The organism is Sporosarcina sp. FSL W7-1283 (genome assembly GCF_038003105.1).
Classification (GTDB): domain Bacteria; phylum Bacillota; class Bacilli; order Bacillales_A; family Planococcaceae; genus Sporosarcina; species Sporosarcina newyorkensis.
The window spans coordinates 3,380,194-3,437,864 of the sequence record NZ_JBBOOL010000001.1; the positions used below are offsets into that span (position 1 = coordinate 3,380,194).

Here is a 57,671-nt window from a genome sequence, read left to right on the forward strand (position 1 = left end):
GTAATGGCGTCTTCATATCCTGCATCTGCATGGCGAATAATACTCATACCCGGATCAACAACCAGAACTTTTCTCAAGCGTTCGGATGCTTCTTCGCTGCCGTCAGCAATGACTGTCATCCCCGAATGGACCGAATTGCCGATGCCGACGCCGCCGCCGTTTTGGATACTGACCATCGAAGCCCCTGCACTCGCATTCAACATCGCATTTAAGATCGGCCAATCCGCAACCATGTCACTTCCATCAGCCATATTTTCCGTCTCTCTGAATGGAGCAGCCATCGTACTGCCTTCCGAGTGATCTCTTGTTATCGCGATGGGAGCAGACAATTCTCCCGAACGTACCATTTCATTAATAATCACACCGATGCGCTCTCTTTCCTTATAGTCAAGCCAACAGGTACGAGCAGGCAATCCATAAAAATAAATCTTCTCCTGTACAAACTCGATCCAACGAGAGACACGTTTGTCATCCTCAAACTCTTCCAGAATCACTTCATCGATTTTATAGATATCATTTGGATTACCCGATAAGGCGATCCAGCGACAAGGCCCTCTTCCTTCGCAATAGTGTGCGCGTAAATATTCCGATGCGAAGCCAGGCAACTCGAATGCCCTATCAAAACCCGCCTGATAGGCTTGCTTGCGAAGATTATTTCCATATTCAAAAGCAATGGCCCCACGCTCCTTAAAAGTAACCATTGCACCTACGTGCTGAATCAATGATTCTTTAATCAAATCGTAATAGAGTGCTGGATTCTTTTTGCGCAGAGTTTTCGCCTGTTCAATATCCAATCCACTCGGAATATAGCCCATTTGAAGATCATGGACAGATGTCTGATCCGTCACGATATCCGGCAGGAAATTTAAATTCAATGCTTCTCGATAACGATCTGCTACATTCCCTATCAATGCGATGGCCAATGGCTTTTTCGCTTCAACAGCCTCTTGCGCCAAACGGATCGCTTCTTCCAGTGTATCTGCTTTGATATCACAATAATTATTCTTTAATCGCTGATTAATCTTCTCTTCAGAAATTTCCACAATGATACACACTCCGCCATGCATGGTGACAGACAAAGGCTGTGCCGCACCCATCCCGCCAAGTCCTGAGGTCAACAAAATCTTCCCTTGTAATGTGTTGTCAAAATGTCTTTTCGCAATTTCGCCCATTGTCTCAAATGTTCCTTGCAACACCCCTTGAACACCAATATAAGCCCACGATGCAGCTGTAGATTGTCCATACATCGTTAATCCTTTTTCGTTTAACTTACTGAATTCTTCATCTGTAGACCAATGAGGAACCAAAACTGAAGATGCATTAACGATTCGCGGGGAGTTGGGAAAAGATTTAAATTTACCTACTGGTTTACCAGATTGAATTAGCAATGTTTCGTCAGGATTCAGCTGTCTCAGTTCATGAATTATCGCGTTTGCCGCCTCATGATTACGTGCGGCCTTTCCTCTGCCGCCATATACGATTAAATCTTTTCCACTTTCTGCGACTCGTGGATCTATACTATTTAAAAAAAGACGTAACAAGCCTTCAATTTCCCAGCTCTTACAGCTCATTTCATGCCCTGTCGGAGAAATTAAGATGTTTGACATCAATGACACTCCTTTTCCTTAAAATACTGATTTATATAGAAGTTGTCCCCTACCCGATATATAACTTTACGCTATACAATAATAGCTTAAGGGAATGTGGTATAATTAGAAAGAAGATTAAGATTGTTCTGTGAGGAGGTTGTCAGATGGATCATCGTTCATTACTATATTTCACGACTTTAATAGAAGAGGGAAGTTTTACACAAGCCGCCAAAGCACTGTATATCTCACAACCATCTTTAAGTTCTGCAATTAAAAAGATTGAAGAGCAAGTCGGAATTAAATTAATCGAACGCAACACGAGGAATATCTCTCTGACGAAAGAGGGAGAAATTGTATACGAAGAAGCGAAGAAATTGCTAAACCACTTTAATTACTTTCAAAAAGAAACAATACGATTGAAACAGGATGGACCACTTGAATTACATATTGGTCTGATTGAATCAGTACGATTTTGGCTGCCGAAAGTACTTGCCTCATACACCAAAACACATCCAGACATACACATCAGACTGTTAGAAGTACTTGGCTTTAAACAAGTAGAAACTGCGTTAAAAAATTATAAGATACATCTCGCAATTACGAACCAGCTTTTTGAAAGTGATGAGATTGAAATGATCCCTATTTATAATGAAAAACTGGTTGCTTTATTGCCCAAAGGACATGCTCTGCAGGATGCAACCAATCTTTCCATACACGATTTACAAGATGAAGAATTCATCATATGTAAGGAAGGTTTCCAGACGCGCGATGATATCTTAAATGAGTTTCGCAAGTCAGGGATAAGACCGAATATCCATTTTGAAATAGAACGATTTGAAACTGCTTGCGCCTTAGTCGAGGAAGGTCTTGGCATCACGATTGTCCCTGAAAACTATCTTAGAACGCCAGACCATCCCTCATTGACCATAAAAAAACTGACGGATACAAGTCTTTCAAGAACTGTCTATATTGCTTTTATTAAAAACCGGTATCTTCCTCCGGTTATTGAAGAATTCGTCGATATAACAAAAACATTCTTCAAAGAATCATAGATTTAGACAGCTTTCTCTTTAATAGTATTTAGTACAAACTCCGGCCTCTCCCCTTCAAGTGCCCGGATGACATTCAAACTAGTTCGAGAACGCAACTCATACTCTGATTCAACGGATACATAAGATGAATGCGGTGTCACAAAAACTTCATCCATATAAAGAAGATCAAGAGTTTTACTCGGCGGCTCTTCTGCCAGTACGTCTAACCCTGCGCCAGCAATATGGCCTTCTTTAATAACTTTGGACAATGCTTCTTCTTGGATTATTGCACCGCGGCATGTATTGATTATAATTGAACCTTCCTGCATTTGTTTCATACGATCGTAATCAAGTAAACCTTTCGTTTGTTCCGTAAGCGGGACGTGCAAACTTAAAATGTCTGACCGTTCCAGAAGCCCGTCCAGTGTAACGGATTCGACTCCAAGCTCAGCAAATGCTTCCTCCGGTACAAATTTATCATGAGCAATCACGTGAACACCGAATACTTGAAACTTCCTCGCTACCTCCTTTGCGATTCTTCCAAGACCAAGCAAACCGACTGTTCTTCCTCTTAACCGCTTGATCGGTAATGTATCAAGCGGATTCCATCCCAAGTTTCTTACTTGTTCGTTATAAGCACGAAGTCTTCTCGCTACGCCCAATGCCAATGCAATTGTGTGATCAGACACTTCATCGATACAATAATCAGCCATATTCGTTACATAGATTCCTTTTTCTGTAGCTGCATCCATGTCAATATGATTGAATCCCACCCCAGAAGCAGCAATTATTTTACAGTTTTTCAATTCCGAAATAATGTCCCTACCACAAGGAAAACCGATTTGTGCTACAATTCCATCCGCATATTTTCCAAACGACTCCAAATCTTCTTTAACCGTTTCACTTCTTGTCACTTTATATTCAATATCATGGTCACTGTAAATCCCTATCTCTACATCGTGTGAAAACCATTCGTCATCCAGTATCCATACTTTTTTCTTTGTCATATGCTTAACTTCACTCCCTATCGTATTGATTTAATATCTCCACTAGCAGTTCATTTTGCTCTTGCGTCCCAATCGACACACGCACATATTGTTCTAATCCCCATGGAGTACATGGGCGAACGATCAATCCTTTTTCTTGCAGCTTATTAAATAGTTTTTGTGCATCCGATTTTACATGAACAAATAAGAAATTTGTATAGGAAGGAAACACGGAAAATCCTAATTCTGAAAACTTTTGAGTTAAGTATTCTTTTCCTGCCTCATTCATTTCATAATGTTCTTCAGTGAATTCTTGATCATCCAATGTAGCTACTGCTGCTTCGATCGCAACTCGATTACAAGCAAATGGTTCGCGCAGACGCAGAATCGGTTCCAGAAGTTCTTCTGATGCAATGGCATACCCAATCCTCAACCCCGCCAAGCCATAAAACTTTGAAAATGTTCGAATTGTGATGATGGGGTGGCCAGCCTTAAAGTAATCGATTCCTGTCTTATATTGATCTTTTCGAATATATTCGATATATGCCTCATCCAGCACGACGGTCACATGTTCAGGAACTTCTTGGATAAACTGCAGAAGAGCTGAATCCTCTACGATTGTTCCTGTAGGATTATTCGGATTACATATAAAAATCAGCTTTGTCTTGTCAGTAATTTTTTCTCGTATAGCATCTAAATCATATGCCCACTCTTCTGTTAGTGGTACTTCCACCGGCTTTCCACCCATTAATAGGGTGGAGGAACGGTACGCCGGGAAAGTCGGACTACAGTACACGACTTCATCATCTTCATCGATATAGGCGCTGATTACTAATGAAATAATATTATCTGCTCCATTGCCAGTTATCACTTGTCCAGGCCGGATTGCATACAACTGGGCGAGCCGTTCCCGTAACTTTGTTGCAGATGCATCTGGATACAAATGAACTTCTTGGATCGCCCGCTCCATTGCTTCTTTTGCTTTCGGGGATGGGCCGAGCGGGTTTTCATTCGATGCAAGTCTATGCACATGCTCCAGTTGTAATTCTTTTTTCACCGCTTCGATTGATTTTCCCGGAATATAAGGGGCAATCCCTTTTACAGTATTTCTCCATCTCATGTGCAAATACAGCTCCTGTCTTCTGTGATGTTACTTAGCTAAATTAGGAATAAAAGTTGATAGTTGAGGAATCATAATAATAATTACGATAACAACAAGCATCGCTATAATAAACGGTACCAATGCGCGGCTGATCCGCTCAATTGAAACCTTACTAATATGTGAAGCTACAAACAAATTGACTCCAAGTGGCGGTGTAACATAGCCGACTGCCAAATTACATACCATGATGACGCCAAAATGAATCGGATCGATACCTACCGCCACAGCGACAGGCAATAGGATTGGTGTTAATATGACCACTGCCGAAATCGTATCGATAAACATCCCGACTACGAATAAAAATGCACTGACCAATAACATGGTGATGATCATATTTTCCGATATGCCGGTAATGAACTGTGCAATCGTTGCCGGAATCCGCTCGATACTTAATAAGTAAGCAAAAGAAATAGAGAAACTGATTATGATAATAACCGGAATATTTAATAGAGTTGCTTCAAGGAAAACACTGTATAATTTCTTAAAAGTCAACTCTTTGTATACAAAAAGCCCGATAAACAGTGCATACATACAAGCGACAGCCGCTGATTCAGTTGGAGAGAAAAAGCCACTATAAATTCCTCCAAGAATAATTACTGGAATCAACAGAGCCCATTTCGCATAGTTAATCGCTTTTAGAACTTCCATGAAAGTAGGGAACTTACCCTCTGTTGGAAAATTTCTTTTCTTAGCAGTCCGATATGAAACGAACATTAAAGCGAGCCCAACCAAGATTCCAGGAATAATCCCTGCTAAAAATAGGCCTCCAATGGATACTCCACCTACGATTCCAAACATAATGAACGGAATGCTCGGCGGTAAAATAACTCCGATGGAACCAGCAGTAGCTGTTACTGCTGCAGCAAACGGTTTGTCGTATCCTTTTTTATCCATAGAAGGGATCATAAATGAACCGATTGCCGCTACTGTCGCAGGTCCAGATCCTGAGATAGCGGCAAAGAACATACTTGCAAGGACTGTACCGATAGCTAATCCACCAGTTAAGTAGCCTACCAAAACATCCGCCAAGCGCAGTAAACGCTTTGAGACGCCGCCTTGACTCATTAGAACTCCCGCTAAAATGAATAATGGAATCGCCAGTAAAGAAAATGAATCGAGAGAAGTAAATGCTTGTTGAACGATGGAACCTAATGGTAGATCAGTAGCAACTATCATAGTAAATAAAGCGGATGCACCAAGAGATATAGCGATGGGGACGCCAATTAACATGAGAACAAAAAAACTGATAAATAAAACCGCTATCGTCATTGTTCTACCCCCTCTATATCTTCTTCCAATAAATCGCCTTTTATAATGTTTCTAAATTGCTGGATTAATCGAAGAACCATTAAAAATGCACCAAGAGGGATCACCGTGTATGGTATCGCCATAAGAATCCCCATAGAAGGCGCTTTTTGACCTGTTTCTACTAGCTGTAGGATAAACTGTGTTCCTTTAAAGGTGATGAATACCATGAACGAGAAAAATAAAAATGTAGCCAAAAGATCTAATAGTTTTTTCCATTTCTCGTTAAGTAAATCTCTAAAAACAGTTACTCGGATATGGCCGCCTGTTTTGATGGCTAAACTTGCACCAATCCAAACTTGGGCAACGTGGATATACCTTGCAAACTCTTCGCCCCAAATCAGACCACTTCCTAGGAAATAACGGAATAGAGCCTGACTAAAAATCATAAGTAAAATAGCAACCATTGTAAGTATTAAAAATATCTCTTCGAATTTCTTTATGAAATGTAGAAATTTCTTCACCATTTACCCTCTCCACTCATTCGATATATAGCATGACTTTCTTGCTCTTAGATGCATTTATATAGAGTGTTTACTACTATACACTTGACGCATTATTGCGTTCTTACTATTACGACAACCGAAATGTTTTAGTTTAAAATTTCTCCCGATTATCGATATAGAATTGACAATCGGGATGAATTTGCATAATTTATATATTAGTTTCTTACTAATTCCATGATGTCGTGGCCAAGTTCCTTTTCATACTTGTCATAAACAGGCTTTAACTTTTCAATAATCGCCTTTTTTGTCTCTTCAGGTAAAACATTTACTTTAAGCTCTTTTTCTAAAAGTTCCATTGCTTTTTCATCATACTCTACGGATACTTCTCTCTCATGCTTTGTAAATGCATCTCCTGCTTCATCGACAACAGACTGAAGATCTTCAGGCAATGAATCGTAAAAAGCTTTATTCATAACAAGTGATTCCGCTGTAAATGAATGATTCATCACTGTCATATATTCCTGAACTTCATAAATTTTCGAGCTATCGATCAATTGGGCCGTCGTTTGCATGCCGTCAAAAATATTTTGCTGGAGTGCAGAATATAATTCACCGAATGCATACGGTTGTGGATTAGCTCCCAACTCTTTCAAGCTATCCAAGTGAATGTTATTTTCCATCGTACGAAGTTTCATTCCTTTAAAATCTTCAATCTTCTCAATAGGTTTTATGTTGTTAGTCATCTGAGTCATACCTGCACTGCCCCAACCTATACCTTTCAGCTGATTCTCCTCCAGCTTTTCTTTTAGGAGATCGCCTAACTCACCATCCAATTTACTATTCGCATCTTCTACATCATCGAATACGAATAAGAAATCAAGAGCCATAAATTCTTTTACGAAGTTTGTAAGAGGTGCAGTGGCTGGACTCGCTGCTTGAATATTACCAGCCTGCACAGCTTCGATGGCTTCTCTTTCAGATGCGTAAAGCTCTCCGTTAGAAAACACTTCAACTTGCAATCTTCCGTCAGATTTTTCTTCTGCTACTTTTTTAAACTCCATCAGCCCTTTATGAAGTGCAGAATCTTCTTCAACTGAGTTAGAAATAGTCATCTTGTACTTTTTATCTGAGGACCCACTTTCAGCACCCTCGGCTGTGTCGCCAGAATCTCCGCAACCAGCAATAATAAGAGCGAATGCCATTATTGCAAACATCAAGATTTTCTTCATCATGTAATTACCCCCTAATAGTTTTTAAAACTACTAAACTTTTTAAAAAATAAAACGAAAAATTAATACGAGATGTCGATTCAGACAATTTAACCGCTTACATTTTTGGCCTCAAGATAATGAAGTTCAACCTTAGTCCCTTAACCCCCTATTTATTTTTATGCACTAAAAAACTTTTATTACCACATCATCATCTTATTGTAAGTATATTTTAATAGTCTAAACATTACAAATAACTTTTGTATATAAGGTTATAGCATTTAACTATGCGTTATCTAACTTTTTAGATTATATATGGAAAGCTATACCATCACTACCAACTTAAGCATCGTTGATTTTTGATAAAAAGTTGTTCACGAAAATAAATCTTTAGCATTTATAAAGACAAAAAAGAACATCAAAAATCTCTATAAGATTCAGCATTTATAGTTTCAATAAGTTTAAGTTGCAATTGCATTAGATAACAGGTAGAGTGGTAGTAATTAAACATTCACTTATTTCGAAACCTTCGAAGTAAGGATAGAGGCGCAAAAACCATCAGTACACAATTCGAGGATGATGAGATCCTATGAAGATTGTGGAAAGGGGAATTTGCCGAAGCGGAAGAGATTCTCATTGTCTCGAAGCTGGTTCTGGGCTGAACAAGTGCAGAATTGTCATATAGGCGACTATATGGAGGGCTATCTTGCAAAGAAATAATTCATTATTTCAAAGCAGTAACGAGCCCCTCGTTGCTGCTTTTTGCGTTCAATGACTTACCCGCCCTCCACCCTCTATGTTTTTTAATAAAAAGATAGGATGTGGAGAAAAGATGAATTTTGGACAAATTGTAACTGCTATGGTAACTCCGTTTGATGGACGAGGAGAAATTGACTTTGCCGCTACCAAAAACTTGATCAATCATTTACTTGCCAATGGATCGGATGGTCTGGTCGTTTCAGGTACAACGGGAGAATCGCCTACGTTGACGAACGAAGAAAAAGTGGAGCTATTCAAGTTCACCGTGGAAGTGACCGGTGGAAGAGCACCAGTCATTGCTGGAACAGGTACAAACAACACGAGAGAATCAATTGAACTGACAAGACAAGCGGAGGACGCCGGAGTCGATGCGATCATGCTCGTTGCGCCTTATTACAATAAGCCTTGTCAAGAAGGCATGTATCAGCACTTCAAGACAATTGCAGAAGCTACTTCACTGCCAGTTATGCTGTACAATATTCCTGGACGCAGTGCTGTCAACATGAGTGCAGAGACGATCATCAGACTAGCCGAAATTCCGAACATCGTTGCTGTCAAAGAAGCGAGCGGAAATTTAGATACGATGGCTGAGATCATTGACCATACGCCTAAGGACTTCTCCTTATATAGCGGTGATGATGGACTAACACTTCCCGTACTAGCAATCGGCGGAACAGGAGTCGTTTCCGTGTCTGCACACGTGATCGGCAATGAAATGCAAACGATGATCAACCATTTCAAAAATGGCAACGTCCAGGAAGCAGCCAACGAACACCGCTGTCTTCTGCCAATCATGAAAGAACTCTTTGCCGCACCGAACCCATCATCTGTTAAAGCGGCATTAAACTTAAAAGGGGTACCTGTCGGGGGCGTACGTTTGCCTATACTCCCTTTACCTGACTCACAGCTAAAATCTTTAAAGCAAGTTTTAGCTATCCATGAGGAAATAACTTTCTAAAAGTAAATTCTGCAATTATGCTGAAACCCAATAAAAGGTACCAAGTTCGCAATGTATCCAGATCCTTCTGCGAACTTGGTACCTTATTCACTTTAAGCAAGCAATAACCGATTAGCCATTAATCGACCACGTATCAATATCCCTGCCCATGCAGCAAGAAACGCTTTGATGAACCCGCCAATTAAGAACGGTACAAATCCTGCCATAAATGCAGCAGTCCAAGAAAGTTCAGCTATAAATTTCAGCCAAACTGTTCCGAAGAACAACGTGATGAACATTCCAATAACATTTGCAATCATGGCCTGTCCAAAAGAAAAACTAGTGCGTTCCATATAATACCCCATAATGAATGTAGCCGGAATAAAGCCAACGAGGAATCCACCTGTCGGACCAAAAACGACACCTAATCCTGCAGACATCCCTGAAAACACAGGAATTCCTACCGCACCCATCGCTAAATAAACAAGCACTGAAATAGTTCCATAACGAGAACCTAAAATCGTTGCAGCCAAACCAATTGCCAATGTTTGCCCGGTAATCGGAACCAACGGCAGCGGAATGGTCAGCTGTGCCATTACCCCAATAATTGCCGCAAATAATGCAGTGACAATCATCATTTGAAGTTTAGATCTTGAATCTGTCATTCCCAGTATCCCCCTACTTTAGTCAACTAATAAAACCACTCGGTTGACAATTATTTTATATTACATAAATTTGTATGTCAATTGTTTTTCATTAATAAAATACCGGTTGTAAGGCTATTCTTTTTTGTTTTAAGATTTGCGGCAATGCCTACAAACATTGACATTTGAATTTTCCTGAATTTAAAAATCCCTTATCTCTCAGTGGAAGAGAGATAAGGGCGATACTGGTTTGGCAGCTTAATAAGGGTCTGCCTCATGTCCTTTTTCTACTGCGTCTTCAACAGCCTCTTTTGCTTCAGGCGTGCCTTGTCCAAATTTCGACTGTCCGGATTCACGTCCTGGAATGGTTTGCTCTGCCGACATTTCCTTCAGTTCCTTCATTTTCTGGTCAATGCCTTCTTTTACAAGACGGCCATAGTTCTCGTCTGCCTTCGTAAAATGCTCCACCATTGCGTCTTGAATGCTTGGATCACAAACAGCGAGTGCGTCCGATAGGTTTTTAATTAATTCTTCTCGTTCCCACTCTTCAAAGCTGCGAAACGTTTCGCCTGCCTGGCCATAATTATTCGGGCGGTCAATCGGTGCGCTCATTGCAGCTGCGTTATATGTTGGTCGATGCGGAGGTCGTTCTGCACCATTTTCCTTAAATCCGCCAAGCATAGATGGTTCGTAATTGATATGTGGATTTTCACCTGATTCACGCGGGTCGCGGTGATCCATTTGACCGCGTTGCTGATTAGTTCGGACTGCTGTTTTAGGCGCGTTCACAGGTAGCTGCAAGTAGTTGGTTCCTACCCGGTAACGCTGTGTATCGGAGTAGGAAAACGTACGGCCTTGCAGCATCTTGTCATCCGAAAAATCCATGCCATCTACTAATACTCCTGTTCCAAATGCAGCTTGTTCAATATCCGTATGGAAATCTTCCGGATTACGATCGAGTACCATACGCCCAACTGGCAGCCATGGAAATTTATCTTCAGGCCAAAGTTTTGTATCATCGAGCGGATCGAAGTCAAGTTCAGGATGATAGCCATCCTCCATAATCTGTACAAACATTTCCCATTCAGGAAAGTCTCCGCGCTCGATTGCTTCATGCAAATCCTGTGTCGCATGTCCAACATTTTTTGCTTGAATGGCATTCGCATCTTCCTGTGTCAAGTTGCGGATTCCCTGTTTCGGTTCCCAGTGATATTTCACTAGAACAGCTTCTCCTTTATCATTGACCCACTTATACGTATTGACTCCGGAGCCTTGCATGTGACGATATGTTGCTGGAATACCCCACGGAGAGAACAAGAAGGTAATCATATGAATCGATTCCGGCGAGCGTGAAACGAAGTCAAACATTCGTTGCGGGTGAGGCACATTGGAAACAGGATCCGCTTTAAATGCATGGATCATATCTGGGAATTTCATCGCATCGCGGACGAAGAAAATCTTCAAATTATTGCCAACCAAGTCCCAGTTACCGTCTTCGGTATACATCTTTACCGCAAAGCCTCGTGGATCCCGAGCAGTTTCAGGGGAATCCTTTGCGCCAGCGACCGTCGAAAAGCGCGCGAGAACCGGGGTCCGTTTACCAGATCCCGAAAATACTTTGGCACGTGTATACTTCTCTACCGGTTCATCTCCGGCTTTTCCGTATGTCTCAAAATAACCGAACGCGCCACTGCCCCGAGCATGTACGACACGTTCAGGTATTTCTTCACGATCAAAGTGAGAGATCTTCTCGATGTAGTGGTAATTCTCCAATGTAGCTGGACCACGGTCTCCAATCGTACGTATATTTTGATTATCTACAACTGGATGCCCTTGCCGCGTCGTAAGGGTTTCGCGCTTCACCTCTTGCCCATTCTGCTTCTCATTGTCTTTACCTTTTCCCAACAGAATACCTCCTCTGTAAATGTTGTAAATCAAGCGCACAAAAGCAATATACCGTTAGTAACCAGTATTAGTACTATGTTACCCTATCTGCAAAGATTACAAACACTGAGAAAGCATTTTCAGGATACCTATTTACCGTGGATTATCTTGACAACTATCCCTCCTGCATACAAGTCTATAATTCTCTCACTTGCATTTTTCACTCTTATATGGACTTTTTTAGTGTGTCTACTCTCTTTTGGTTTTGACAGTGGGTTCACTGATAAAAAACAAACCAAAAAGGAACAGGTCAATTTCGACCTGTTCCTCTTTGTATCGTTTCAAACCATACGATGGTTCATACCCATTCATTAATTCCGGACTAGATAGTCGAATGCACTTAAAGATGCAGTCGCTCCTGATCCCATTGAAATAATGATTTGTTTATACGCACTATCTGTACAGTCTCCTGCAGCAAATACTCCAGGTACATTTGTCGCTCCGCGCTTATCAACAAGGATTTCGCCGAATTTATTGCGTTCGACTGCATCACCTAGCCAATCTGTATTCGGCACAAGACCGATTTGAACAAATACGCCAGCTAGTTCGATATGCTTTTCCTCACCTGAGTCTCGTTCGATGTACGTGATACCATTCACGCTGTCCGTGCCTGTAATTTCTTTCGTTTGAACGTTCTTGTGAACCGTTACATTCGGAAGACTATACAGACGCTCTTGCAGAACAGAATCAGCTTTCAACTCAGACGCGAATTCAAGAACGGTTACTTTGTTCACAATTCCTGCTAGGTCAATTGCGGCTTCGATACCGGAGTTTCCTCCGCCGATGACAGCAACGTCTTTGCCTTCAAACAAAGGACCATCACAGTGTGGACAGTATGCGACTCCTTTATTTCTGAATTCAGCTTCACCAGGGACGCCGACATTACGCCAACGAGCTCCAGTTGAAAGAATAACGGATTTACTTTTTAGAACGGCACCGTTTTCTAGCTCAATTTCAATGAGGTCTTTCTTTTCCAAACGTTTCGCAGTCTGTAAGTTCATCACATCAATATTATAGTCTTTGACGTGCTCTTCAAGACTTGCGGCAAGCTTAGGGCCTTCCGTGCGATTCACACTAATGAAGTTTTCGATCGCAGCCGTGTCAAGGATCTGACCACCGAAACGATCGGCAACAATACCCGTACGGATACCTTTACGTGCCGCATAAATTGCAGCACTTGCACCAGCAGGTCCACCGCCAACAACGAGTACATCAAATGGATCTTTGTCAGCGAATTCTGATGCATCTGGTCCGCTTCCCATCTCGGCTAGAATTTCTTCTAGTGATTTACGACCGCTCGAGAATGGTTCTCCGTTCAAGTATACCGTTGGGACAGCCAGAATGTTTTTACTTTCTACTTCCTCTTTAAACACTGCGCCATCAATCATCGTATGAGTAATATTCGGGTTTAACACACTCATAACGTTAAGTGCTTGTACAACTTCTGGACAGTTTTGACAGCTCAAACTGATATATGATTCAAAGTGAAACTCACCCTCGATGTTTTTCACTTGTTCGATTACTTTCTCGTCTACTTTCGGAGCTCTGCCGCTCACTTGCAATAGAGCAAGAACTAATGAAGTGAATTCGTGTCCCAGTGGGATACCGGCAAACGTAATGCCCGTATCTTCACCGATCCGATTGACGCTAAAGCTTGGTGTTCTTTCCAAATCCACCATTTCTACTTTAATGCGGGAGGACATAGTGGCTAATTCATCCACTAATGACGCCATTTCACGCGAAACCTTGTCTTCTCCCACACTAACTTTTAGCAGCACATCTCCCTCCATCATTTCAAGATATTGGGCTAATTGTGCTTTAATATCTGCATCAAGCATTATTAAATCTACTCCTTAAATTTTACCTACAAGGTCTAGGCTAGGCTTAAGTGTTTCTTCGCCTTCTTTCCATTTAGCCGGGCAAACTTCACCTGGATTGTTGCGAACATATTGTGCTGCTTTGATTTTATTAACAAGAATGCTTGCATCCCGACCGATTCCGTCTGCATTGATCTCAGCTGCTTGGACTATGCCATCTGGATCAATAATGAATGTACCGCGTTGTGCTAGACCTGCTGCTTCATCCAACACATCAAAGTTGCGTGAAATTGTTTGAGAAGGATCACCGATCATAATATATTCAAGTTTGCTAATCGCATCTGAGTGATCATGCCATGCTTTATGTGTGAAATGCGTATCTGTTGAAACAGAATATACTTCAGCACCAAGTTCTTTAAGTGTCGCATATTGATCTTGAAGATCTCCTAATTCAGTTGGGCAAACGAATGTAAAGTCTGCTGGGTAAAAGCAAACGACACTCCACTGACCCTTAAGATTTTGTTCAGAGACCTCGATGAACTCGCCAGTACCACTATTGTACGCTGATGCATTGAATGAAAGTATTTCTTTTCCAATTAAAGACATGAAAAATTCCTCCTATGTGTTGTGTTTTTTTGCATAGTTAGTTTAGGACATTTCATCGCGCCCTAAACTACAGTAATAATTAAATTCCAACTATCACTGCTTAACTATAATAATTCTAATTACATACTCATTATTATATAAACTCTATTCATTGTCAATAATAATACTCTCGGCAATTCGGAAAACTGTGTTAATACGCCAATAATGAGACACAAAATTACATCGGACTACAAAATAATATGTTATTTACGATCTCTAAACTGAAAGGAATGTATTTATTTCAACCTTCGATTTCTCAATTAACGTGCTGAATTATTGTTCGGAGAATATTCCCTACCCCTAATGAAAGATCTATATTAATTTTTTAATTAGACAGTATCCTAGTACCATATTGAGTAAAAGTCCGCCTTGGTTTGACAAAGCATTGAATGGCCTGTATAGTGGGTTTTCAATTGATAATTGAAGTTAGGATTCCTCGTTAGGTGAGGCTCCTATATGGAGATACGCTACTGCCCAGAAATGTCGAAAGACACCAATGGGTCAACAGGAACTATCGACCTAAGGTAGTTTTTAATGTAGCTGGATGATATCATCCTATGCCATATAGTGCTAAAGCTCTACGAAGGGGGTTTATTTGATGATATTGTTTTTCTATTGAACACCCTTCTTTCGTAGAGGGGTGTTTTTTCATTTTTCGAGGAATCAACAGCTAGACGCTATTCATGAAAGGAGGTGATGGGGATGTGTAGTCCGACGAGCTCAGAACCCCCCAGTTGGTTAAGATCCAAAGAATTGAAAATTAAAGAGAATACGTCCACTCCCCCTCATCTCGTGCGGAAGTGGACGGACTAAGGAGGCCCACATCATGAACAACATGACGAATGGCGTTTTCAAACACGAAACGACCGGCACACTTATGAAAGAAGGGTTTATCGCCCTTCAAGATACGTATACAGCTGAGAATGCTATTTCCCATCTTCGGAAAAACGTACAAGGAAGAACAAATATCCACTACTTGTATATCCTTAATTCGGACAGTCAACTGATAGGTGTATTATCCATCCGCGAACTACTTGGCGCTTCAGATGATGAATGGATAACAAACATTATGGAGACAGATATCATTTCGTTTCCAACCGATTTAGACCAAGAGGAGGCGGCAAAAGTTTTCCGTGATAAAGACCTCGTATCGATTCCTGTCGTCAATCGTGCAAACCAACTAATCGGTGTTATCCACGTTGAAGAGATTTTAGATGTAATTCAGCAGGAAGCTGATGAAGATATCCGCAAGCTTTCTGCTTCCGGGAAAGAAATCGATTTTCGGACGAATCCTTTCGTTGCTGCTTGGAGAAGATTGCCCTGGCTTGTTTTATTACTATTCATCGGTCTTATATCAGGTGGTATTATTGAAAGGTTTGAAGCTACATTAGAGGCGGTTGTTGCACTGGCATTTTTCATGCCGATGATTGCCGGGATGACCGGAAATACAGGAACACAATCACTCGCTGTTGTTGTCCGCGGTCTTGTTTCAGAGGATATTACGTTTAATAAGTCGATGAAGCTTTTATTTCGAGAATTGATTGTTGGGATTATTATAGGCATTACATGTGCGATTGTTATCGCAATCATTGCCTTTGTATGGCGGGGGAGTTTGACGCTTGGTCTTGTCGTCGGCTCATCACTTCTTGCCACACTTATAATCGGGACACTTGCAGGAACGGTTATCCCGCTCCTTCTTTACAAATTCAAAGTCGATCCTGCCGTAGCATCAGGTCCGCTTATCACAACCATTAATGATATTTTGTCGCTTCTCATCTACTTTGGCATCGCGACCATATTCATTTCGAAACTAATGTGAAAAAAACTTAGTGAGAGGCACCAGATCCATTAAAGGTTCTAAATTGTTTAGGGATCTGTTGCCTCTCACTGATGTCTAAAAAATCATTCTGCTTATCTGTAAATCAATCGTTCGTTTACACACTCATGAAGGGTTTTCATTAAGCCACTCAAAATATTACGGTTTTAATATCACTTTTATACAATTATCTTCGTGATCGTGAAACTTTTGGTAGGCATCCGCCGCATCGTCAAGTGGTACAACATGAGTTATGATGTCCGTCGGATCGAATTTACCTGAAGTAATTTGCTCAAAAAGCAACGGCATTGTATGAACGACTGGAGCTTGACCCATTTTCAATGTTACGTTTCGTTCCCAAATCTTACCGAGCGGAAAAGCATTATACAGAGATCCATACACACCTGTCAGCTGAATGGTTCCAAACTTACGGACAGATTCCAGTCCGATTTCGATCGCACTCGTCGTACCGCCTTGCAGTTTCATCTTTTGTCCGACCTTCTCGAGAACATTTTTCTTGCCATCCATACCGACACAATCGATAACGATATCAGCTCCACCATGTGTCAATTCCTTCATATGATTGCCGATTTCATCCATCTCATCAAAGTTAAACGCTTCCACTTTATTTGTTCGAACGGCGTGCTCGAGTCGGTAGGGCTCATGATCGATCGCAATGACCCGCTCTGCGCCTTTTTGCCACGCAAACTTTTGAGTAAGAAGTCCAACCGGTCCGCAACCAAGAACAATGACGGTGTCTCCTTTTTTCACTCCGGCATGCTCTACACTCCAATACGCAGTTGGCATGATGTCAGATAAGAATAAGAGTGATTCATCCGGCAACTCGCAGCTCTCAGGAACAACGAAAGGAATAAAGTTTCCGTACGGTACACGCAAATACTCCGCCTGCCCGCCCGGATAATTTCCATAACGCTCTGTGAATCCTAGAAAACCACCTGTGTCCACGTGAGGATTCGGATTGGAATTGTCACATTGACTCTCCATGTCATGTTGGCAAAAGAAACACTCCCCACAGGACAAGTTGAAAGGAATAATAACACGATCCCCTTTCTTCACCTTCACCACGCCTGGACCAATTTCTTCGACGATTCCCATAGGTTCGTGCCCTATGACGTAATCTTTATGTGTTGGCATTGCACCTAGGTAGATGTGCAAATCCGATCCACAAATTGCTGTAGAAGTAATCCGAACGATAATATCATCCGGCTTTTCAATTTTAGGAGCCTCCACTTTTTTCACTTGAATATCTTTCGCTCCTTGAAATGTCACTGCCTTCATACTGTCTCGCCTCCATTCAATTTAAGCTTCCCTTTCATTAAAGATCTATACGTACCAAGCACCTGCATACTTTCCCGCGTCTGAATTCAACTCAGGTGGTTTGAATGCCAGCCTGAATAGCGGTTTGACGTGCCCTAGTAAGAGGTATACCCACATTTAGGTTAAGAAAATCAATTTTATTCTACCGCTTCTTTAGGAAAAAGGTTTTCATAGCTATTGAATAACTTTCAAACAAGCGGTGAGTACCTATAGATGATCGTAGGCTATTCTGAGTGTTTTCAGATTTTTATATGGCCTAATAGGAGTCAAACCCCCTATAGTGCCATTTGTAAGTTTTACGTATAATGGAACTATTGATAATAAAGAGGGGGTAGTGGCTTGAAAATTTCTTTAGAACAGTTAATTTCAGAAAAAAGAGATTTACATATTTTGTACTTATACATGGATGACGAAGAATATAAACGCCAAATTCTCACTTTCATTGAAGAAGGTATTGCAGCCGGCGAACAGGTTATTGTAATAGAAAATGACAAATTTACCGTCGAGCTGCTCAAGGTGCTGAATAGTCACCTTTCAAGTATAGAACTGGGTGCCGTCCACTTCGTCAATAGCTTGTACTTCTACAGTTCTACCGGCAGTTATAACCCTTCAGCTATTTTTAAATACTATCAGGAAACTATTCAGCCCTATGTTGACAAAGATATACTATTCAGATCATGGGCCCACGTTGAATGGCCTAGCGCAAATGAGCCTCACCACCTGGTCAGAGATTGCGAGATGGCAGGTGACAGCCTGATCAAAGAGCATGCGTTTCCCCAAGTGTGCGCATATGCGAAGAATAGAACTCCAGCCAATCTTACCAAGTTATTGCTAGAAACCCATTCCTATATATTGAGGGAAGATGAACTATCCCTCTGTCAACGAAAATCTCCCATGTAACTTTTTCACATGGGAGATTTCAGGAGGCTATTTTGATCTATTTAATTTTGCAATTTCATAGGTTTTTTCAACGGATTTTTATTCATTAAGTAGGAAATATACGTAGCATCCTCAGCTAAAGTTGGATGAGAGAAATTCAGTAATTTGGCTAAATTTTTGGCATCGTCAAGTGCCCTATGCGCATGATCCACTTCAATTTGATGCACTTTCAATAGTTGTTGCAATTTGCCATTTTCAAAACCATAATCTTTCCATCTAATTTGCCTGACAGAACAATACCAATTCATATCCAAAGTTTCAGGCAATAATTTGCTGACAAAACCTCTATCAAAAGTAGCGTTGTGCGCTACAATGCCATCTGCTTTTCGCAACATAGAAAGAATTTTATCCATATCAAGCACTCTTCCACGTACCATTCGATCCGTAATTCCTGTGATATTTGTGATGATTGAAGGAATAGAAAAGAACGGTTCTTGAAATTCACAGTACTCTTCCGTTACCCTGCTGATCCGATTGTTTTCAAATTCACCTAACATAACCCCTAATTCAATCACTTCACTATTATCCGAACTCATACCTGTTGTCTCCACATCGATGAACGCTATATGTTTACTCATAGGAAAACTCCTTTTAGACTATGTTGTTCTATTTGCTCATTTTCGTTAACTTGAAGTTATCCGCCAACGAAATCCTATCTACTATTATATCAGCGAGAACACAGGCAGAGAAAGTGTGATGCTTTTATGTAAAGCAATGGTGACAAAGATTTGTATCACTTGCACCTTACAGTTTTAAAAAAGTAATCACCCGCTGTAATAGCAGAATGATTACTTTAAGTACCTTTTTAACTGGTCAACTGCTTACGCATGTCAGTTGACCAGTTGTTGACGCATCTCGCCTCTTTACTGAAACAGCATTCATTACACTTTCTGTACTACAACTTCTTCTTCTACAACATCCACGTTAACTTTTTCTACATTTTCTTCTTCTAAAAGAAGGTCTGTCAATGGATCTTCAATTTTCTCTTGGATCACTCTGCGTAATGGACGGGCACCGAAACGCTTGTCGTAGCCTAATTTAACTAACGCTTGTTTTGCTTCTTGAGTGATCGTAATATCGATTTGCTTTTCCTGGATGGCGGCTTGTAAATCCATCAGCATCAAGTCCACTATTTTCAGGAGATCCTCTTCTGTTAACTCATTGAACGCAATAATCGCATCGAAACGATTAAGAAACTCTGGTTTGAAGTAATCGCCTAAAGTTTCAAGCATAGTTACGGATTCATGTTCTGTTCGGTTGAATCCTACACTTACTTTTTTCACGCCTGTACCGGCATTGCTCGTCATAATAATGACCGTATCTTTAAAGCTGACAGTGCGACCATGTGAATCGGTCAATCGGCCATCCTCCATAATTTGCAAGAACATATTTTGCACATCAGGATGTGCTTTTTCAATTTCATCGAGCAATAGAATGGAATAAGGATTTCGTCGGATTTGTTCGGTCAATTGACCAGCTTCCTCATGACCGACATACCCTGGAGGTGAGCCAATAATTTTAGACACCGCATGTTTTTCCATGTACTCACTCATGTCGAGACGAATTAACGCATCGCGCGAACCGAATAATTCTTCTGCCAAGACTTTCGTAATTTCTGTTTTACCGACACCCGTAGGACCAACAAACAGGAAGGATCCAATCGGACGGTCTTTTGATTTGAGACCAGCTCGGCTACGGCGAATCGCTTTTGCAATTTTATCGACTGCTTCTGCTTGACCGATAACTTGTTTGCCAAGGTTATCCGCAAGTCCTTTCATTTTTGCTTGTTCTGCCGCCTGTAGCTTTGTTACAGGGATTCCCGTTTTCTCTTCAATAATTAGCTCGATATCCGCGACAGAAACTTCTGCATATTTCATTTCACCATTCTGTTTTGAAGCTTCCAATTTTTCCTGCAGCTGCATCTCTTCCTGACGTAAACTCGCCGCTTTTTCATAATTCTCCTGCTCAGCCGCTCGCTCTTTTTGTTGGATCACTTCCTGAAGGCGAGTTGTAAGAGAATCCGAATTTGAGGACATCAGTGTAAGGTTTAAACGAGCACCCACTTCATCCATCAAATCAATCGCTTTATCCGGTAAAAAACGATCTTGAATATAGCGTTGCGATAAGTTCACAAAAGCATGCACTGCTTCGTCTGGATAGTGCACTTCATGAAAATCTTCGTAACGGTCCTTAATTCCGTTTAGAATTTTAATCGTATCTTCAGCGGATGGCTCCTTTACGAGAATCGGTTGGAATCGTCGCTCAAGTGCTGCATCTTTTTCAATTTGACGGTATTCTTTCAAGGTTGTAGCCCCAATGAGCTGTAAACTGCCTCGTGCCAGTGCCGGTTTTAGAATATTACCCGCATCCATCTGCGATCCTTCTGCAGTTCCTGCTCCTACGAGCAAGTGAATTTCATCCACGAACAAAATGACATCTTCTCGTGTTTCCAGCTCTTCAATTAGCTGTTTCATTCGTTCCTCAAATTGACCACGGATTCCAGTATTGGTGACGAGAGACGCAACATCCAGCACATACACTTCTTTGTTCATCAATTTCACCGGCACATCGCCCTCATAAATCTTTAAGGCAAGCCCTTCGGCAATTGCTGTTTTACCGACACCTGGTTCCCCAATCAGCACAGGATTATTTTTGTTTCTTCGGTTTAATGTTTCAATAACACGTTTTACTTCCTGATCTCTTCCGATGATAGGGTCAATTAATCCGTCCCTTGCGACATTTGATAAGTTTTTACCAAGTTGGTCCAACAAACCCGGGGTTTGATTTTCTTCTGTTTGTCTCACTTTGGTCTGTGCTTTTTTCCCGCCACTCGCTTGGAAAAAGTTATTTGCTTCAGTATTGAATGTCGGCACTTTCCCTGCTGTCAATTGACCTTGCATTTCTTGAAAGCACATATGGCAAATATGCATTTGCATCGCTTGGTGATTCACTTGGAGTCTCAAACTCATCGTTGCTTCGTTGTTTCCACAGTGTTGGCATCTCATAATTAGTTCCTCCTTATGATTTTCTTTTATATAAGACAATGGATGTTGACTTTGACTATATTTGACCTAGTTTTTATTTTATACTGACCTTCTTTGACTTTCAAGAAATTTGCTCGTTTTCATCGCTTATCAGTATTGTAGATATGCACTTATAGATTTTGTATAGACACACTAGCGACACCTTACACCCTTTTATTACTTCCCATCCTTTTCATGCTTAAATATGCCATGAAAATACCCTTTTCTTTCTTCTAATTAGAGAGAAAAGGGTACATTTCGTTTTAATTATTCTTCATTTGTTACGTTAATCAATAACAGATAAACCTTATTGTATTCAACTTCGCCCCTCTAAATTTTTGGCTGTCGCACTTTTCTCAACTTGATTCTGCTTCTTATACGTACCAAAGGCTTTGTCTACAGATGTATGCGTTACACCGAACCAGTAGTTTTCATTTTTAAAATGGTGCCAGAGATGCGCTTTCTTTATTTTCTTTCCTATTTTTGTGCGTGGTTGAATTGGCTTATGCGCGATATAATGCTTCCATTCATAATACAAAAAATAAGCCATGATCCCAGCAAGAAAAGCCATCGTCAGCTGCAGATTCGCTGTTATTGAATAAAAGATAATTGAAGCAATGATAAAATTGGGTAGACTGAACCAAACTGGTAAGAATAATAACTTCAAATTATTAGGATCTACATGATGATCGAAATGTAAGCGCTTGATCATTTTCAGTAAAAAAGGGGTTGTCGGTGTTTTCATATGAAATAGAAATCTGTGAATTAAATACTCACTTAACGCATATGCCGTCATCCCAATTATGAAAGCAATCCAAGTTCCAATTTGCAACATATTTAAAATGGTGTAGATAACGAGCGGAAAAAACAGCAAAAGCATTATCAAAATATCGGGAAAGGCAGCAAACTCTTTATAATACTTTGCATTCATTTAATTTCCCCCAAAATCATATTCTCATCCTGTTTTTTTCAGTAGAAATATGGCGATCCCACAAAGCATAACATTTTCGCATCATCGAATGTGCAAGTTCTTCTGCTTGTTGATAGTCCCCTTTTAGTGCTACCTCCATCAATTTTTTATAGTAATTTAATGAAGCTTTTCGACAAAAAGAAAGGGAGAAGTATTTCATAGCCATTTTAACATAGACAGGTTCAAAGCTATTTAGTGTTAAAGAAAAAATTGGATTTTCCGATAATCTTGCTAATTCTTTCTGCATCTTCCAATCATAGAGCGCAAACTGCTCCTTACAATCTATCAATTCATCCACTTGAGATAGTATGGAGACGACTTTTGGATGGTTTTGCATGACAGCTTTTTTGACATATTGCGGTGTCAATGCAATTCGTAATTCCAAAAAGTACAGAACGAAAGTATCTGGTATATGATCAAAATGCTGTACAATATCTATAATTGTCGTAATGTTTCCATCATGCCAATAATCATTCACAATTGCCGGTTGGCCTTTTCTTAATGTTAACCAACCTCCATAATTTAAACGTTGTAGAATCTCCCTAATTGCAGGCCGTCCCACCTGATAAATTATTGCCAGCTCTCTTTCTGTCTCCATCTGGCTTCCTGCTGAAAATTCTCCCTGAATAATTGCTTTGATTATCTCTTTTTCAATATTTTTTGTTCGACTCATTGAATCCCCCCTCTTGGTAAGACCAAAAGTTTTCTTTGGTATTACCAACACTTTATAATATTCTGAAAAGATAGTCAATATGATAATTTTATTTGAACCATATATGTTGAATTATAGTTTTTACATGAGTTTGTTCAGAAATGGACACTCAGTTGATTGGAGTGGAAGGCGACGAAAAGGAAAAATATACTCCCAACGCTTTGCTTATGCTCGCAGGAGTGAAGCGACGAGGAGGCTCGCCTGCGCCCCCCCGGAAAGCGTCCGCCTGGTACGGAGATCAACGGGTTCTACGTTTTACTTTGAGTGTGAGTTATTTATTTTAGTTTATATAGTTATATAGTAGTCGCTGAATTGTTTGAGATCCGGTATTCTTCACTAATAGCAAAAGAAGCCTCTCAAAAGTCTAATGACTCATGAGAAGCTCCTTTTCACTATTTACTCAACCGAATTTAATATATTGTAGAAATGCCTGCTGAACCGCATATACTATTTCTCTCTTTTCATATCATACATCGACGTATCGGCTTTCCGAATCAACACGTCAAAACTCTCACCGTCATCGGGATAGACAGCAATGCCGATCGAAGCTTTGATGGAAATGTTCAAATGTATTCCTGCATGAGACAAATCCTCTTTTAACTTTAGAATATAATCTAAATGAAAATCTTCTTTACTATCAGGAATTATATGCACGAATTCGTCACCTCCCCAGCGAACTAGGAAGTCTTCTTTCTTTGCATTCATTTTAATAACATCGGCAACGCATCGTAACAGTTCGTCTCCTTTTTGGTGGCCTAATTTATCGTTTACTTCTTTAAAATCATCCAGATCTATAAGTACAATCCCAAGCTTTTTATTTTTCATTTTACAAATGCCGGCCTGCTTTTTAAATACTATATCAACTGTACGTCTATTATATGTATTCGTCAGGGGATCTTTTTCCGCGTAGAACTTAACTAAATCGTATTGCTTCCCTCCAACCCATGCAACAGCAAAGAAAATAGCTGTTAAAATAAAGAAGCTTGCTTCAAAGGGTAACCCCATGTATTGATGATAGTAGAAGTACCGTATCACATTAAACAGAAAGACAATTCCAACAGCAATGAACCTTCCTCTGTAACTCATACCTCACTTCCCAACTTCAAACACTCCTATCTATTATTATCCTACATCATATAGTAAAAACACCTCGGACACTACTGTCTTGAAGATTATAATAGAATGTTTTTTATGGGAAGCATCCAAGCCTTTATCATTCACCTACCGATACCCATCCTTCACACAATTTTATTGGAAGGTTTCTCCATTATTGATCAGCAAAAAAACTACCTGACGTGCTGGAAGTTTTAAAATTCAATATGAAAACGGGTATGGTATGATGGAATAAATTCACTACACACATTCATGGAGGAAGTTATGAAAAAAGTCGCTGTTATACAAGATCTGTCATCGCTCGGCAAATGCTCTCTGACAGCTGCGATTCCTGTTCTTTCGGTGATGGGAGCCCAAGCGTGTCCTTTGCCGACGGCCATCTTTTCTGCACAAACGGAATACCCGAGTTTCTTCTGTGAGGATTTAACAGCTAACATGCCACGCTTTGCAGAGGAGTGGAGTAAGCTGCATGAAACTTTTGATGGAATCCACACCGGCTTCATTACAGGAAAAGAGCAAATTACCCATATTATCAATTTTTTGGATATATTTTATAAAGACAATACCATTTTGCTTGTAGATCCCGTGATGGGAGATATAGGAGAAGCTTATAAAAACTTTGATGATGGCTTACTGAAGCAAATGAAGGAACTCGTCAGACAGGCAGATGTTATTACACCGAACGTAACAGAGTGCTGCCTGCTGACTGGATTATCGTATGAGTCCCTACATCGTTATACAAATGAAAAAGACTTTTTACAAGCGATTCAAGAAGCAGGTCAGCAACTCGAGCGAGAAACCGATGCCCACATCATTATCACCGGAATCAATCCGCCAACTGCTCAAACGGTTACGCAATCGATTGGAAATATGTATATCAGCGATGCAAAATCCGTCTATAGCTCCGTTCCGTACAACGGAAGAAGTTATTCCGGCACCGGGGATTTATTTTCATCGGTATTGATGGGCAGTCTGATGCGCGGAGAAGATTTAGCACACGCAATTCAGCTTGCAGAGACATTTTTAACGGCAGCCATTCAGGACACAGACTCGGAAAAAACTCCTGCTGTGGCGGGGGTTAATTTTGAAAAGTTTTTGAGATTGTTATTGTGAAGTTGCTCAAAAGAGTGTTTTAAGGGCTTAATGACTTATAATTGGAACCAGTGTCTAATATATCTGATTAGAGTTCTTGGTAGGTACGCGATTGTTTAGGGTCCCATCGCTAAATCTGAAAACCGGCATGCTTTCTCAGGTTATGATACCATGCTTAATGGCACTCATTTTTAATCGGAGGGTATTATGACCAATCTAAATAAAAGTATTTTATTATTAATAGCATCAGCATTAGGTTTTTCACTCATGACGCTTTTTGTGAAACTATCTGGCGACGTGCCGACCTTGCAAAAAACTATTTTCCGCAATGGCGTGTCGATGATCATCTCATTTTTCTTTGTCATTCATTTCAAAGAAAGTCTGTTTGGCAAGCGGGAAAATCAACCACTCCTCCTATTGCGCTCCGGACTTGGGGCACTCGGCATCATTTTGCTATTTTATGCAATTGACCATCTAGTTCTGGCAGATGCCGATATGCTTAACAAAATGAGTCCGTTTTTCACCATTATTTTTGCAGCTATTTTTTTGAAAGAGCATGTTAAACCATTTCAGATCTATAGTATACTCGTCGCCTTTTTAGGAACTCTGTTCATTATCAAGCCGTCATTCTCACTCGATATTGTTCCGTATGCTGCCGGAATTTTGTCTGCTATTTTTGCCGGGGGGGCTTATACGGCACTGCGGGCGCTCGGCAGACGCGAACAGTTCTACACAATCGTATTTTATTTTTCGACTTTCACGACAGTTATCCTGCTGCCATTTGTCATTTATGCATACCAACCTATGACAATGCAGCAGACGATCTACTTACTGATTGGCGGTGTCTTTGCGACAGTTGGACAATTCGGCATCACACTCGCATATAAATACGCTCCTGCAAAAGAGGTCTCTGTTTTCAACTACTTTACAGTCGTATTCACGGCACTATTGGGCTTTACTTTCCTTGGACAAGTACCAGATTTTTATAGCATTATTGGCTATGTGATTATTTTTGGAGCTTCGTTCTATATGTTCTTGAAAAATAAAGGCGGAGAAGAAGTTTCTGCAGATTTGGCGAAAAAATAAAATCTTTGCGGGTTAGATACCTTTCAACAAGAAGAACAGTGTCTGATCCGCTTTTTTGTCCAATTAATTCAATTCTTTAATGAACAATAGCGAAGATGTATGGCGTTGTGCTCGATACTTTAATAAGGCGTTATCATTTTAGCTCCTCTAATAATTCAAATGATAAAGCAATGACTTTAACTTTTAACTGTTCCAGTTCTTTTAGCTTTTTATCTAATGCCTCTTTATCCCATTGATAATACTGTTCTGGTAAAGGATGATGTTGCAACTGACTATAAAACTCATCAAAATCATAATAAATAAATTCATAACCTTCTTGTCGCAAGGTACATAATTCAGCACAGCCTTTAACGACATTTTTCCTTCCAACAATCATCTGTTCAAGAATCTCTTTAACTTCCTCTTTTATCGTATTCGTCATAAGAATGCCTCTCCTTCTTTAAGAAATGCGTCTTTCTTAAAAACTAGTGTCCTCAATGAAGAAAAAATATCAGCCTCTACTAACATTGTAAACAGCCTCAATACCCAGTCCACCAGTGAAAAAATAGTTGCCGTCGCCAAATGATTTAAACACAAACACTCTTTCTATCAATTCGTTTTTATTCAAATCAAATTACTCGTGTTTTACCAGAGTCTTGAATATGCGATGTTTCAGAATGTATTCGATAGGATGTATACCTTTTTATTTCGGGCTAACTTTATTACACACGTTTTCCATACTTACATTCACATCCACTATAGCGGCATATCAGAATAGTCTCAAACAAAATAAAACAGCAAGTCGACGGTGCAATGCCGCCAGCTGGCTGTTTAGTATTTCTTATCTTCAGTCGATTGTTAGGTTTATACCTGACTGAACGTAACGGAATATCCGAACCAATTAAAATGGCACCAGTGAAACACGGGCTCCTTATTTGTGTACCAAATCATTAGCATGGGTGACTTGATTGCGGCCGCGGTTCTTTGAAACATAGAGTGCACGATCTGCTCTTGATTGCAAAGTATTTTCAGTATCTCCTGATAAGCTTGTTGCTACCCCTATACTTATCGTGATGTCGGGCATGTCCCAATTTGCTTTTTCAACCCGGGAACGAATCCTCTCCGCGATTTTCAAGGCTTCTGATTTATTAGTGTTCGGCAGAATTAATGCAAATTCTTCGCCTCCATATCGAGCGGCAATATCATCTTTTCTGGATTCGTCTTTCAGTATTTTCCCCAACTCACGAAGAACATTGTCGCCCATCATGTGCCCAAAATTATCGTTTATGTTCTTGAAATAATCTATATCAATCAGTAGAAGTGAAAGTGTTTGGAACCGTTCTGAGTGTAAGGTGACGTTTAAACTTAAATTTTCCTGTAAGCTGCGTCTGTTCTTGAGATCAGTTAGTTCATCTGTAACAGCTAATTTTTGAAGCTTTTTATTTAACTCCAGCAACTCATTTTGCTTGGACTCCAATTCATGTCGCAGAAGATCCAACTCAGCTATTTGCTTTTTCTTCATCTTATTACGCGTGTCCGTTTCCCTCTTGACTGCAAGAAGCGCCTGCTCATACTCATATCGCCGCTTCATCGGTACACATACACAATCATTGAACATCTTCCCGTCACGCTCATTTCTGAAAGCATTAAGGAGTATGGGAATGTCCTGTTCAGTCTTTGATTTAAGTGAAATGTACATTTCTTCCACTTTATTCTGAAGCCGGATCATCGGATAAAAGTAAAGTTGATAAAATGATCGGCTAGCAATAGGTAAAATCAGATTGATATGCCGGCCCTGTACCTCGTGAAAATTATACCCTAGTAAACCGAGCAACGTCTCATTAATTTCCAGAATTGCACCTTCGTCATCAAGCGATAAATATCCGCATGGTGCAACGTTTAATTGTTCATCCATTTGAAGTGTAGCCCGCAAAAGTAGTTGTCAAATATTTATTTATCAAACGGACAGTTTCCTCAGGATGGCTCACATGAGGACAATGTCCTGTTGCTTCCATTAAGTAAAGCGTGCTTTCTGAAAGCGTCCGATGCATATACCTTCCAACTTCAATCGGAGCAATTGCATCATCGGAACATTGAAGAATGAGTGAGGGTACCATAACTTTTAGTACGTCTTCCCGGTTGTCAGAGAAAAATGTCGCTATCGCAAATTGCCGGGCGACAGTTGGATCCGTCGAGCAAAAGCTCTCCTCTAATTCTTTCGACAGCTCCGGCCGTTCAGGGTTTTTCATGATAACTTGAGAAAGATAATTTGCCCAACCGATGTAATTCATCTCCATCATATCAATTAGAGCCTCAAGATCTTCTCTTTCAAAACCACCACTATAATTCGGAGGGTCATTCAGGTAACAAGGTGAAGGACCAATCATAATAAGTTGTTCAAATCGATCGGGCTCTTGAATAGACGCCAACATACCAATAACAGCGCCAACCGAATGTCCAACGAAAATTACATCTTTCAATTCCAGTGCAGCACATATGTCGAGTATATCTTGCGCATATCCTTTAAGATCCCTATACTTACTAGGACTGTAGGCATTATAATCGGATTTTCCCGAACCAACATAGTCGAATAGAATGACACGAAAATGTCCTTCAAAAAAAGGTGCCACTAACCTCCACATATTCTGATCACACCCGAATCCCGGCGCAAATAACATTGCCTTTGTGCCTCTCCCCGCAACATTTACGTTATTACGAATAAGGATGTTTTGATTCATAAAAGAACCCCCATTGATTCAAAAGTATAAATTCAGTTTAGTAGTTATAATTTCACATAAATAACTATAGTCTATTGATACTAATTGTATCTTAAATCGTATATACTTTCAATGACAGTTGCATTCTCTGCAAGTTAAGTTATTCTAGAAGAAAGGTACCGGATCAGCCTAATATTCTAATGTGATTGTGGAAAAAAATTTTCATTTTGCACAATAAATTTTTAACATTTCTGCTCATCTAATGGTTTGGAGATATGATATTCATTACTTTATGCTACTGGAAATAAACATTGAGGCATCTTGTTTCACAAAAATGCGACTTCCATGATGAAATGTCCTGATTTCAGTCTGCTGAAATCCAACTTCGGTTAATCTTTTTTTCAGTTCGTCATGCGAAAAACCGTTATGAACTTTTGGATGATTTATTTTATCATTTTTATTAAAATCAATGATAATTAACTTTCCGCCATTGTTCAAAACGCTAAATAATTCTTGTAAAATTTTTTCGGTGTCCGGTATGTGGAGAAGGACTAGTGACATCAACACAATATCCGCTTTAAGGTCAGGTGTTTCTTCAATAAAGTCTGAATACAACACATTTGTGTTGGTAATTCCTTTGCGGGAAATTTTGGCTTTCGCGACCTCCAACATCTGTTGTGAGGAATCTACCAACAAAATAGACTCTACTAAATCTGTTAATTCTAAACTAATTAGACCAGTACCGCTCCCATAGTCTATTAAAGATTTTGATTCACTATTACGTAATTCAGATTTAACTTCTTTAACTATAACTTTAGCTAATTCGATTCTTTCTTCTGTATCATATTTTTGGGCCAACTGCTCAAAAACGTTATTCTCCATATTTTAGTCCCCTGTTTATTAAAATTTCATAGCTATATTAGTAGTTATTATAGCAAAAACCAGTACTTTAAAGCATTATTCTGCCCCACTAACTTTAAGGATGATCTCCATTGGTCACGAAAAGTCTATATAAATACTGTTATACTTACCACTTATTGAAGCAAATAGTAGATGGTTCGATTATTCTATCTTTCATCAGAGTAGAATTAAACTAAACAGCCAGCCACCGGTATAATACCGACAGCTGACTGTTAGTGTTTTTTCACTTCAGGGTCGCGCTCGATTTGTATGGAGGATCAGTCACTTGTTCTACATTTTTTCATACCGGAGAATACATAACTGTAGCCATTCAAATGACCTTCCTACAGTTGTGTTTCGCGTTGCACCATACCTTCTGCATTAATGTGTGCCATTTCCGCATCTCACGCCTAAAACCCCTTACTTCATTTCGACTGCATTTACCAACATTGTTGTCTCTTGAGTGTTCACTCACTGCTAAGAGCTAATGCGTCAACTACTTAATAAAAGTATTTTTTCATCAATAGGAACTGTACTCCAATTTTTTATTCTTTAAAAGAAAGAACTTATCAGCTCTAAACGCTCCGCCATGATTCCTCCTATTCAAGTTCAGTATTTCTCTATAAGTTAATATTACTTTTTCGGGCAAATGAAATTCCTGTACACTCAGCTCGAAGCATTTGCTCAATCAGCTCAGACAAATGGGCACCAGCTTCAACCGGGGCAAGTCCCTCTTTATGAATATTAGAAATCACTGTCCGATCGGCTTCTACTGATTTTTCATTTGGTCGATAGATCATGTAGGCGCTCAAGCTTTCATCTGTATTTAAGCCAGGGCGCTCACCTATCAATGAAATGACAAGATTGCAATTGATGATGGCTGCTACTTCGTCCTGTACCCATACACGCCCTCGCTTAATAAAAATTGGCTTTGCGGTGCTAATGTTTTTCAATTGCAAGCCCTGCATCAAGGCAGGAAGCAAGTCCTCTATATTTGCCTCTATAGAAGAAGAGCTTAACCCATCACAGACAATAATTTGGACATCTTTATCCTTATCTCCATTCTCCTTTAACCATGCAACAGATTCATCAGACAACTTTCGTCCAGAGTCTAGATCCATTAAGTAAGTCTTCATATCCTTTGCTTTCGTCTCTAGTTTTTTCAGTTCTATTTTTTGAAGGAATTCATCACTTACATCTTTTAAAACCGCATCTTGGGCAGCTGCGTGGTCAATTAAAAATTGTAAATAGCTTGTTGTTTGCATACGTGTTCCAGTTCTTCCAATACCAATTCGGGCAGGCGTAATACTTTGCGCTCGATCAATGGATGCAGCATTATGCGGCTCTTTCACCCCTTTTATTTGTTTCTCCGGAAAACGTATACTGTCCTCTTTTATTGGTTCGACGTATTCTTTTATCACTTTCTTTTCCTTCGACAATTCTTCTACTACTTTTCGTACAATCTCCTGAATATCCATGTTGCCCCTCCTTCCTTTAATCAAAAATTGATAAATCTCCAGCACGACTTGTTAGCTTTCCGTCCTCCATCAACCCCATATTCTCCATCCATTTTTCAAATTCGCGAAGTGGTCGTAACCCAAACATCTCGCGTAAGCTGGCATCGTCATGGTAGCTTGTATCTTGATAGTTCAGCATGACATCATCTCCGCCTGGTACTCCCATGTAAAAGTTGGCGCCTCCAAGTGCAGTGAGCATACCGGCTATTTCCTGATCATTTTGGTTTGCATCCATATGATTCGTGTAAGTTGGTGCTATGCCCATCGGCAGTCCGTGCAATTTCCCCATAAATAGATCTTCAAGGTCTGCCCTGATTAGCTGGCGTCCGTCAAAAAGTGTTTCCGGACCAATAAAACCTGAAACGTTATTCACCATGAAAGGCTTCCAGTGACGTGCATATCCATAAGTTCTCGCTTCAAGGGTCTGCATGTCGACACCATGAGCTGCATTTAACGAAACTTCCGAGCCTTGTCCCGTTTCAAAATACATATAGTTCGGACCTGTCGATGTGCCATATCGAGCCATCATCTCGTACCCTTCATCCACAATTCCTTTAGAAATACCAAATGCTTCGTTGCCCTTTTGTGTACCGGCTAAACTTTGAAACATCAGTGCAACAGGTGCACCCTGTTTTAAAGCCTCCATTTGTGTCGTGATATGAGCCAACACACAGTTTTGCGTTGGGATTTTCCATTTTTCCATAAAGTCATGCGACAATGTATAAAGTCTTTTTAGTGATTCAACCGTATCCACATTCGGATTAATACCAATAACCGCATCTCCCGCTCCGTAAGACAGCCCCTCTTTTATTGAATACAAAATTCCTTCCGGCACATCATTTGGATGATTGGGCTGGCACCGAAATGCTAGTCGGCCCGGCTCCCCTATCGTCGTATTGCAATGGGCTTGATATTTCATTTTCTGTGAAGCAAGTACAAGGTCCATACTTGACATGAGTTTGCTGACTGCCGCAATCATTTCACTTGTTAATCCTCTTGAAATTTTTATTAATTGATCCGGACCTGTTTCATACGAAAGAATATAATTTCTTAATTCACCAACTGTCCAGTTTTGTATATCTTTATAAATCGTCTCACTAATGTCATCGTAAATCAGTCGTGTCACTTCGTCTGTCTCATAAGGAATAACTGGATTCTCATAAATATCTTTCAGTAGCATCTCGCTGAGTACTACCTTTGATGCCATGCGCTCAAGTGATGATTCAGCTGCGACCTGCGCCATCACATCACCTGATTTTGGTTCACTTGCTTTTGCCAAGACGTCTCTTACCGACGAAAACGAATAATGAGTTCCTTTTATCACACAGGATAATTTCAACGTATAACACTCCTTTTTTGATAACGCTTACAACAAAACGAAAAAACGCCTTCATCCCCTGAAAATACTCTTCAGAGGAGGAAAGGCGCCTTTGCCTTGAATATCATTTTGTTAATTCATCACTATCTTACACTACTAATATTAATTTCGCAAAGAGTAATTTTACTATTCAAAAACGACATAATATTATAGAAGCATCTGCAGTTTAATGATATTAGTAGTACATTATGATGGCTTCATTTTAAAACCTTAATTATGTCAGGATCTGGAAAAACCATTTTTAAAGCAATATTTTTTATTAGTTCTTCCCCCATTTATTTTCAAAGATAAGGTCTTCTAATGATCGTCTCTTCTCCCAATTAGCTGATTCCAAAATAGGCTTATCGGGATAATTTTCAGTATAACCAATAGATAAGAGTGCAATAGGATCGATATGAGGTGGTATTTCCAAAATATCTCGTACATCGTTCTTTTTATAAAAACTGACCCAGCCCATTGCAAGTCCTTCAGCACAAGCAGCTAACCACATGTTTTGAATAGCGCAAGCTGTCGATAAAACATCCGTTTCTGGAATGGAATTACGTCCCAGTACATGCGAGCCTCCTCGCGTAGGGTCGCAAGTTACACAAATAGTAATCGGAGCTTCTTTTAACCCCTCAACTTTTAAACCAAGAAATTTTGTTTCTTTGGCGCCTTCATCTTCATAATGAATAGCCAATGCCCGTCTTTCTTTCTCCGCTGCCCACGCTAATTTTTCTTTAGTTTCATCAGATGAAACTAAAATAAAGTTCCAAGGCTGCATAAATCCAACTGAGGGTGCATGATGAGCCGCCTGTAATATGTTATGTATCGTGTCCTCAGGAATAGGAGTGGATAAAAAACTTCGCACATCTCTCCTATTATAAATAACTTTATAAATCGAATCTCTTTCTTCGTTAGAAAACATAAACCATCTCTCCTTCTATTTTCATAAATTATATGCTGCTCAGGTCCCATTAAATCCTCATTTATCCAGGATTCAGACAAACCTTACTAATTAGCCAGACTCTCAAATTCCTCCATCGTATTACTAATTTCAGATTGGGTCTCAATGACTTCGCTTTGAGATTCTTTGGTTACATTACGAACTACTCCGACTCCCTTTGTAATGGTTTCTACGTTTAAATTCACTTTTTTAATCGCTTCGTCTACATTGCTTGCTAACTTTCGCACTTCTTCCGCCACTACAGCAAAACCACGTCCATGTTCTCCGGCTCTAGCTGCCTCAATAGCTGCATTCAATGCCAAAATTTTTGTCTGTGAAGAGATATTTCGTATTGTATTAGCCGTGTCACTTATAGAATTAATCTGTTCTCTCAATAACTCAAATGCCTTCATATTTTCCTGAGAATTTTCATTAACCATATTACCTAAATTTATAGACAGGTCTTTTAATTGAGAAACGATGGTCCGCACTTGGTTTTCACGTTCTGTAATATCGGTAGCAATTTTGAGGACAGCTTGTACCTTGCCCCCTTCATCCAACACAGGAATATAGGTAGCTTCCAGCCATAGCAAAGTACCACTTTTACCGACCCTTTGAATCTTCTGCTGAAACTTTACCCCTTTTTTCAGATTACTCCATAACTCATTATACTCTTTACTGTTAGCGAAATCTGCGGTGCAGAATTGCTTATGTAATTTACTTTTCACTTCATTTACAGTATATCCTAAAGTCTTTGCGAAATTTTCATTTGCCCAAATAACTTCTTGATTCAGATTGAATTCTATCATCGCTAAATTAAACTCTAAGGCTGCTAAAACATTTGTTTTATCTAATACTTGAGTACTTAAATTTATACTTGAAGAGACGCGCATGTAGTAAAACACCCTTTCACTAGTTTATTTAACTTCATTTAAATAAGTTCTTCTAATTATATTAAATTATTTAATAAATAGTAATAAGACCTATTATTTTTCCGACAGGATAAACTTTAGTATCACTAAGTCAATACTACAGGAAAGCGAGTTATATAGCCATGCTTGCAGCATAAAACAGCCCAGGAGCCACTTAAGATAAAAATACGTGTAGAACGGGTATACAATTTTAAAGATGAGAGAAAAAACATATCACTTTAAGGACTTGGGTACAGATTAGTCTTATTAAAGCTATAAAAACATTCTTTACTAGCCACACTGATTATATTGGAGGGATATTGATGAAGGTGCTAATTGAATGGACGTATAGATCACCGAAGGGGACAGAAACTGTCTTCAAGTCTGAGGAAATGCCAGCAGCGCAGGCATTATTAATTGCTAATGATTTGGAGAAGACCGGACGTGCAAAACAGTTGGTTTTTATCGACCAATTTGACAGTTCATGGACAGTAAAGGAATTGAAGGGCTATTTGAAAGGGATTGAGACGGAGCCGCATAATATCATTGTCTATTTCGATGGAGGATTTAACTGGGAATCGAAGGCAGCCGGCTTAGGCTGTGTCATCTACTATGACCAAAACGGAAAGTCATACAGACTTAGGAAAAACGCATCCGTCGACGGGCTAACTTCAAATAATGAGGCTGAATATGCAGCACTTCATCTTTGCCTGCAAGAGCTTGAGTTTCTTGGGATCCAACGTTTACCTGTCCAGATTATCGGAGATTCCCGAGTCGTCATCAATCATTTGAGTGAGAAGTGGCCGGTTATTGAAAAGGATTTATACAGTTGGGCAGATAAGATTGAGGCGAAGATGAAATCGCTTGGGCTTCAACCGCAGTATGAGCTCGTTTCACGAAAGGCAAATGGTGAAGCTGATCGGCTGGCTGCACAAGCATTGGCTGGAATTGAAATCATCGCAACTAGTGAAATGGTATAGGAAAATACAGGGGGGACCGGGTAAGTGTAAGTAATGTGGGATAAAAACGAGCAATGTGAAGATTCGTGAAATCTGTCCGTTACAAGTTCACTGAAATGCACTGGGTCCAAATGGATTTTTAGAATACCTTGGGACCCGGCACCTCTATTAATAAAATAAACTTTTGTCTGCTCTTTACTTGGCTGATTACCAAGTCTCCAAATGGTTCTTTAAAGTGTAATTACTCTTCTGGACACATTCTATGTCGCGTCACGAGCACACTAAAATTACTATTGGATTATGATAGGTGTTAGCTGAATCGAATCGGTACCCGTTACTTTGTGTTAATCATTTCCTCTCTGTCAATTGCCTTTTATTTTCAGCTATAATTCTTTCGAAATAGGATAGTTCAGTTTGTTCAGCAGGTATATCTTGATCTGGAAATGAATCCTTCTCTATCTCTGAGCTTTCAACTATGATGGATTGATCCGCCAAGTCATCTGAGAAAGTGTAGGTTGGTTGATCAATTTCATGTGGTGGAGCAACGGTCTCTTCATGTCGTTTTGTTTCCCTCTCTATCGGCTGAATCTTACTCGGTTCCATTACAGCAGGGACTTCATCCGATTTACTCGATACCTCTTGATAAGAAAGTGGGGCTACAGGTACAAGATTTTCCGCTGACCCGTTCAAAATCGAGTCAAACCTGTTATATGCCTTTCTCATTTCTTTTAACACAGCGTTATATTCAATCGATTCCTTAAGCAAATCCTTATAAGACGCATCATAAAATTTAAATTGAAAGAAAGGAAATATTTCATCGTCTATCTGAAGAATTAGTTCCATGGTCTTCACTTTGTCCATCGGCATGTTCATAGTATTGGTCGATGCATGTTTCTTATTTTCTCCGCTGATCGTTGAAATATCGGCAAACTCTGGAGATGACATAATAATAGTATCATCCTCCACGATCGCGGCAGCCACAAGATCTGTGAAGTCATAATTCAACAACTTATAGGACATTCCTAATTTCGGTTTTCGTAAAACGTTGCCTTTCCCGTCTTCAGCGTACCATATGTATATACGTTGTTTATCATGGTCAATTACAATTCTCTTTAATAAATCAATTGACATGATGGATGGCATTTTCTCAAAACCTGGTTGACCACTGTTCAATGAAAGCAAGATTTTTTTTTGTTTTTCTTTATAACCGTCCTGCATTAGTTGGCCTTGTCCGATAATAAAGAGACCAACTAAAAATACAATGACTGAAATAACAAATCCAATAAACCCAAACCCATTAAACAAGGATATAACGAAGAATCCCACAGCAAGTATGGGAAGTATGCAGCCAATGCCCGTTAAAAATTTGGTGATTCCTGTAGAAATAATGTTCATCCCCCTTTAGCATCTCATCCAGCGAACACTAATAAAAGATTCCGGATCCGTCTTGTATTTCAAATTACTCGTTGACCTGGTATCGCGCATCAAATCTCATAATAATACACTTCCGTTCCATCTAAAAACAATAACTGATTTCCGCGATTACTTCTTGCACTGGACCGAATGGCTACTCCGTTAGGTTTTATAAATCGAATATGTTTCTGCGTTCTATAGCGTGAACCTTTTCGCTTTAATTCATAAAATCCATCGTGGTTTCCATATCCCCCGTCCATCAGCAACATATCTTCTTTGACAGCAAACAAGTTAGCTCCTTTTACGTCAGGTACATAATAATCTGTATGACCTTCAACACGGACCCCGATATGAAAATCCGAATAATAGTAAAACCATACTTCCTCATTGGATACAATATTCATTGCATAACAATCATCAATATAATGTTCTCCTTTTGGATCGTGCCACTCCAGTTGGCGACCGAAAGCATCCCAATGAATTAACCCTTTACTTCCGATCGGTTCATCCCAGCCATAATTCCCAAAAACACCTTCGTCAAAATAACTCGTCCAGATCGTATTGCTGTCTGTCACATACAAATCTTGAATGCCATCTCCCAAACAAAACGAACGGATACACTGACCTGCACTAGTATATACCCGTGCATTTTTTTCAATATGATCTGCATCGTGATAATAAGAGCGGGCTCCGGCCAATAACACTTGATCATCGTCAATAGTCTGCACATAATGATAGTTCCATTTTTCATCGGGCAGATCTATTACCTTCTTTTCATTCCCTTTCATGATGATCACTTTGTAATGGTATTGTTCCTTTGTGACGGTGGAAGGAAAACTTCCTCCTATCAAAGGAGGGTATTCTCTTACCAATAAAAAACACCATTCATTTTGTGGTCCGATCGCAATTGAAACAGGTGAAAAATCTTGCATTTCCCCCGATAAATCTGCGACAGGCGCTAACGAAATCGTTTTTGTTTTTTTCAAAGTGTATCACCTCTAGGTCCTGTATGTGTATATAAACGTAGCATAAGTTGTCGAATTCTTAAACATATTTAAAACTCGTAATAGGAATAGTAGTGACCCCAAAAGATTACGTCTCATCCCATTCACCAACATTCCCAATTTCGTATATACTTAGAATCACAACTTATCAATGGAGGGTCGGACAATGGAATTCAAAGATATCAATGAACAAATAATACAGAAATACAAAGAGGATGAAACGCTTATGATTCGCCTCTTTGTACAATGGTGTGCGAATCATGAACTGGATCCGCAAATGCTCTATCGAAACGCTTATCCAAACCAACCAGACAATGCTGCATTATTGAGTGTCATGGAGGAAGATGACGGGTTGGATGAGCTCCAAATCGATAACGAAACTATGCTTGACGTACTCCAACTTTTCGGTAATGAAGACCTTGCTTTTGCAGTTGCCGATGAAATTCAACGTCTGAATTAGTGTAAGATGACATCCACCTACTTCAAATTTGAATCACTTTAAGGAATACGATGTTTGAGTCGCCAAATATCACCACAACAAATAGTATAGAACCTCATTTAATGACACAAAAAAGACGAGCAATCGCTCGTCTTTTTTATACGGTTTCCAATTTCCCATCTTTTTCGACTGGGTTTTCTTCAAGAAGATCCACTTGCAGATTTTCTTTTACATTTTTTTCTGCCTTCATAAAGAAGAGTACAGTGAATATTGCTGTAATCGTAAATCCTCCGATATAAGCAACCGTAGTCTCAAGACCGAATCCCATCGTATCGTTCATTAAAATGAAGACCGTCACGACGCTGGTCATAAACATTGCCGGCAAGAGCGCGATAAAATAATTTTTCCTCTTTACGTACAGATACATCGCGCCAATCCAAAGTGCGATTGCTGCGGTTGATTGATTTGCCCAAGAGAAATATCTCCAAAGTATATTGAAATCGATTAACGTCAATAGATAAGAAGCAACGAACAATGGAATGGCTATGAGTAAACGTTTACCGATTTTGCTCTGCGATATTTGGATGTAATCCGCTATAATTGAACGTGCCGCACGGAATGCTGTATCGCCTGAAGTAATCGGTAGTACAACCGCACCGAGGACAGCAATCGTACCACCTACCGCGCCAAGTAACGTCATTGACACTTCATTGACGACTGCAGAAGCCGTACCTGCATTGATTAACCCTTGGAGTCCTTGACCGTCAAACATACTCATTGCAGCTGCTGCCCAAATCATAGCGATTACAGCTTCCGTAATCATCATGCCGTAGAAAATATAGCGTCCTTGTGATTCATTCTGAGTAGTTCTCGAAATGATTGGCGATTGCGTAGCGTGAAAACCTGAAAGTGCTCCGCATGTGATCGTCAAAAATAGCATTGGGAAAATGGCAAGGCCACCTGGATGCATGTTTTGAAGTGTCAATTCTGGAATTTTGTGATCGGAAAACAGAAGCGCTCCCCCGACTCCGATTGTCCCAAGCAGCAAAACAGCACCAAAAATCGGATAGAAACGGCCAATAATCTTATCAATAGGCAGAATAGTTGATAGGAAATAGTATACAAAAATCAACAAAGTCAACACGAGAATGCCTATTTTCCCGTCAGTTAAAATGTTTAATAAAGAGGCCGGAGTCGTCACAAACACAGTACCGACTAATAACAAAAGCAATAATGCAAAAAAGTTAACAAAGTGTTTCGCTAATTTACCTAAAAACTTTCCTGCAAGCTCTGGAATATGCGCGCCGCGATTTCGAATGGAAATCATCCCCGTCAAGTAATCATGAACCGCTCCAGCAAAAATTGAACCGAGCACGATCCATAAAAATGCAACAGGACCAAACAGTGCGCCCATAATCGGACCGAAAATCGGACCTGTACCTGCAATATTCAACAACTGAATCAACGCGTTCTTCTGCTTGCCCATCGGCACATAGTCCACTGCATCATGATTTGCATAAGCAGGTGTTTTTCTTTGTGAATTCGGACCGAATATTTTTTCTACATACTTTCCATAAGTAAAATAACCGATCACGAGCAGTACAATTGATGCCAAAAAAGTAATCATACAATAGCCCCCCCTTGCCATTCTAGTTGTAATCGTTTTCAAATAAAGATATATTTAGAAAACTTTATCCATTCTAAAATATCATTTTCATTGAGAGAATGCAATATTGAAAATAGTGGATAGATGAATAAAGTTTAGGTACTTGTCTTGTATATAACTCCAACAAGCTTCTACATGAGTTTTACGCCAACTTCGTTGTACACACATGACATCACTAATGATTTTAAGCCTAGATGACTGACTTATACTATGTTGTATATTCTTTAAATAGACTATTTTGCAAGCAGTAATATGTATCAAATGCAGGTTCTAAGTGCCGATATTGTGAACCTTTCGCCAGTATTCTTTACAATTCTTAATGACAGGATTACAATTTCTTCATATTGTATGGTTATAGTAATCGTAAGAGATTTTGAAACAACCATACAAAAAGGAGAGATTTTATGATAGGACATATGACACAACCCGTGACTCGAACATTCGGCAGCGCTGGGTCTACCCAGGTTCGTAAATTGCGGGTAATGTCATTCAATATAGCTCATGGATTGGGGATGGATGGGAAAGTGGATCTTCGCCGTACGGCAGAGGTGATCCGGAATTCTGGAGCTGACATTATTGGTTTGCAGGAAGTGGACAATCATTTTTCAGAACGCAGCGGATTTGAAAATCAGGCGGCAGTCCTGGCAAAATGGCTGGAAATGGACTATAGCTATGGACCAAATCTAATTGAATCACCTGTGCAGTCGGGACAACCGGAAAGGCAATACGGTAATGCGTTACTCAGCAGATTTCCGGTGAAATACTCCAAGAATCATGCGTACACCCGCTCCTCAAGTTTAATAGAGGATCCCGAACCGAGAGGGTTGCTTGAATCAATTATTGATTTGGACGGCACATTTCTAAGTTTCTTCAATACACATTTATCACTGGGAGAAGAGAGTCAGCGGGAAAACTTGAAACAACTGCTGGAAATTACCAATGCTTCATTGTTTCCTACTATTATAACTGGTGATTTTAACTTATCCCCCGAGCATCCCCAATTAAAGGACTTCAGAAAGACTTATACTGACACTTTCGGAAGCATGGGAATGGGCACAGCTTATACATTCCCAGCTCGTTATGAGGATGCCAGTTCAGCTGTCTGCACTGAGCCTGCCTCCCGGATCGATTATATCTTCACAGACCAAACTACAACTATAGAAAGAACTGAAGTACTTGACACTCCGGTTGCCGACCACCTGCCAATCATTGCGGATCTTTTAATATAGGGAAACTTAGGAGGTCTTAATCAAGGTATCAGATCCTGAGGCAATTCATAATTGCTTCGGAATCTGGTACCTTTCACTATGGTATCTGTTTCAAAAAATCATGGTTGTTTCAACAACCATGATTTTTTATATTTTTTTGTTTTTAACATTTATTGTGCTGCGAACTATTTGCCAAGCACAAATTTCAAATCACCGACCCCTACATCGATTTTCAAATTAATGGTGGTATCTGAATGGTCGTACGCTTCATTTACATAGACGCCTTTTCCCTGAGAGATGAAGCCTTTCGTTCCTAAGCTACCGAGCCCTTTTGAGATGGTCAATTTAACACCAGTCGCCTTCGGTAAGTGAATTTCCGCATCCCCCACGCCAAGATTGATTTCCGCCTCAAAGCTTTCCCGCCAATCGTCATTTAGATTGATTGTGGTATCACTGACTCCGGCATCAATCGATAAATGACTGAGACGGATTCCCGCCAAGTTCAATTCTGAATCGGAGACACCCATCTCGACAGCGAGATTTACAGGTATTTCATTTGTCAGTTGAAGATTCCAATCGTTTCGTGCGTTCCGGAAAGCCAAGAGACCTTTTGTTTTCTGCTGAATCACCACATGACCGACTTTTCCTTTCTTCTTGTATGAGATCGATGGATCCCACTTTTTCACGTTTGTATCAATGACACCATCCACCCACCCTTCAGCACCGCCCTCAATCAAAAGATTGCCAGCACCAAAGCCAATTTCAACGTCCAATGATTTTGCACTGTCTTTTTCTATCGACAGATCACCGGACACCCGATCTTTTTTTACCCAACCAAAGCCCCAAAATCCGACGATGGTTAGAAGTCCTAACCCTGCTAAAATAATCACGATTTTTCTCATACCAGTCTCCCCCTTTTCTCAATCATAAATCAACTTCCATAAAGTTGAATCCATCAAATGCCTGAACTTAACATCAGTCTAAGGGCTGAGCATGCCAGTATATGAAGATTTCTGTGAGGATATTTTGTGATAAGGTGCCTTTAAGTTCTACTTAATGCGTACCTTCCATAGTTTCGTATATGAGTAACTAATTCCAAGGAGTGATTCAAATAAGAAAAATAGGCTTAGCAATACTGTTGTTGGTACTCGGTCTTTCTTTTTTCCTTCCAACACAAACAGCCGCAGCAACAACAGAAATGTATGTATATGCGAAGAATGACATTTTCCTGCGTACGAAACCGAATCAACATGCCGATAAGCTGGGGACTATTAAAAATCATTCCAAGGTGACTGTCTTGTCTTCTTCAAATGGATGGTCATTGGTTCAGACCGGTAAGAATAAAGGGTATGTTTATACTTCGGCTTTATCCAAAAAAGAGCAGAAAGCTGTCCCAACAACTGTTACCGGCAACTTGACGCCTGCAGAAGGTCTGATTCTCACGTATGCGCCTTCTTTCCTCGACGATCAGAAAGAGACGTTCTTTGCGAAAAAAGAGGAGGAGTACACTTATTTATATAATAAGAAAAGTTCCATTTACCCTTATTTGTCAAACTTAACATACATTGAGGACAATGAAAGGCTTCTCATGGGGGTATCGAGTTCGGATTTCATCTTTCTGAATGTTTCCTATCCTTTGAAACAAGGAGCATACACAAAAAATCAGTCCTTTATGGCTGAGGAGAAGGTTTTAGTAGATAGTACAACGAAAACCATCACAGTGAAAGCAGGCTCTTTCAGGAATGTCGTTATTCTCCGCTTCCCAGATGGCTCCAGAGTATATCTTGCAAAAGGGAACGGAGTTATTAAAAGTACAGATGGAAATGGAAAAATTACTATAGAACTGGCATCTGTAAAGCAGGAAAAATAGTACATCTATCGCGGCGCCGTGCTCTCCTAGGGCGGCGTTTTTCTGGTGATACTCCTAACCATTCATCAGTATATTTTATAACGTGATTGACATTTGACAGCGACGGTTGTTGCCATTCTTTTCGATGGTAACTTTCAGCCCGATGTTGTCTACGCGTGCAATACATACTACAAACAATTCATGGACAAAACAGTCGTGATTACAGGAGGCTTGAGGTGGCTAACCCATCTACGATTCTTGCCCACTCAATTAAGATGACCAGATACTCATTCCCACACAAATTGCCCCTTCCACTTAAAAACACTTACATTTTTTCTATGCTGACTTAGTATTTATTCAATAACTTGTAAGGGATTCTTATGAGCACTTTTAAGCACAATTATTAATTTTACCCTCTTCTCCAGAGCATAATCTTTACAAAAATTTTGAAAGCGTAATATTTGAATTGAATAACATTAGACCGTTCGAACCATTGAGGGAACGTGTCAATAAAGTAATCCGAACATGTTCCAGAGCACATTACCGATGTTTTTCGCAAAAGGAATAAGATGGAATATATGAAGGGAATCTATTAGGTTAGACCTCTTTTTGGTCTATCGTCAAGTATTGGACAGGTCTGATGGAGTATTTCTTTAATTATGACAAAGGTTAATATTTCCATGGAAACTTGTCATTTGATTGTTACGCGGCCGTAGTTTTCTTTTGTTATTGTAGTTTGTAAGCAGATAGGGCACTGCTAAATTATCCAATTGAAAGCTTCATATTCAAAATGGACATTTTAAAAAACTAGCCCTAATTTTAAGCTCTTGATTAAAAGGAGGTAGATTGTACATAGCAATTTAAAAGAACAAGTTTAATAATTGAGCTTCAAAAAAACTTAAAACAGAAAGGTGTTTGATGAAATTTGGTTAAAGAAACTACACAAAAAGAGAAAAGCACGAACAAGAAAATCTTGCCATTCGTGATGTCAACCTCTATGTTAACAGCTGCTATCTTCGGTGCAGGCGGATCAGCTTTTGCAGCTGAAGAAGGCGAGGAAAAAGAATTTAAAAATCACGGTGCAGAAGTTTCATCTTTTGCAACTAGCACTCCGGGCTCACCTGAAAAAGGATCATTAATGCGTACAATTTCAAATAAAAATTTGCAGGAAAAAGCACAAAATGAAGATGAGGCAACAGATGTGCCGGTTGAGGAAGATGATGCAACGGATGCACCGGTTGTTGAGGATGAAACAACGGATCTACCAGTAATCGAAGATGAGGCAACAGATGTACCGGTTGAGGATGACGACGCAACGGATGCACCGGTTGATGAGGATGAAACAACGGATCTACCAGTAATTGAAAATGAAGTAACGGATGTGCCGGTTGAGGAAGATGATGCAACGGATGCACCGGTTGATGAGGATGAAACAACGGATCTACCAGTAATCGAAGATGAAGTAACAGATGTGCCGGTTGAGGAAGACGATGCAACAGATGCACCGGTTGATGAGGATGAAACAACGGATCTACCAGTAATCGAAGATGAGGCAACAGATGTGCCGGTTGAGGAAGACGATGCAACGGATACACCTATAATTGATGATGAGACAGCTGACGAAAATGAGATTGAAGAAGAACCTGCTGATGAGCCTGCTAGTGAAGATGAGGCAGCAAATGAAACTAATAAAACAGAAAGGCCAGCTGACGATAATATCAATGAAGATATTACGACAACTGACCAATCTACCGATAGCACTATTATAACAGATGAGCTAGTAAATGAATATAGGTCTGTCATACAAAACTATGTAAGTTTAATCGAGTATTATGATTTCCTAATCCAAGATCAACTTGAAATGATCTTACCAGAAGATGAAGATAATGATTTGCAGGAACCTGGCAATGCTGACGATATTTCGGAACAACCAGCTGATGAAAAAGACGAAGTTGAAGTACCTGCTGATGGCGAAGAGGCTACTGAACAACCAGCTGATGAAGAAGATGCTGTTGAAGTACCTGCCAATGACAAAGAGGCTACTGAACAACCAGCTGACGAAGAAGATGCTGTTGAAGTACCTGCCAATGACGAAGAGGCTACTGAACAACCAGCTGACGAAGAAGATGCTGTTGAAGTACCTGCCAATGACGAAGAGGCCACTGAACAACCAGCTGATGAAGAAGATGCTGTTGAAGTACCTGCCAATGGCGAGGAGGCTACTGAACAACCAGCTGACGAAGAGGAAGAATCTGTTGAAGATGATAGACAATCAACAGTTTGGGACAAGTTGGTCGGCTATTACCAACAAGTCGTTATATCGTACAACTCCCTATTTAGCTTATTAAAAAAATAAATTAAATCTTCTTATACAATTGAATATGTAAACTACTTAACAGACAGTAATATTACTCTCTGCTTAAACCGTATGTTTTACGGTTAATCAAATTAATAATCGATTGAGCCCTTGAGAACTCTAGTAGGAGTTTTCAAGGGCTCTATGTGCTTTATTGAAATAACAGTATCCATACCTTGTTTTCAAATAAATATATCTGAATGGTCGTACACTTTGTTCACATCGACGCCTGGCGAAACCCTTTGTTCCTAAACTTCCGTGCTCTTTTAAGACAGTTAATTTAACACTGTTCTCTTTCGACAATAGAGCTTTCGAAACGTCTAGGTTGCACTCCGCTTCCAAGCTTCCTCCTTACTCTGCATTCACAATCTTAAAAACAGCCTTCTCAGCTGTAAGAAGTGCACCTTCCAAGTGCCCACCGAACCGTGGATCTGTCTCTGTCCCGGCAAAAACAATGCTTTTACCCCAAGCTCCTGCCTCTGGCGGTTGACCGTAATGCGGAAATTCCCGAAGTGGGATCCAGTCTTCCTCAACAGCCGTTTCGGAGTCTTCGGACCAGTCCTTAGAAAGGAAGGCACTTACATTCTGTGCCTCCGACCCAAAAAGTCTTACCAATTGGTCAATCGCCAATTCACGAATTTTTTCCTTGCCGAGTTGTTGGCGAACCTCCACTGGAATGCCTAGGAAGCCAAACAATGCACCGGACCCCGTTTCAGGGGAAGCATCGTGGATCTCTTGCAAGGGGCCGACCCGGCTCGATACGAATCCTGACAGACCAGAATCCCTCCAAAAAGGACGTTCATAAATCGCGACCACCTTGGCATGGCCAGCCATCCAAGTAGGTTTGTTCACCAGGTTAGTTGTTAGATCGGAAGGAAGGGCAGGAGTAAATTTAATGTGATGCCCGATTATCCGGGGCGGCAACGCCAAAATTACAGCACGGGCAGAAATTGTTATTATCGTTTCATCCGGTAGGGCAGCTTCAACCCTGACATCACCGTTTTTCTCTTGTCTGATTGATGTAACTCTCGTACCCAGCTCGATGACATCTGAAGGGATGGTTTCCGTTATCGCATCAACAAGGGCCTGCACTCCTCCTTTGAACCGGACCGACCTCGCGCTTGGATTTTTTGGTAATATATAACGCTTTGGTGTTTCGTTCGGAGATTGTTCTGAAAGCATAGCCCCTTCGGCATATTGTTCAAACGTTGCTATATTCAACTCTTTTACGAGATCATCGATTGTTTGTTCATACTGCGGCCAAAACCATGTTGGTCCAAGATCAAATTCTCCCAATTCGGGTCGACTCGTGTCAGAAACACTTAAAACCCTGCCACCAATCCGATCCCTTGCTTCCAAAAGCCTACATTTGACACCTTGTCTAGCCAGAAGGGATGCAGCCCTTAGACCACTCAATCCGGCTCCAATAATGACTATCGGGTTTTTCATATATCTTCCTCTTTCCAATCATGAATTTTATGCACGCGCCAATCTTTCAACTGTTTTAGGACCCTAATATTAAATTGAGTTTTCAGTCACTTGGATTTGACTCGGTTCCTTATGTTTGCCGATTCGGGCCCAAATAATAATTGGAATTAACAGTAAGGAGAATATCCCACAGGCAATTGATAGGATTCCATAGCTGAAATGCGCTACAACAAGACCGGATAATCCTCCTCCTATCGCTCCAGACAACGCAATTCCCACATCAACCGAGCCCTGCGTTTTCGCCCGAGTAGATGTCGATGTTGCGTCTACAAGAATCGCTGTTCCGCTAATCAACCCGAAATTCCAACCAAGCCCCAGCAATACAAGTGCTGTCACAAGTGCAACCATTGAATCAGCTGATCCCAAAGCAGCTACAATGCCAGATACAAGCAGTGTGACTGCAGAAGCAATTGCCATTACAGCACGTCCGATTTTATCGACAAGATAGCCCGTCACTAATGAAGGTAAAAACATGGCCCCTATATGAAATCCAATGACAAGCCCCACTGCTTGTAAAGTATGACCATAGTGTCCCATATGGATGGGGGTCATCGTCATAATGGCCGTCATCACAAATTGAGTGAACACCATCACTGCGGCTCCCGCAAAAACGCCCCGTTTATTCAGTAAGAACGTATCAGAATTTCCCGCCACTTGTAACTTACTGTCTGTTTTTTGTGCAGTGGCAATCGCTTTGGCGACAATCAAAGGATCTGGACGAAGTAAAATCAAGAGTACCAAACCGGCAAGTATGTAGGCAGAGGCAGCTAATAGAAACGGCCCTGCTAGAGCAGGAATTCCAATGGACGTAGCAAAATTGCCCATAACTCCTACCAAGTTGGGACCGGCGACAGCACCGAACGTGGTGGAAACCATGGCCATACTGACAGCCTGTGCCCTTTGCCTCGAGCCCGCCAAGTCAGCTCCTGCGTAGCGTGCTTGCAAGTTGGTTGCCGATCCGGCACCGTAGATTAGCAATGAACCAAATAGAAGGAAAATGTTATTTGTCAGTGCTGCAAAAACTACTCCAATCGCACCGAGACCACCAGCCAAAAATCCTGAGGCAAGTCCGAAACGACGCCCGTATCGCTGGGAAAGACGCCCCACAAATAGTGCAGCCCCTGCTGACCCCAATGTAAATAATGCTGTTGGTATTCCCGTAACACTATCCGTACCCAGCATGTCTTGGGCAAGAAGTGCCCCTACCGTAATTCCCGCTGCAAGCCCTGCTCCTCCAAATATTTGGGAGAGGATCACAACGATTAATGTTTTTTTATATAATTGCTGTTGTTTTTCCGAGGAACCGATATAGCTCTGTATCAAAGCTGATTGGGCATCCTTCTTTTTCATGCGATTACGCATCATACGCTAGCACACCTTTCTGAAAGTTTCATTCTTTTATAGATTTCAACTATCGTAACACGAGAAAAAAAGCCATACAATGTTTTAATTGTATGGCGAACAATTTATAATGAAATTTCATAAAGCAAACGCTTTATTATTGTTAATCCTTGTTCTAGTTTCTCGACGGTTTCAGGTGCACATACAGCAATCCTTACCGCCCGCTCCGGGCAACTGTTACCAACGACAAAACGTTCTGCCGCATACACTTGTACTCCGTGCCGGGCAGCCAACGATTCAAATTCAGTCCCTTTCATCACGCCCGGTATTAACAACCAACGAAAGATTCCTGTCTCATCACCGAGACATGTAAAATCCGCCAAATATCGATCGACGACTTGATTTCTCCGAATGGCTTGCTCACGATGCCCCTCGATCAACGCTTCGAATTGATTGGAAACGATCAAGCGGGCACTCAGCTCCGCCAATAACGGAGACACCGATATATTTAAATTATACAAAGCTCTTGCGAGGCGCTCCTTGAATCGCTTCGGCACCGCGATATAGGCAAGTCGCAGTCCGGGCGCGATTGATTTTGATAAACTCGCAATATGGATGACCTGTTCCGGCGCAAAGGATGCAATCGCTGGGAACGGCTTCTCGTTGTGGAGATGATAGGTTGCATCTTCAATGATGAACTGATTATACGTTCGGGCGATTTCTGCAATCGCTTTTCGATTCTCAACAGACAAGCGTATAGTTGTTGGATTATGATAATCAGGAATCAAGTAGATGCCGCTAATATTATCATTTTTACAAGCTTCTTCCAAAGCACTTGGACTCATTTCTCCGTTTTCTCCTGGCCTGATCGGAACCAACTGCACGCGCAACATTGCCGCCACCGTTTTTAAGCCCGGATATGTATGTCGATCGACACCAATGCGATCCCCAGGTTTACAAAGGCTCGCCAATGTGGCAGCAATCGCGTTTTGGCCGCCCGTTGCAAACAAGATGCGATCAACCGAAGAGTCAAACCCGCCTCTTCGGATCAGCTTGACTGCAGCGTCTTTTTGCCAAACGCTTTCCCCTGCCCGCCCATAGCCAAACCATTTTTCATACTCTGTTTCTTGCAGCATGTTTTTAAGTTGATGCAACAGGGGCTCAAAAGACGCTTGATCCGGCAAAGTTGCTCCCATCTCAATCAAATGCTCCGGCTTCGAGTCTTCCAGTAAATACGCATTCGACAAGGCATCATACGATACATAGGTACCACTTCCAACAGAGGCACTTATCAACCCATTGAGCACGCATACCTTAAACGCCTTTGAAATCGTACTCAAATTCACCTCCAAATAATCCGCCAATTCCCGCTGCGGAGGAAGTTTTGTACCAGGCAATAAAACTTCATTTACTATATCCTGTTTCAGCTGATCCGCAAGGACTTGATACATTGGCTTTTTCGTTTTATCTATAGAAGGCTTCCAGCTCATCGGATAGTCTTTAAATGAATTAGAAGGCATTTTTTCTTCACCCTTTTCTGTGATACTGTGATACTTACTGGTACTCCTTGGATTCATTATCGCATTAACCTGTCTGTAAGCAAAAGGTGTTGTTTTATCAACATAATCAATTGTCTAAGATATGAAAGATAGCAGTAAAACGGAAAAACCCCTTCCGAATCTGTAATCAGACTTGGAAGGGGTTTTGTTCACTTTATTACAACCGATGAGGAGAATTACATCATGCCTCCCATAAGTAGCCACTAAAGACCTTAACCATTTATAAGTCTTTTGAAGAAACTAATATATAGGCTGATAAAAGCAGTAGTAGTCTTAGGTCTAATACTTTTTATCATTCATTTATTAAATTAATTAAATCTTTTAAAAGAATTTGGAGAATAAAAAAATTACACAGATTATTTTCTGTGTCATAAATGATTATTTAATCTCTTTACATTCTTAGTTGTGTGAGTGACTTGCACTCGACGACAAGATACTCGCTACATAAAAAGTGGTTGGTTTAAATAACCCCTAAGTGGATGGTCCTCAAAAATGCTTTATATTATAGAATTATAACATATAGAACGAGGAAATTTATTTCTAAAAAGGAGGAAGGCATGAAGTTAGCCCTTATTGTATCAATGATTTTCGTGGTCATTATTTTAGCTATCGGAGTAATCTTGACCATATCCGTTGCTAATTCTAGGAATGAAAATTACAATAGTGAAAAAAGTTTTTCCAGTTTGCTGTGGGTTTATGTTTTATCAATCCCATTTATTGTTGTATTGACCCTTATAGCTATATTTATATTTTATTAATAACGGAGGACGGTTCGGTACCAGTGAAAAAGCACATGTTTTTTTCGAGTCTCAGGAACCGTCTAAACCCACTGAAAAAGTTCGTATTTCAATGATACATTCTTTAGATTCTTCCTGTAGACTCTTTGACCGAGGGGTGGATTATTCACAATCGTCCCCTAAATTATGTTGTTGACGTAACAATACAACAACGACACAATTCTAGGGAATAATTGGGTTCACTGAAAATTCATTGGCAGTCTTTAAAATTTAAACATTTTTTTAAACAATACCCGAGAATAAAATACCATTATATCCCGTAACTTCTCAACGCGTAGACAAACCTTGAAATGCCTTCTTGTATTGAGGCTCCGTTACCTTTTCCATAAGTAAATCGAACGTATCCATTTGTTGAACCCATTATTCTTCCAGGTACAAATGAAACGCCTTTTTTCATAGATTCTTCAAGTAACTTATATCCATCAATTTCGTGATTTATTTTACACCATAAATGAATTCCGCCTTGTGGCACTAAATATGTAACCTCATTTTTAGTTAAACTGTCCAATGCTAAAATTAACGCATCCCTACGCTCCCTCAGTTGAATCCTTAAATTTGAAACATGCTTGTCAAATTGAGGGGAATCTAGAAATTGATTCGCTATCCATTGAGGAAAAACACTATGACCAAAGTCAATTTGCTGTTTGCCATCTGATAAACGCTTAATCACTTTTTCTGGTCCAATAATCCAACCAATGCGTAATCCTGATGCAACAACTTTTGATAAAGAACTAATGTATACAACATTTTCATTATCGTCCATTGACTTTAACGTGGGTCCAATGCGCCCATCAAATGACGTCAAATTATAAGGATCATCCTCTATTATGGGAATACCGTACTTTAATGATAATTCCAATATTCTCTTTCGACGTTCCAGAGACATTTTTGTGCCAGTAGGATTTTGATAATCAGGATTTAAAAAAAGCATACGAATTCGATGTTTTCTTTGTAAAGCTACAATATCATCAGGATTTAAGCCATATTGATCAACTGGGAGTAATAGCGTTCTAATACCAAACGATTGAAAGATCGGTAAAGAGTATGCGTAGGATGGATCTTCAATAGCTACTGTATCACCTGGTTTTAACAGGCATTGAACGATTAGGTGGATTGCTTGCTGAGCGCCCGATGTAATCAGTATGGAGTTTGGCTCAACAACCATATTTTTATAGGTTTTTACATGTTTACAAATTGTCTCCCGTAATCCCGCATCGCCTAAAGGATGATCGTAACCTAAATGCTCATCAAACGCATGATCTTTAAGAATCCTAGCGAATTGGACGTTAGGTAGTAAATCTGCTGCAAGTTCCCCGCTTGATAGGTTAATCATTCCTTCTTGCTCAGTTTCATTACGAAGTTTCTGAACCAATGGAAGATTCGGAAGAAATGAGCCATCTTCTACATATCTACCCCAATTGGGGACTCTTTTATGAGTTAGTCCCCATATATCCGTATTTATATAAGTGCCGCTTCCTTTTCTTCTGACAATTAATCCAATGGCCTCTAACTCATCATAAGCAGTCACAACTGTACTCCGATTTATCTGTAACTTTTTTGCTAACTCACGTTCAGATGGCAATGGCTGGTCCTGAGATAAATCTCCCGATATAATCCCATTCTCTATTTGTTCTGCAAGTTGCCTATACATAGGTTTTTTTATTGAACGGTCTAGCATAAATTGCATTAAACTCCATCCTTTATTTATAATTTTTCAATATAACAAATTTCGTATTATGCTCATAGTGAAATTTTAAATGTTATTATCTCATCTCCTGACATCAGTATCCCTATAGAAGTGTTAAAGATGACCTCGGCCATTACGTTAACGAAGTCACTTTTTTTTTTAATTCTATCATTTTACTTTTACAGCTTTTCGCGCTCAAAATTTAAGCGATCGATACCAAGTATAGACTCAATTCTCTATAAAGAAAAATTACATAAGAAAAGAATTGCCGGGTTAATTTTAATTACAAGCTGCATTGTCCTTTTAAATATTGGCGACTGTTGGTTTATCGGAAAGCGCAATTCATTTACCGAAACCTATTCATTTTAGACGTAGAGGCTAAAGTACGCAGCTGCTAACGCTACTATTAATTTAGACTCAATCTCTGTTTTCAATAGATTCAGCAGCGTATTATCTCCCTTGTTATTAACCATCTTAAAGTTCATACATCTGCCCTCCTCTTTGCATAAAGTCCACTTTCCTAATTATGTAGTCCTACTACAATGATGCCAGTGCAGACAGCTTGTCACAAGACAGTGACAGATACTTGTAAATGTTACTAGAAAAATGAATTTATTAAGATAAATAAACGCTTATACAAAGATCAGGGTTTCATTTTCACTTGTTCGGAAGGCTATCCATGTACAATTAAACAATTTTCCAACCGTCTACAGCGTCTGCTAGTAAAAATGCCTGACTTATGTAAGCACATCACGCTACACTCATTCCAGCATACACACGCTTCGTTGTTAATTGAAGCAAGTGTTAATATGAAAGTTATCTCCCATAAGCTCGGGCATCCTTCAGTAGTGACGACGGACGAAATTTACGGACATTTGACAAGAGGATTAGAAAAAGAGGCCTCTCAAAAATTCAGTGAATTAATGAGAGACCTCTATATTTTAAGTGATTTTATTGGCGCTTATGACTAATAAAATGAACACGGTTTGATGATCAGTGCTCTAACCCATGTCATATCAAGGGCTTAGAGTTTCACTTACATCATGCCGCCCATGCCACCCATACCGCCCATATCAGGCATAGCAGGGCCAGCTGCTTCTGGTAAATCAGCAACTACAGCCTCTGTAGTCAAGAACATAGCCGCTACAGATGCCGCGTTCTGCAATGCGTAACGCGTAACTTTAGTCGGGTCCACGATACCTGCTTCTACCATGTTGACCCACTCGCCGTCTGCTGCGTTGAAACCGATGCCGACTTCTTCGCGCTTCAAGCGGTCCACTACGATAGATCCTTCAAGACCTGCGTTTGTAGCGATCTGACGTACTGGTTCTTCTAATGCACGTAGAACGATTTTGACACCTGTTGCTACGTCGCCTTCTGTTGATTCTAGTAATGCTTCTACTTGCTTGTAAACATTCACAAGTGCAGTACCGCCACCCGATACAATTCCTTCTTCAACAGCTGCACGTGTAGAGTTCAATGCGTCTTCGATACGAAGTTTACGCTCTTTTAACTCAGTTTCTGTAGCCGCTCCGACTTTGATCACTGCTACGCCGCCAGCTAGTTTAGCTAAACGCTCTTGCAATTTCTCCTTGTCGAATTCAGAAGTTGTTTCTTCGAGTTGTGAACGAATTTGGCCTACGCGTGATTCGATTGCACCTGCGTCTCCGCTGCCTTCAACGATTGTTGTGTGATCTTTTGTAACAACGACTTTCGATGCGCGACCTAGTGAAGTAAGGTCTGCAGACTTCAGATCAAGTCCTAAGTCTTCTGTGATGACTTGTCCGCCTGTCAAGACTGCAATGTCTTCTAGCATCGCTTTACGGCGATCACCAAAGCCAGGTGCCTTCACTGCAACTGCGTTGAATGTTCCACGAAGTTTGTTGACGACTAGAGTAGCCAATGCTTCTCCTTCAACATCTTCTGCAATGATAAGAAGTGGCTTACCTTGCTGAACAACCTGCTCAAGTACAGGAAGAATTTCTTGGATATTCGTAATCTTCTTGTCTGTGATCAAGATATACGGGTTGTCCAAAGATGCTTCCATCTTATCTGTATCTGTTGCCATATAAGCAGATGCATATCCGCGGTCGAATTGCATACCTTCTACCACATCAAGTTCTGTTGTGAAGCCTTTAGACTCTTCGATTGTGATGACGCCATCGTTTCCAACGCGTTCCATCGCTTGTGCAATCAAATCGCCGACTTCTTCATCGCCTGAAGAAATAGCTGCTACTTGTGCAATTTCTTGCTTGCTTTCGATTTCATCGGAAACGCCTTGTAGCCCTTCTACTGCTGCTACTACTGCTTTTTCGATTCCTTTACGGATGCCTACTGGATTTGCGCCAGCTGTTACGTTTTTCAAACCTTCACGAATCATAGCCTGTGCTAGAACCGTAGCTGTTGTTGTTCCGTCCCCTGCAATTTCATTCGTTTTAGAAGCTACTTCCGCCACAAGCTTTGCGCCCATGTTTTCGAATGCATTTTCTAATTCGATTTCTTTTGCAATTGTAACACCATCATTTGTGATCAATGGAGAGCCAAATTTACGCTCAAGTACGACGTTACGTCCTTTTGGTCCAAGTGTTACTTTAACAGCATCTGCCAATGTATCTACACCGCGTAGCATTGCAGTACGTGCTTCTTCGTTAAATTTAAGTTCTTTAGCCATTTAAATGATTCCCTCCTGATTTTTCATATCTTTTGTTTTTATAACAGTCGATTAACCGATCGTTGCCAAGATATCGCTTTCACGCAAGATCAAGTATTCAGTACCTTCATATTTCACTTCTGTGCCTGCATATTTAGAGAAGATGATACGGTCACCTTCTGATACTTCCAAGTTCACACGTTGTCCGTTCTCAAGAACACGGCCTGTACCAACAGCAATTACTTTTCCTTCTTGCGGCTTTTCTTTTGCAGAGTCTGGTAAGACAATGCCGCTTGACGTTTTTTCTTCTGCTTCGATTAATTCGATTACGATACGGTCACCTAGTGGTTTCAACAAATGAAACAACCTCCTCGAGATATTGTTTAGTTTTGAAATTTTAGCACTCAGTAACTATGAGTGCTAACACAACTCTTATCATAAAGAATTCCATTTAGAATTGCAAGTAAAAGCTTTCGACATTTTCTTTTTTGCCAAACGTCTTTTTTCGCGTTAAAATGGTCAATATGTATGGAAGAAAGGTTGTGTACAGTGAAAAACTGGGTTGTCGCTCTAATACTTTTTATTACCTACGTTCTTATGCAAATCGCTAGCATATTTCTCGCGCCAGTACTGGTCTTTTATTTCTCGGAAAAAGGATTACCGCAAGTTGAAGCTCTATCACACGGTTTCGCTTGGACGCTTTTCACCGTCAACACGATTGCCGCGATTATTTTTGTCATCATCCTGCTAAAAAACAAGAAATTCATTCCTGTATTTAAAGGAAAGCCTGCACATATGGGAAATGTTCTTCTTTGGGGGATCATTGGATTTTTCCTAGCGATGGCCGGGCAAATCTTAGGAGCCGCAATCGAGTCGATGTTCGGTGTCGAAGCAGGCTCTGAAAATACTGAATTACTTTCAAACATTGCGAAAACTGCTCCAATCATCATCTTTCCTATGGTTCTCTTTGCACCATTCCTTGAAGAAGTCGTGTTTCGCCGCATTTTATTCGGAGGCTTGTACAGGAAGACGAACTTCTGGATTGCTGCGATTGCGAGTGCTGTCGTATTCGCTGCCGTGCATAACGAGTTGCAGCATCTACTCATGTATTTGATGCCAGGACTCGCTTTTGCATTTGTCTACTACAAAACAAAAAGACTGCTCACACCGATGATCGCTCACTTTTTGATGAACGGCTTTGTGACAGTCGTACAATGGAATGCAGAAAAATTGCAGCAACTACAGGATATGCAGCAAAGCATCATCACATTCCTACTATAAAAAATTCTCTCCTCGCATTTTATTACGCAAGGAGAGATTTTTTATTGAGCCGCCATCACTTGTACCATTTTATCAATGTCAGGTTTTGCAGTACTCTTCACACCTTCCGTCAGAATACTGAAAATCAGCTCTTCGCCACTCTTCGTTTTCACATATCCTGATAAGGCATCTGTATGGTTTAATGAACCTGTTTTCGCCAACACTTTTCCTTTGACCAGAGGGCTCGTCAAACGATTACGCAATGTACCGCCCAGCATCCGATCGTTTATTCCCGCAACTGGCAAAGAACGTTCAAATGTTGGATACCACGGCTTTGTCTGAGCTTCGAATAACACTTCTGAGATTTTCTCAGAAGGTATCTTATTTTTATGCGACATACCCGAAGCATCTTCTAAATAAATACCTTTCAAACTGATGCCGTCTTTTTGTACCGTTTCTCTCATAACACGCAAGCCGGCATCCCAGCTGCCTTCATTGTATACAGCCCGTCCCATCGATTTTGCTAAAATTTCAGCATGTGCATTGTTGCTAAGCTTCATGAAGGGCATCATCAAGTAGTACAAGGACATCGACTTTTTCGTTGCAAGCAATTGGGCATTCGCTGGAGTTTTGGATCGACTTACTTTCGTAGTTTTACTGAAACTGATGCCTTGTTTAGCAAGCGCTCGTTTGAAAACATCTGCTGTGTATGCACTCGGATTCGAAACCGTCACCCATTGACGTTTACCGCTCGAGTTGACGGGGATGTTTCCTGAGACGATGATCGTATTCGTTCCATATTGGCGAGCCATTGTCACTGTGTTCGGCTTACCTTTAGGAACCGTTCGCGTTCGATTGACAACTTTAACAATGTTTGTGTGTGGAGTTAACGTAACGGCTGCCGGCTTGCCGTTTTTCGTTGGTTTTGCTTGAACGATCGTTGTCCCTGCATCATAATCTTCATTCGGCGACAACGTCAATGCCGAGATTTGTGCAGCGTAATAATGCGTTTCATCCGATTTATAAATACCCGGAGATAAACGCTTTGTGTCAAACCATGTATCATCCGCCACAATATTTCCTGTGATGGACTTGATGCCTGACTG

General features: G+C 40.3%; 48 protein-coding genes and 2 riboswitches (2 of these 50 only partly in view). Of the genes, 13 read left to right on the forward strand and 35 right to left on the reverse strand.

The annotated features are described in order from the left end of the window. Positions 1–1,607, reverse strand: the 5' portion of a protein-coding gene (gene hutU, locus MKY93_RS17710; RefSeq protein WP_340760577.1) for a urocanate hydratase. The gene continues 34 nt to the left of window position 1, outside the view; 1,607 of the gene's 1,641 nt are visible here — the first part of the coding sequence; its start codon is at positions 1,605–1,607; the stop codon falls past the left edge of the window. Between the two features lie 146 nt (positions 1,608–1,753). Between hutU and MKY93_RS17715 the strand changes: the two genes are divergently transcribed. Beyond that, positions 1,754–2,641, forward strand: a complete 888-nt coding sequence (locus MKY93_RS17715; protein ID WP_340760578.1) for a LysR family transcriptional regulator — start codon at positions 1,754–1,756, stop codon at positions 2,639–2,641. A gap of 2 nt (positions 2,642–2,643) precedes the next feature. Here MKY93_RS17715 and MKY93_RS17720 read toward each other — a convergent pair whose 3' ends face one another. The 5 genes from MKY93_RS17720 to MKY93_RS17740 form a co-directional block, all read right to left on the reverse strand. After that, positions 2,644–3,627, reverse strand: coding sequence for a C-terminal binding protein (locus tag MKY93_RS17720; protein WP_340760579.1), 984 nt, complete (start codon positions 3,625–3,627; stop codon positions 2,644–2,646). Positions 3,628–3,637: 10 nt separating this feature from the next. After that, positions 3,638–4,726 (reverse strand): histidinol-phosphate transaminase, encoded by a 1,089-nt coding sequence (hisC, locus tag MKY93_RS17725; RefSeq protein ID WP_340760580.1) that lies wholly within the window; start codon positions 4,724–4,726, stop codon positions 3,638–3,640. 30 nt (positions 4,727–4,756) lie between these two features. Beyond that, on the reverse strand, positions 4,757–6,037 hold the full coding sequence (locus MKY93_RS17730) for a TRAP transporter large permease (RefSeq protein ID WP_221838136.1): 1,281 nt from the start codon (positions 6,035–6,037) through the stop codon (positions 4,757–4,759). Continuing rightward, complete coding sequence (locus MKY93_RS17735; protein WP_009498797.1) at positions 6,034–6,540, reverse strand: TRAP transporter small permease; 507 nt, start codon at positions 6,538–6,540, stop codon at positions 6,034–6,036. The genes MKY93_RS17730 and MKY93_RS17735 overlap by 4 nt, the downstream gene beginning before the upstream one ends. 194 nt (positions 6,541–6,734) lie before the next feature. Then, positions 6,735–7,751, reverse strand: coding sequence for a TRAP transporter substrate-binding protein (locus MKY93_RS17740; RefSeq protein ID WP_009498798.1), 1,017 nt, complete (start codon positions 7,749–7,751; stop codon positions 6,735–6,737). 509 nt (positions 7,752–8,260) lie between these two features. Further along, positions 8,261–8,439: riboswitch (Lysine riboswitch) on the forward strand. Between the two features lie 120 nt (positions 8,440–8,559). Here MKY93_RS17740 and dapA point away from each other — a divergent pair. Continuing rightward, a complete protein-coding gene (gene dapA, locus MKY93_RS17745) occupies positions 8,560–9,444 on the forward strand; it encodes a 4-hydroxy-tetrahydrodipicolinate synthase (RefSeq protein WP_040759873.1) in 885 nt (294 codons plus the stop codon). Positions 9,445–9,536: 92 nt separating this feature from the next. Here dapA and MKY93_RS17750 read toward each other — a convergent pair whose 3' ends face one another. The 4 genes from MKY93_RS17750 to ahpC all read right to left on the reverse strand — a co-directional run bounded on the left by MKY93_RS17750 (position 9,537) and on the right by ahpC (position 14,434). Continuing rightward, positions 9,537–10,088 carry a biotin transporter BioY gene (locus MKY93_RS17750; protein WP_009498800.1) on the reverse strand — a complete coding sequence of 184 codons (552 nt, stop codon included), beginning with the start codon at positions 10,086–10,088 and terminating at the stop codon, positions 9,537–9,539. A 237-nt stretch (positions 10,089–10,325) separates the two neighbouring features. After that, on the reverse strand, positions 10,326–11,972 hold the full coding sequence (locus MKY93_RS17755; RefSeq protein WP_221838134.1) for a catalase: 1,647 nt from the start codon (positions 11,970–11,972) through the stop codon (positions 10,326–10,328). Between the two features lie 350 nt (positions 11,973–12,322). Continuing rightward, positions 12,323–13,852 carry an alkyl hydroperoxide reductase subunit F gene (gene ahpF, locus MKY93_RS17760; RefSeq protein ID WP_340760947.1) on the reverse strand — a complete coding sequence of 510 codons (1,530 nt, stop codon included), beginning with the start codon at positions 13,850–13,852 and terminating at the stop codon, positions 12,323–12,325. A gap of 12 nt (positions 13,853–13,864) precedes the next feature. Next, complete coding sequence (ahpC, locus tag MKY93_RS17765; RefSeq protein ID WP_221838132.1) at positions 13,865–14,434, reverse strand: alkyl hydroperoxide reductase subunit C; 570 nt, start codon at positions 14,432–14,434, stop codon at positions 13,865–13,867. A 467-nt stretch (positions 14,435–14,901) separates the two neighbouring features. Further along, positions 14,902–15,069, forward strand: a riboswitch (M-box (ykoK) riboswitch). A 230-nt stretch (positions 15,070–15,299) separates the two neighbouring features. On the opposite strand from ahpC, the gene mgtE reads away from it, so the two are divergent. Beyond that, positions 15,300–16,292 (forward strand): magnesium transporter, encoded by a 993-nt coding sequence (mgtE, locus tag MKY93_RS17770; RefSeq protein WP_078818795.1) that lies wholly within the window; start codon positions 15,300–15,302, stop codon positions 16,290–16,292. 156 nt (positions 16,293–16,448) lie between these two features. Here the strand turns inward: mgtE and MKY93_RS17775 are convergent, their stop codons facing one another. Then, positions 16,449–17,588, reverse strand: a complete 1,140-nt coding sequence (locus tag MKY93_RS17775; RefSeq protein ID WP_009498806.1) for a zinc-dependent alcohol dehydrogenase — start codon at positions 17,586–17,588, stop codon at positions 16,449–16,451. A 378-nt stretch (positions 17,589–17,966) separates the two neighbouring features. Between MKY93_RS17775 and MKY93_RS17780 the strand changes: the two genes are divergently transcribed. Further along, on the forward strand, positions 17,967–18,527 hold the full coding sequence (locus MKY93_RS17780) for an MEDS domain-containing protein (RefSeq protein ID WP_221838126.1): 561 nt from the start codon (positions 17,967–17,969) through the stop codon (positions 18,525–18,527). 41 nt (positions 18,528–18,568) lie between these two features. Here MKY93_RS17780 and MKY93_RS17785 read toward each other — a convergent pair whose 3' ends face one another. The 5 genes from MKY93_RS17785 to MKY93_RS17805 form a co-directional block, all read right to left on the reverse strand. After that, a complete protein-coding gene (locus MKY93_RS17785) occupies positions 18,569–19,144 on the reverse strand; it encodes an exonuclease domain-containing protein (RefSeq protein ID WP_340760581.1) in 576 nt (191 codons plus the stop codon). A 303-nt stretch (positions 19,145–19,447) separates the two neighbouring features. Then, complete coding sequence (locus tag MKY93_RS17790) at positions 19,448–21,571, reverse strand: ATP-dependent Clp protease ATP-binding subunit (protein ID WP_340760582.1); 2,124 nt, start codon at positions 21,569–21,571, stop codon at positions 19,448–19,450. 334 nt (positions 21,572–21,905) lie between these two features. Then, entirely contained in the window at positions 21,906–22,520 is a 615-nt protein-coding gene (locus MKY93_RS17795) for a sterol desaturase family protein (protein WP_340760583.1), read from the reverse strand. A gap of 16 nt (positions 22,521–22,536) precedes the next feature. Continuing rightward, the gene (locus MKY93_RS17800; RefSeq protein WP_340760584.1) at positions 22,537–23,232 is read right to left on the reverse strand and encodes a GntR family transcriptional regulator; all 696 of its coding nucleotides are present in this window, start codon (positions 23,230–23,232) and stop codon (positions 22,537–22,539) included. Between the two features lie 486 nt (positions 23,233–23,718). Beyond that, positions 23,719–24,357 (reverse strand): GGDEF domain-containing protein, encoded by a 639-nt coding sequence (locus MKY93_RS17805; protein ID WP_340760585.1) that lies wholly within the window; start codon positions 24,355–24,357, stop codon positions 23,719–23,721. 291 nt (positions 24,358–24,648) lie between these two features. On the opposite strand from MKY93_RS17805, the gene MKY93_RS17810 reads away from it, so the two are divergent. Continuing rightward, the gene (locus MKY93_RS17810; protein WP_340760586.1) at positions 24,649–25,497 is read left to right on the forward strand and encodes a pyridoxamine kinase; all 849 of its coding nucleotides are present in this window, start codon (positions 24,649–24,651) and stop codon (positions 25,495–25,497) included. Positions 25,498–25,683: 186 nt separating this feature from the next. Then, positions 25,684–26,562 (forward strand): DMT family transporter, encoded by an 879-nt coding sequence (locus tag MKY93_RS17815; RefSeq protein WP_009498816.1) that lies wholly within the window; start codon positions 25,684–25,686, stop codon positions 26,560–26,562. Positions 26,563–26,695: 133 nt separating this feature from the next. On the opposite strand, the gene MKY93_RS17820 is transcribed toward MKY93_RS17815, so the two are convergent. The 8 genes from MKY93_RS17820 to MKY93_RS17855 all read right to left on the reverse strand — a co-directional run bounded on the left by MKY93_RS17820 (position 26,696) and on the right by MKY93_RS17855 (position 34,871). Next, entirely contained in the window at positions 26,696–26,983 is a 288-nt protein-coding gene (locus MKY93_RS17820; RefSeq protein WP_009498817.1) for a hypothetical protein, read from the reverse strand. 489 nt (positions 26,984–27,472) lie between these two features. After that, positions 27,473–28,456 carry a sensor domain-containing diguanylate cyclase gene (locus tag MKY93_RS17825; protein ID WP_340760587.1) on the reverse strand — a complete coding sequence of 328 codons (984 nt, stop codon included), beginning with the start codon at positions 28,454–28,456 and terminating at the stop codon, positions 27,473–27,475. Beyond that, positions 28,449–29,279, reverse strand: a complete 831-nt coding sequence (locus tag MKY93_RS17830; RefSeq protein ID WP_340760588.1) for an alpha/beta fold hydrolase — start codon at positions 29,277–29,279, stop codon at positions 28,449–28,451. The genes MKY93_RS17825 and MKY93_RS17830 overlap by 8 nt, the downstream gene beginning before the upstream one ends. Positions 29,280–29,543: 264 nt before the next feature. Then, positions 29,544–30,140 carry a class I SAM-dependent methyltransferase gene (locus MKY93_RS17835; RefSeq protein WP_340760589.1) on the reverse strand — a complete coding sequence of 199 codons (597 nt, stop codon included), beginning with the start codon at positions 30,138–30,140 and terminating at the stop codon, positions 29,544–29,546. A gap of 638 nt (positions 30,141–30,778) precedes the next feature. Continuing rightward, entirely contained in the window at positions 30,779–31,636 is an 858-nt protein-coding gene (gene eutC / locus MKY93_RS17840) for an ethanolamine ammonia-lyase subunit EutC (protein WP_340760590.1), read from the reverse strand. Positions 31,637–31,652: 16 nt separating this feature from the next. Further along, positions 31,653–33,014: an ethanolamine ammonia-lyase subunit EutB gene (locus MKY93_RS17845; RefSeq protein ID WP_009498821.1), complete on the reverse strand. Its 1,362-nt coding sequence runs from the start codon at positions 33,012–33,014 to the stop codon at positions 31,653–31,655. A 298-nt stretch (positions 33,015–33,312) separates the two neighbouring features. Continuing rightward, positions 33,313–33,960, reverse strand: a complete 648-nt coding sequence (gene bluB / locus MKY93_RS17850) for a 5,6-dimethylbenzimidazole synthase (RefSeq protein WP_340760591.1) — start codon at positions 33,958–33,960, stop codon at positions 33,313–33,315. A gap of 86 nt (positions 33,961–34,046) precedes the next feature. Then, positions 34,047–34,871 (reverse strand): methyl-accepting chemotaxis protein, encoded by an 825-nt coding sequence (locus MKY93_RS17855; protein ID WP_340760592.1) that lies wholly within the window; start codon positions 34,869–34,871, stop codon positions 34,047–34,049. 341 nt (positions 34,872–35,212) lie between these two features. Here MKY93_RS17855 and MKY93_RS17860 point away from each other — a divergent pair, with 341 nt between their 5' ends. Beyond that, on the forward strand, positions 35,213–35,869 hold the full coding sequence (locus MKY93_RS17860) for a reverse transcriptase-like protein (protein WP_340760593.1): 657 nt from the start codon (positions 35,213–35,215) through the stop codon (positions 35,867–35,869). A gap of 327 nt (positions 35,870–36,196) precedes the next feature. On the opposite strand, the gene MKY93_RS17865 is transcribed toward MKY93_RS17860, so the two are convergent. Both MKY93_RS17865 and MKY93_RS17870 read right to left on the reverse strand, forming a co-directional pair. Beyond that, positions 36,197–37,243 carry a hypothetical protein gene (locus MKY93_RS17865; protein ID WP_340760594.1) on the reverse strand — a complete coding sequence of 349 codons (1,047 nt, stop codon included), beginning with the start codon at positions 37,241–37,243 and terminating at the stop codon, positions 36,197–36,199. A gap of 89 nt (positions 37,244–37,332) precedes the next feature. Next, the gene (locus MKY93_RS17870; RefSeq protein WP_340760595.1) at positions 37,333–38,247 is read right to left on the reverse strand and encodes a hypothetical protein; all 915 of its coding nucleotides are present in this window, start codon (positions 38,245–38,247) and stop codon (positions 37,333–37,335) included. A 184-nt stretch (positions 38,248–38,431) separates the two neighbouring features. Between MKY93_RS17870 and MKY93_RS17875 the strand changes: the two genes are divergently transcribed. After that, positions 38,432–38,725 (forward strand): hypothetical protein, encoded by a 294-nt coding sequence (locus MKY93_RS17875; protein WP_340760596.1) that lies wholly within the window; start codon positions 38,432–38,434, stop codon positions 38,723–38,725. Positions 38,726–38,861: 136 nt separating this feature from the next. On the opposite strand, the gene MKY93_RS17880 is transcribed toward MKY93_RS17875, so the two are convergent. Then, positions 38,862–40,331, reverse strand: a complete 1,470-nt coding sequence (locus MKY93_RS17880; RefSeq protein ID WP_340760597.1) for a carbon starvation CstA family protein — start codon at positions 40,329–40,331, stop codon at positions 38,862–38,864. A 443-nt stretch (positions 40,332–40,774) separates the two neighbouring features. On the opposite strand from MKY93_RS17880, the gene MKY93_RS17885 reads away from it, so the two are divergent. After that, complete coding sequence (locus MKY93_RS17885; protein ID WP_340760598.1) at positions 40,775–41,599, forward strand: endonuclease/exonuclease/phosphatase family protein; 825 nt, start codon at positions 40,775–40,777, stop codon at positions 41,597–41,599. Between the two features lie 164 nt (positions 41,600–41,763). On the opposite strand, the gene MKY93_RS17890 is transcribed toward MKY93_RS17885, so the two are convergent. Further along, complete coding sequence (locus MKY93_RS17890; RefSeq protein WP_340760599.1) at positions 41,764–42,480, reverse strand: toast rack family protein; 717 nt, start codon at positions 42,478–42,480, stop codon at positions 41,764–41,766. Positions 42,481–42,716: 236 nt separating this feature from the next. On the opposite strand from MKY93_RS17890, the gene MKY93_RS17895 reads away from it, so the two are divergent. Together MKY93_RS17895 and MKY93_RS17900 are read left to right on the forward strand one after the other, a co-directional pair. Continuing rightward, on the forward strand, positions 42,717–43,448 hold the full coding sequence (locus MKY93_RS17895; protein ID WP_340760600.1) for an SH3 domain-containing protein: 732 nt from the start codon (positions 42,717–42,719) through the stop codon (positions 43,446–43,448). Positions 43,449–44,412: 964 nt separating this feature from the next. Continuing rightward, complete coding sequence (locus MKY93_RS17900; RefSeq protein WP_340760601.1) at positions 44,413–45,783, forward strand: hypothetical protein; 1,371 nt, start codon at positions 44,413–44,415, stop codon at positions 45,781–45,783. Positions 45,784–46,134: 351 nt separating this feature from the next. Here the strand turns inward: MKY93_RS17900 and MKY93_RS17905 are convergent, their stop codons facing one another. From MKY93_RS17905 to pdxR, 4 genes are all read right to left on the reverse strand, one after another. After that, positions 46,135–47,232 carry a flavin monoamine oxidase family protein gene (locus tag MKY93_RS17905; protein ID WP_340760602.1) on the reverse strand — a complete coding sequence of 366 codons (1,098 nt, stop codon included), beginning with the start codon at positions 47,230–47,232 and terminating at the stop codon, positions 46,135–46,137. Between the two features lie 69 nt (positions 47,233–47,301). Beyond that, the gene (locus MKY93_RS17910) at positions 47,302–48,636 is read right to left on the reverse strand and encodes an MFS transporter (RefSeq protein WP_340760603.1); all 1,335 of its coding nucleotides are present in this window, start codon (positions 48,634–48,636) and stop codon (positions 47,302–47,304) included. Positions 48,637–48,737: 101 nt separating this feature from the next. Then, positions 48,738–50,132: an aminotransferase-like domain-containing protein gene (locus tag MKY93_RS17915; RefSeq protein ID WP_340760604.1), complete on the reverse strand. Its 1,395-nt coding sequence runs from the start codon at positions 50,130–50,132 to the stop codon at positions 48,738–48,740. A 1,086-nt stretch (positions 50,133–51,218) separates the two neighbouring features. Beyond that, a complete protein-coding gene (gene pdxR / locus MKY93_RS17920; RefSeq protein ID WP_340760605.1) occupies positions 51,219–52,655 on the reverse strand; it encodes a MocR-like pyridoxine biosynthesis transcription factor PdxR in 1,437 nt (478 codons plus the stop codon). 620 nt (positions 52,656–53,275) lie between these two features. Between pdxR and MKY93_RS17925 the strand changes: the two genes are divergently transcribed. After that, positions 53,276–53,626 carry a tyrosine-type recombinase/integrase gene (locus MKY93_RS17925; RefSeq protein WP_340760948.1) on the forward strand — a complete coding sequence of 117 codons (351 nt, stop codon included), beginning with the start codon at positions 53,276–53,278 and terminating at the stop codon, positions 53,624–53,626. Positions 53,627–53,691: 65 nt separating this feature from the next. On the opposite strand, the gene groL is transcribed toward MKY93_RS17925, so the two are convergent. After that, positions 53,692–55,326, reverse strand: coding sequence for a chaperonin GroEL (gene groL / locus MKY93_RS17930; protein WP_009498836.1), 1,635 nt, complete (start codon positions 55,324–55,326; stop codon positions 53,692–53,694). A gap of 51 nt (positions 55,327–55,377) precedes the next feature. Continuing rightward, positions 55,378–55,662, reverse strand: coding sequence for a co-chaperone GroES (groES, locus tag MKY93_RS17935; RefSeq protein WP_009498837.1), 285 nt, complete (start codon positions 55,660–55,662; stop codon positions 55,378–55,380). A gap of 192 nt (positions 55,663–55,854) precedes the next feature. Here groES and MKY93_RS17940 point away from each other — a divergent pair, with 192 nt between their 5' ends. Then, positions 55,855–56,586 (forward strand): CPBP family intramembrane glutamic endopeptidase, encoded by a 732-nt coding sequence (locus tag MKY93_RS17940; RefSeq protein ID WP_176132628.1) that lies wholly within the window; start codon positions 55,855–55,857, stop codon positions 56,584–56,586. A gap of 41 nt (positions 56,587–56,627) precedes the next feature. On the opposite strand, the gene dacB is transcribed toward MKY93_RS17940, so the two are convergent. Further along, positions 56,628–57,671, reverse strand: partial view of a D-alanyl-D-alanine carboxypeptidase/D-alanyl-D-alanine endopeptidase gene (gene dacB / locus MKY93_RS17945; RefSeq protein ID WP_340760606.1) — the 3' portion only. 447 nt of this gene lie beyond the right edge of the window; only the last 1,044 of its 1,491 coding nucleotides appear in the window; its start codon lies beyond the right edge, outside the window; the stop codon is at positions 56,628–56,630.

What these genes read in the sequence shown, in the direction of transcription:
- MKY93_RS17910 (WP_340760603.1), bottom strand. Translation starts at nt 48,636, where the DNA reads ATGATGCGTAATCGCATGAAAAAGAAGGATGCCCAATCAGCTTTGATA.
- dapA (WP_040759873.1), top strand. Translation starts at nt 8,560, where the DNA reads ATGAATTTTGGACAAATTGTAACTGCTATGGTAACTCCGTTTGATGGA.
- MKY93_RS17795 (WP_340760583.1), bottom strand. Translation starts at nt 22,520, where the DNA reads ATGAATGCAAAGTATTATAAAGAGTTTGCTGCCTTTCCCGATATTTTG.
- ahpC (WP_221838132.1), bottom strand. Translation starts at nt 14,434, where the DNA reads ATGTCTTTAATTGGAAAAGAAATACTTTCATTCAATGCATCAGCGTAC.
- MKY93_RS17915 (WP_340760604.1), bottom strand. Translation starts at nt 50,132, where the DNA reads ATGCCTTCTAATTCATTTAAAGACTATCCGATGAGCTGGAAGCCTTCT.
- MKY93_RS17855 (WP_340760592.1), bottom strand. Translation starts at nt 34,871, where the DNA reads ATGCGCGTCTCTTCAAGTATAAATTTAAGTACTCAAGTATTAGATAAA.
- MKY93_RS17735 (WP_009498797.1), bottom strand. Translation starts at nt 6,540, where the DNA reads ATGGTGAAGAAATTTCTACATTTCATAAAGAAATTCGAAGAGATATTT.
- MKY93_RS17885 (WP_340760598.1), top strand. Translation starts at nt 40,775, where the DNA reads ATGATAGGACATATGACACAACCCGTGACTCGAACATTCGGCAGCGCT.
- MKY93_RS17875 (WP_340760596.1), top strand. Translation starts at nt 38,432, where the DNA reads ATGGAATTCAAAGATATCAATGAACAAATAATACAGAAATACAAAGAG.
- MKY93_RS17815 (WP_009498816.1), top strand. Translation starts at nt 25,684, where the DNA reads ATGACCAATCTAAATAAAAGTATTTTATTATTAATAGCATCAGCATTA.
- MKY93_RS17890 (WP_340760599.1), bottom strand. Translation starts at nt 42,480, where the DNA reads ATGAGAAAAATCGTGATTATTTTAGCAGGGTTAGGACTTCTAACCATC.
- MKY93_RS17785 (WP_340760581.1), bottom strand. Translation starts at nt 19,144, where the DNA reads ATGAGTAAACATATAGCGTTCATCGATGTGGAGACAACAGGTATGAGT.
- MKY93_RS17805 (WP_340760585.1), bottom strand. Translation starts at nt 24,357, where the DNA reads ATGAGTTACAGAGGAAGGTTCATTGCTGTTGGAATTGTCTTTCTGTTT.
- MKY93_RS17775 (WP_009498806.1), bottom strand. Translation starts at nt 17,588, where the DNA reads ATGAAGGCAGTGACATTTCAAGGAGCGAAAGATATTCAAGTGAAAAAA.
- MKY93_RS17810 (WP_340760586.1), top strand. Translation starts at nt 24,649, where the DNA reads ATGAAAAAAGTCGCTGTTATACAAGATCTGTCATCGCTCGGCAAATGC.
- MKY93_RS17750 (WP_009498800.1), bottom strand. Translation starts at nt 10,088, where the DNA reads ATGACAGATTCAAGATCTAAACTTCAAATGATGATTGTCACTGCATTA.
- MKY93_RS17860 (WP_340760593.1), top strand. Translation starts at nt 35,213, where the DNA reads ATGAAGGTGCTAATTGAATGGACGTATAGATCACCGAAGGGGACAGAA.
- MKY93_RS17865 (WP_340760594.1), bottom strand. Translation starts at nt 37,243, where the DNA reads ATGAACATTATTTCTACAGGAATCACCAAATTTTTAACGGGCATTGGC.
- MKY93_RS17820 (WP_009498817.1), bottom strand. Translation starts at nt 26,983, where the DNA reads ATGACGAATACGATAAAAGAGGAAGTTAAAGAGATTCTTGAACAGATG.
- bluB (WP_340760591.1), bottom strand. Translation starts at nt 33,960, where the DNA reads ATGTTTTCTAACGAAGAAAGAGATTCGATTTATAAAGTTATTTATAAT.
- eutC (WP_340760590.1), bottom strand. Translation starts at nt 31,636, where the DNA reads ATGGATATTCAGGAGATTGTACGAAAAGTAGTAGAAGAATTGTCGAAG.
- MKY93_RS17905 (WP_340760602.1), bottom strand. Translation starts at nt 47,232, where the DNA reads ATGAAAAACCCGATAGTCATTATTGGAGCCGGATTGAGTGGTCTAAGG.
- MKY93_RS17715 (WP_340760578.1), top strand. Translation starts at nt 1,754, where the DNA reads ATGGATCATCGTTCATTACTATATTTCACGACTTTAATAGAAGAGGGA.
- MKY93_RS17880 (WP_340760597.1), bottom strand. Translation starts at nt 40,331, where the DNA reads ATGATTACTTTTTTGGCATCAATTGTACTGCTCGTGATCGGTTATTTT.
- MKY93_RS17835 (WP_340760589.1), bottom strand. Translation starts at nt 30,140, where the DNA reads ATGGAGAATAACGTTTTTGAGCAGTTGGCCCAAAAATATGATACAGAA.
- mgtE (WP_078818795.1), top strand. Translation starts at nt 15,300, where the DNA reads ATGAACAACATGACGAATGGCGTTTTCAAACACGAAACGACCGGCACA.
- MKY93_RS17730 (WP_221838136.1), bottom strand. Translation starts at nt 6,037, where the DNA reads ATGACGATAGCGGTTTTATTTATCAGTTTTTTTGTTCTCATGTTAATT.
- groL (WP_009498836.1), bottom strand. Translation starts at nt 55,326, where the DNA reads ATGGCTAAAGAACTTAAATTTAACGAAGAAGCACGTACTGCAATGCTA.
- MKY93_RS17825 (WP_340760587.1), bottom strand. Translation starts at nt 28,456, where the DNA reads ATGGATGAACAATTAAACGTTGCACCATGCGGATATTTATCGCTTGAT.
- hisC (WP_340760580.1), bottom strand. Translation starts at nt 4,726, where the DNA reads ATGAGATGGAGAAATACTGTAAAAGGGATTGCCCCTTATATTCCGGGA.
- MKY93_RS17790 (WP_340760582.1), bottom strand. Translation starts at nt 21,571, where the DNA reads ATGAGATGCCAACACTGTGGAAACAACGAAGCAACGATGAGTTTGAGA.
- MKY93_RS17900 (WP_340760601.1), top strand. Translation starts at nt 44,413, where the DNA reads ATGTCAACCTCTATGTTAACAGCTGCTATCTTCGGTGCAGGCGGATCA.
- pdxR (WP_340760605.1), bottom strand. Translation starts at nt 52,655, where the DNA reads ATGCAATTTATGCTAGACCGTTCAATAAAAAAACCTATGTATAGGCAA.
- MKY93_RS17830 (WP_340760588.1), bottom strand. Translation starts at nt 29,279, where the DNA reads ATGAATCAAAACATCCTTATTCGTAATAACGTAAATGTTGCGGGGAGA.
- MKY93_RS17720 (WP_340760579.1), bottom strand. Translation starts at nt 3,627, where the DNA reads ATGACAAAGAAAAAAGTATGGATACTGGATGACGAATGGTTTTCACAC.
- MKY93_RS17800 (WP_340760584.1), bottom strand. Translation starts at nt 23,232, where the DNA reads ATGAGTCGAACAAAAAATATTGAAAAAGAGATAATCAAAGCAATTATT.
- MKY93_RS17740 (WP_009498798.1), bottom strand. Translation starts at nt 7,751, where the DNA reads ATGATGAAGAAAATCTTGATGTTTGCAATAATGGCATTCGCTCTTATT.